This is a genomic window from Flavimaricola marinus (genome assembly GCF_900184895.1).
In the GTDB taxonomy this organism is placed as follows: Bacteria; Pseudomonadota; Alphaproteobacteria; order Rhodobacterales; family Rhodobacteraceae; genus Flavimaricola; species Flavimaricola marinus.
The window spans coordinates 1-56,100 of record NZ_FXZK01000004.1 but is presented as its reverse complement, the minus strand read 5'-3'; the positions used below and the strand labels follow the sequence as shown (position 1 = coordinate 56,100).

Annotated in this window: 54 protein-coding genes and 1 tRNA gene; 28 read left to right on the top strand and 27 right to left on the bottom strand. The window is 62.6% G+C overall.

The window, feature by feature from the left end; translation table 11 throughout:
• Nucleotides 1–11: 11 nt before the first annotated feature.
• The 3 genes from LOM8899_RS11320 to LOM8899_RS11310 all read left to right on the top strand — a co-directional run bounded on the left by LOM8899_RS11320 (nt 12) and on the right by LOM8899_RS11310 (nt 3,386).
• Nucleotides 12–1,007 (top strand): LacI family transcriptional regulator, encoded by a 996-nt coding sequence (locus tag LOM8899_RS11320; RefSeq protein ID WP_245820509.1) that lies wholly within the window; start codon nt 12–14, stop codon nt 1,005–1,007.
• A gap of 127 nt (nt 1,008–1,134) precedes the next feature.
• Nucleotides 1,135–2,190, top strand: coding sequence for a sugar phosphate isomerase/epimerase family protein (locus LOM8899_RS11315; protein ID WP_093992343.1), 1,056 nt, complete (start codon nt 1,135–1,137; stop codon nt 2,188–2,190).
• A gap of 62 nt (nt 2,191–2,252) precedes the next feature.
• Nucleotides 2,253–3,386 (top strand): Gfo/Idh/MocA family protein, encoded by a 1,134-nt coding sequence (locus LOM8899_RS11310; RefSeq protein WP_245820508.1) that lies wholly within the window; start codon nt 2,253–2,255, stop codon nt 3,384–3,386.
• Between the two features lie 120 nt (nt 3,387–3,506).
• Here the strand turns inward: LOM8899_RS11310 and LOM8899_RS11305 are convergent, their stop codons facing one another.
• From LOM8899_RS11305 to LOM8899_RS11290, 4 genes are all read right to left on the bottom strand, one after another.
• On the bottom strand, nt 3,507–4,025 hold the full coding sequence (locus LOM8899_RS11305) for an SRPBCC family protein (protein ID WP_093992341.1): 519 nt from the start codon (nt 4,023–4,025) through the stop codon (nt 3,507–3,509).
• Entirely contained in the window at nt 4,018–4,362 is a 345-nt protein-coding gene (locus LOM8899_RS11300) for an ArsR/SmtB family transcription factor (RefSeq protein WP_093992340.1), read from the bottom strand. Before LOM8899_RS11300 ends, LOM8899_RS11305 begins: the two co-directional genes overlap by 8 nt.
• A 152-nt stretch (nt 4,363–4,514) precedes the next feature.
• Complete coding sequence (locus tag LOM8899_RS11295; protein ID WP_093992339.1) at nt 4,515–5,363, bottom strand: LOG family protein; 849 nt, start codon at nt 5,361–5,363, stop codon at nt 4,515–4,517.
• A 57-nt stretch (nt 5,364–5,420) separates the two neighbouring features.
• Nucleotides 5,421–6,161, bottom strand: a complete 741-nt coding sequence (locus LOM8899_RS11290; RefSeq protein WP_093992338.1) for a glycosyltransferase family 25 protein — start codon at nt 6,159–6,161, stop codon at nt 5,421–5,423.
• 149 nt (nt 6,162–6,310) lie between these two features.
• Between LOM8899_RS11290 and LOM8899_RS11285 the strand changes: the two genes are divergently transcribed.
• From LOM8899_RS11285 to LOM8899_RS11270, 4 genes are all read left to right on the top strand, one after another.
• The gene (locus LOM8899_RS11285) at nt 6,311–7,240 is read left to right on the top strand and encodes a serine/threonine dehydratase (protein WP_093992337.1); all 930 of its coding nucleotides are present in this window, start codon (nt 6,311–6,313) and stop codon (nt 7,238–7,240) included.
• An 85-nt stretch (nt 7,241–7,325) separates the two neighbouring features.
• Complete coding sequence (gene dapD, locus LOM8899_RS11280) at nt 7,326–8,153, top strand: 2,3,4,5-tetrahydropyridine-2,6-dicarboxylate N-succinyltransferase (RefSeq protein ID WP_093992336.1); 828 nt, start codon at nt 7,326–7,328, stop codon at nt 8,151–8,153.
• 11 nt (nt 8,154–8,164) lie between these two features.
• Complete coding sequence (locus LOM8899_RS11275; protein ID WP_093992335.1) at nt 8,165–8,458, top strand: hypothetical protein; 294 nt, start codon at nt 8,165–8,167, stop codon at nt 8,456–8,458.
• The gene (locus tag LOM8899_RS11270; protein WP_093992334.1) at nt 8,455–8,811 is read left to right on the top strand and encodes a DUF8846 family protein; all 357 of its coding nucleotides are present in this window, start codon (nt 8,455–8,457) and stop codon (nt 8,809–8,811) included. Before LOM8899_RS11275 ends, LOM8899_RS11270 begins: the two co-directional genes overlap by 4 nt.
• Before the next feature lie 63 nt (nt 8,812–8,874).
• Here the strand turns inward: LOM8899_RS11270 and LOM8899_RS11265 are convergent, their stop codons facing one another.
• Nucleotides 8,875–9,993, bottom strand: a complete 1,119-nt coding sequence (locus LOM8899_RS11265; protein WP_093992333.1) for a Hint domain-containing protein — start codon at nt 9,991–9,993, stop codon at nt 8,875–8,877.
• Nucleotides 9,994–10,023: 30 nt separating this feature from the next.
• Nucleotides 10,024–11,607 carry a Hint domain-containing protein gene (locus LOM8899_RS11260; protein WP_093992332.1) on the bottom strand — a complete coding sequence of 528 codons (1,584 nt, stop codon included), beginning with the start codon at nt 11,605–11,607 and terminating at the stop codon, nt 10,024–10,026.
• Nucleotides 11,608–11,892: 285 nt separating this feature from the next.
• Between LOM8899_RS11260 and dapE the strand changes: the two genes are divergently transcribed.
• The 6 genes from dapE to LOM8899_RS11230 all read left to right on the top strand — a co-directional run bounded on the left by dapE (nt 11,893) and on the right by LOM8899_RS11230 (nt 19,911).
• Nucleotides 11,893–13,044 carry a succinyl-diaminopimelate desuccinylase gene (gene dapE / locus LOM8899_RS11255; protein WP_093992331.1) on the top strand — a complete coding sequence of 384 codons (1,152 nt, stop codon included), beginning with the start codon at nt 11,893–11,895 and terminating at the stop codon, nt 13,042–13,044.
• 117 nt (nt 13,045–13,161) lie between these two features.
• On the top strand, nt 13,162–15,432 hold the full coding sequence (gene rnr, locus LOM8899_RS11250; RefSeq protein WP_093992330.1) for a ribonuclease R: 2,271 nt from the start codon (nt 13,162–13,164) through the stop codon (nt 15,430–15,432).
• 110 nt (nt 15,433–15,542) lie between these two features.
• Nucleotides 15,543–16,691, top strand: a complete 1,149-nt coding sequence (locus LOM8899_RS11245; RefSeq protein WP_093992329.1) for a lytic murein transglycosylase — start codon at nt 15,543–15,545, stop codon at nt 16,689–16,691.
• Nucleotides 16,691–17,902: a lytic murein transglycosylase gene (locus LOM8899_RS11240; RefSeq protein ID WP_093992328.1), complete on the top strand. Its 1,212-nt coding sequence runs from the start codon at nt 16,691–16,693 to the stop codon at nt 17,900–17,902. Before LOM8899_RS11245 ends, LOM8899_RS11240 begins: the two co-directional genes overlap by 1 nt.
• Nucleotides 17,903–17,911: 9 nt before the next feature.
• On the top strand, nt 17,912–18,586 hold the full coding sequence (locus LOM8899_RS11235) for a winged helix-turn-helix domain-containing protein (RefSeq protein ID WP_093992327.1): 675 nt from the start codon (nt 17,912–17,914) through the stop codon (nt 18,584–18,586).
• Complete coding sequence (locus tag LOM8899_RS11230) at nt 18,583–19,911, top strand: HAMP domain-containing sensor histidine kinase (protein WP_093992326.1); 1,329 nt, start codon at nt 18,583–18,585, stop codon at nt 19,909–19,911. Before LOM8899_RS11235 ends, LOM8899_RS11230 begins: the two co-directional genes overlap by 4 nt.
• Before the next feature lie 166 nt (nt 19,912–20,077).
• Here the strand turns inward: LOM8899_RS11230 and LOM8899_RS11225 are convergent, their stop codons facing one another.
• The 8 genes from LOM8899_RS11225 to rsfS form a co-directional block, all read right to left on the bottom strand.
• A complete protein-coding gene (locus LOM8899_RS11225; protein ID WP_093992325.1) occupies nt 20,078–21,169 on the bottom strand; it encodes a Do family serine endopeptidase in 1,092 nt (363 codons plus the stop codon).
• A 113-nt stretch (nt 21,170–21,282) separates the two neighbouring features.
• On the bottom strand, nt 21,283–21,762 hold the full coding sequence (locus LOM8899_RS11220; protein ID WP_093992324.1) for a hypothetical protein: 480 nt from the start codon (nt 21,760–21,762) through the stop codon (nt 21,283–21,285).
• Nucleotides 21,759–22,253, bottom strand: a complete 495-nt coding sequence (locus LOM8899_RS11215; protein WP_281253225.1) for an RNA pyrophosphohydrolase — start codon at nt 22,251–22,253, stop codon at nt 21,759–21,761. The genes LOM8899_RS11220 and LOM8899_RS11215 overlap by 4 nt, the downstream gene beginning before the upstream one ends.
• Nucleotides 22,254–22,257: 4 nt before the next feature.
• The gene (locus LOM8899_RS11210; protein WP_093992323.1) at nt 22,258–23,619 is read right to left on the bottom strand and encodes a S41 family peptidase; all 1,362 of its coding nucleotides are present in this window, start codon (nt 23,617–23,619) and stop codon (nt 22,258–22,260) included.
• 19 nt (nt 23,620–23,638) lie between these two features.
• Nucleotides 23,639–24,766 (bottom strand): murein hydrolase activator EnvC family protein, encoded by a 1,128-nt coding sequence (locus tag LOM8899_RS11205; protein ID WP_093992322.1) that lies wholly within the window; start codon nt 24,764–24,766, stop codon nt 23,639–23,641.
• A complete protein-coding gene (gene gpmI, locus LOM8899_RS11200; RefSeq protein WP_093992321.1) occupies nt 24,763–26,283 on the bottom strand; it encodes a 2,3-bisphosphoglycerate-independent phosphoglycerate mutase in 1,521 nt (506 codons plus the stop codon). Before gpmI ends, LOM8899_RS11205 begins: the two co-directional genes overlap by 4 nt.
• Before the next feature lie 146 nt (nt 26,284–26,429).
• Nucleotides 26,430–26,900 carry a 23S rRNA (pseudouridine(1915)-N(3))-methyltransferase RlmH gene (rlmH, locus tag LOM8899_RS11195; RefSeq protein ID WP_093992320.1) on the bottom strand — a complete coding sequence of 157 codons (471 nt, stop codon included), beginning with the start codon at nt 26,898–26,900 and terminating at the stop codon, nt 26,430–26,432.
• 4 nt (nt 26,901–26,904) lie between these two features.
• Nucleotides 26,905–27,264: a ribosome silencing factor gene (gene rsfS, locus LOM8899_RS11190; RefSeq protein WP_370739348.1), complete on the bottom strand. Its 360-nt coding sequence runs from the start codon at nt 27,262–27,264 to the stop codon at nt 26,905–26,907.
• A 438-nt stretch (nt 27,265–27,702) separates the two neighbouring features.
• Here rsfS and LOM8899_RS11185 point away from each other — a divergent pair, with 438 nt between their 5' ends.
• Nucleotides 27,703–29,226 carry an ABC-F family ATP-binding cassette domain-containing protein gene (locus LOM8899_RS11185; protein WP_093992318.1) on the top strand — a complete coding sequence of 508 codons (1,524 nt, stop codon included), beginning with the start codon at nt 27,703–27,705 and terminating at the stop codon, nt 29,224–29,226.
• Nucleotides 29,227–29,317: 91 nt separating this feature from the next.
• Here LOM8899_RS11185 and LOM8899_RS11180 read toward each other — a convergent pair whose 3' ends face one another.
• Nucleotides 29,318–30,649 (bottom strand): mechanosensitive ion channel family protein, encoded by a 1,332-nt coding sequence (locus LOM8899_RS11180; protein ID WP_093992317.1) that lies wholly within the window; start codon nt 30,647–30,649, stop codon nt 29,318–29,320.
• Nucleotides 30,650–30,774: 125 nt separating this feature from the next.
• On the opposite strand from LOM8899_RS11180, the gene LOM8899_RS11175 reads away from it, so the two are divergent.
• Together LOM8899_RS11175 and LOM8899_RS23235 are read left to right on the top strand one after the other, a co-directional pair.
• Entirely contained in the window at nt 30,775–31,203 is a 429-nt protein-coding gene (locus tag LOM8899_RS11175) for a GNAT family N-acetyltransferase (RefSeq protein ID WP_168770531.1), read from the top strand.
• A 150-nt stretch (nt 31,204–31,353) separates the two neighbouring features.
• Nucleotides 31,354–31,737, top strand: a complete 384-nt coding sequence (locus LOM8899_RS23235) for a hypothetical protein (RefSeq protein ID WP_133065023.1) — start codon at nt 31,354–31,356, stop codon at nt 31,735–31,737.
• A 104-nt stretch (nt 31,738–31,841) separates the two neighbouring features.
• On the opposite strand, the gene LOM8899_RS11165 is transcribed toward LOM8899_RS23235, so the two are convergent.
• Nucleotides 31,842–33,206, bottom strand: coding sequence for a WD40 repeat domain-containing protein (locus LOM8899_RS11165; RefSeq protein ID WP_093992314.1), 1,365 nt, complete (start codon nt 33,204–33,206; stop codon nt 31,842–31,844).
• A 331-nt stretch (nt 33,207–33,537) separates the two neighbouring features.
• Between LOM8899_RS11165 and leuC the strand changes: the two genes are divergently transcribed.
• From leuC to LOM8899_RS11145, 4 genes are all read left to right on the top strand, one after another.
• A complete protein-coding gene (gene leuC, locus LOM8899_RS11160; protein ID WP_093992313.1) occupies nt 33,538–34,944 on the top strand; it encodes a 3-isopropylmalate dehydratase large subunit in 1,407 nt (468 codons plus the stop codon).
• A gap of 85 nt (nt 34,945–35,029) precedes the next feature.
• Nucleotides 35,030–35,635, top strand: coding sequence for a 3-isopropylmalate dehydratase small subunit (gene leuD / locus LOM8899_RS11155; RefSeq protein WP_093992312.1), 606 nt, complete (start codon nt 35,030–35,032; stop codon nt 35,633–35,635).
• Nucleotides 35,636–36,025: 390 nt separating this feature from the next.
• Nucleotides 36,026–36,865, top strand: a complete 840-nt coding sequence (locus LOM8899_RS11150) for a hypothetical protein (RefSeq protein WP_093992311.1) — start codon at nt 36,026–36,028, stop codon at nt 36,863–36,865.
• A gap of 32 nt (nt 36,866–36,897) precedes the next feature.
• Nucleotides 36,898–37,968, top strand: coding sequence for an endonuclease/exonuclease/phosphatase family protein (locus LOM8899_RS11145; RefSeq protein ID WP_245820507.1), 1,071 nt, complete (start codon nt 36,898–36,900; stop codon nt 37,966–37,968).
• On the opposite strand, the gene LOM8899_RS11140 is transcribed toward LOM8899_RS11145, so the two are convergent.
• A complete protein-coding gene (locus tag LOM8899_RS11140; protein ID WP_093992309.1) occupies nt 37,903–38,811 on the bottom strand; it encodes an NAD-dependent epimerase/dehydratase family protein in 909 nt (302 codons plus the stop codon). The genes LOM8899_RS11145 and LOM8899_RS11140 overlap by 66 nt on opposite strands.
• 125 nt (nt 38,812–38,936) lie before the next feature.
• On the opposite strand from LOM8899_RS11140, the gene LOM8899_RS11135 reads away from it, so the two are divergent.
• The 7 genes from LOM8899_RS11135 (at nt 38,937) to LOM8899_RS11105 (ending at nt 46,740) form a co-directional block, all read left to right on the top strand.
• Complete coding sequence (locus LOM8899_RS11135) at nt 38,937–39,812, top strand: LysR family transcriptional regulator (protein ID WP_306456514.1); 876 nt, start codon at nt 38,937–38,939, stop codon at nt 39,810–39,812.
• 179 nt (nt 39,813–39,991) lie between these two features.
• Nucleotides 39,992–41,098, top strand: coding sequence for a 3-isopropylmalate dehydrogenase (gene leuB, locus LOM8899_RS11130; RefSeq protein ID WP_093992307.1), 1,107 nt, complete (start codon nt 39,992–39,994; stop codon nt 41,096–41,098).
• Between the two features lie 235 nt (nt 41,099–41,333).
• On the top strand, nt 41,334–42,308 hold the full coding sequence (locus LOM8899_RS11125; RefSeq protein ID WP_093992653.1) for a DMT family transporter: 975 nt from the start codon (nt 41,334–41,336) through the stop codon (nt 42,306–42,308).
• Nucleotides 42,309–42,353: 45 nt separating this feature from the next.
• Nucleotides 42,354–42,430 (top strand) — tRNA-Pro (locus tag LOM8899_RS11120).
• A gap of 149 nt (nt 42,431–42,579) precedes the next feature.
• Complete coding sequence (locus LOM8899_RS11115; protein WP_093992306.1) at nt 42,580–43,038, top strand: CIA30 family protein; 459 nt, start codon at nt 42,580–42,582, stop codon at nt 43,036–43,038.
• 63 nt (nt 43,039–43,101) lie between these two features.
• Nucleotides 43,102–44,427 (top strand): ABC1 kinase family protein, encoded by a 1,326-nt coding sequence (locus LOM8899_RS11110; protein ID WP_093992305.1) that lies wholly within the window; start codon nt 43,102–43,104, stop codon nt 44,425–44,427.
• Between the two features lie 36 nt (nt 44,428–44,463).
• Nucleotides 44,464–46,740: a molybdopterin-dependent oxidoreductase gene (locus LOM8899_RS11105; protein ID WP_245820506.1), complete on the top strand. Its 2,277-nt coding sequence runs from the start codon at nt 44,464–44,466 to the stop codon at nt 46,738–46,740.
• A 73-nt stretch (nt 46,741–46,813) separates the two neighbouring features.
• On the opposite strand, the gene LOM8899_RS11100 is transcribed toward LOM8899_RS11105, so the two are convergent.
• The 9 genes from LOM8899_RS11100 to LOM8899_RS11060 all read right to left on the bottom strand — a co-directional run bounded on the left by LOM8899_RS11100 (nt 46,814) and on the right by LOM8899_RS11060 (nt 55,177).
• Nucleotides 46,814–47,614, bottom strand: coding sequence for a GNAT family N-acetyltransferase (locus tag LOM8899_RS11100; RefSeq protein WP_093992303.1), 801 nt, complete (start codon nt 47,612–47,614; stop codon nt 46,814–46,816).
• 135 nt (nt 47,615–47,749) lie between these two features.
• Nucleotides 47,750–48,544, bottom strand: coding sequence for a creatininase family protein (locus tag LOM8899_RS11095; RefSeq protein WP_093992302.1), 795 nt, complete (start codon nt 48,542–48,544; stop codon nt 47,750–47,752).
• Nucleotides 48,541–49,179: an NAD(P)H-dependent oxidoreductase gene (locus tag LOM8899_RS11090; RefSeq protein ID WP_093992301.1), complete on the bottom strand. Its 639-nt coding sequence runs from the start codon at nt 49,177–49,179 to the stop codon at nt 48,541–48,543. Before LOM8899_RS11090 ends, LOM8899_RS11095 begins: the two co-directional genes overlap by 4 nt.
• Nucleotides 49,179–49,760: an NAD(P)H-dependent oxidoreductase gene (locus LOM8899_RS11085; RefSeq protein WP_093992300.1), complete on the bottom strand. Its 582-nt coding sequence runs from the start codon at nt 49,758–49,760 to the stop codon at nt 49,179–49,181. Before LOM8899_RS11085 ends, LOM8899_RS11090 begins: the two co-directional genes overlap by 1 nt.
• Nucleotides 49,760–51,166 (bottom strand): FAD-binding oxidoreductase, encoded by a 1,407-nt coding sequence (locus LOM8899_RS11080; RefSeq protein ID WP_093992299.1) that lies wholly within the window; start codon nt 51,164–51,166, stop codon nt 49,760–49,762. The genes LOM8899_RS11085 and LOM8899_RS11080 overlap by 1 nt, the downstream gene beginning before the upstream one ends.
• Nucleotides 51,163–52,437: a cytosine deaminase gene (locus LOM8899_RS11075; protein WP_093992298.1), complete on the bottom strand. Its 1,275-nt coding sequence runs from the start codon at nt 52,435–52,437 to the stop codon at nt 51,163–51,165. Before LOM8899_RS11075 ends, LOM8899_RS11080 begins: the two co-directional genes overlap by 4 nt.
• A gap of 2 nt (nt 52,438–52,439) precedes the next feature.
• Nucleotides 52,440–53,318, bottom strand: a complete 879-nt coding sequence (locus LOM8899_RS11070; protein ID WP_093992297.1) for an ABC transporter permease — start codon at nt 53,316–53,318, stop codon at nt 52,440–52,442.
• Nucleotides 53,319–54,119, bottom strand: coding sequence for an ABC transporter ATP-binding protein (locus tag LOM8899_RS11065; RefSeq protein ID WP_093992296.1), 801 nt, complete (start codon nt 54,117–54,119; stop codon nt 53,319–53,321).
• A 62-nt stretch (nt 54,120–54,181) separates the two neighbouring features.
• On the bottom strand, nt 54,182–55,177 hold the full coding sequence (locus LOM8899_RS11060) for an ABC transporter substrate-binding protein (RefSeq protein WP_093992295.1): 996 nt from the start codon (nt 55,175–55,177) through the stop codon (nt 54,182–54,184).
• Between the two features lie 232 nt (nt 55,178–55,409).
• On the opposite strand from LOM8899_RS11060, the gene LOM8899_RS11055 reads away from it, so the two are divergent.
• A complete protein-coding gene (locus LOM8899_RS11055) occupies nt 55,410–55,805 on the top strand; it encodes a RidA family protein (RefSeq protein ID WP_093992294.1) in 396 nt (131 codons plus the stop codon).
• A gap of 23 nt (nt 55,806–55,828) precedes the next feature.
• Here the strand turns inward: LOM8899_RS11055 and LOM8899_RS23915 are convergent, their stop codons facing one another.
• Nucleotides 55,829–55,945, bottom strand: a complete 117-nt coding sequence (locus LOM8899_RS23915) for a lasso peptide biosynthesis protein (RefSeq protein WP_093992652.1) — start codon at nt 55,943–55,945, stop codon at nt 55,829–55,831.
• Between the last annotated feature and the right edge of the window lie 155 nt (nt 55,946–56,100).

Below are 56,100 nucleotides of genomic sequence, written 5' to 3'. Positions count from 1 at the left end.
GCGGAGAACGGGTGACTCCCAAACCGACTCTGAAAACCATCTCGCAGTTAAGTGGGCTGGCCGTTCCGACAGTGAGTCGCGCCCTGAACGACGCCCCCGATATCGGCAGCAAGACGAAGGCCCTGGTCCGCCAGATCGCGAACGAGATCGGCTATGTTCCGAATCGCGCCGGCGTCCGCCTGCGCACCGGCCGCACGAATGTGATCAGCCTCGTGCTGTCGACCGAGCACGAAATGATGAACCACACCGCCAAGCTGATTACCGCATTGGCCGGGGGCCTGAACGACACGCCGTTCCACATGATCATGACCCCCTATTTCCCGCACGAAGACCCGATGAAGCCGATTCGCTATATCGTGGAGACCGGTTCTGCGGACGCGGTCGTCTTTAACCAGATCCGCCCGGCGGATCCGCGTGTGAAATACCTGATGGACCGCGGATTTCCCTTTGCCACTCACGGCCGCTGCAAGTGGTCGGACAAACACGCGTGGTTTGACTATGACAACGAGAGCTACGCCCGATTCGCCGTGCAGGAATTGCACCGCCGTGGCCGCAAGCGGCTGATCCTGATCGCCCCGCCCCAAGACCAGAATTACAGCATCGAGATGATCCGTGGCGCGACCGAGGCGGCACGCGAATGCGGCATCCATCTGGAGGTGGCCAAGGACGTGACGAGCGACGGGCTGGTGACCGAGGTTCGCAGCAAGGTTGCCGCCATCGTCGCCGCCGACCCCACCATCGACGGTTTGATCACCGCCTCGGCCAACGCCACCATGGCGGCCGTGGCAGGGATGGAGTCCGAGGGCTTCGACGTCGGTTTGGATATCGACGTCGTGGCCAAGGAGGCCATTGCCTTTCTGACCTATTTCCGCAGCAAGATCATCGTGCTCAACGAGGATATCACTCTGGCCGGATCGTTTCTGGCCAAGGCCGCCATTCAAGCGATCCGCGCTCCCGACGATCCGCCGATGCAGATGCTGCAAGTTCCTGAGCCCTTTCCACGGTGACCGCCGGACAGATCGAAGCCATCAGATGGCACCCAACCTCAACCTGACATTCCAAGCCCGTTTGCGGATCGGCACGACCGCCAATCCCCGAACCTGACCCCACCATGACACGCAAGCGAGACACAGCATGACCACACAGATCAAAGGCCCCGGCATTTTCCTGGCTCAGTTCGCGGGCGATGAGGCCCCCTTCAACTCTCTGGAGGGGATTGTCGGCTGGGCCGCCTCGTTGGGCTACAAGGGCGTTCAGATCCCGACGTTCGATGCCCGCCTCTTCGATCTGGACAAGGCCGCCGAGAGTCAGACCTATTGCGACGAGGTGAAAGGCATTTGCGCGGATGCCGGCGTGACCATCACCGAGCTTTCCACCCATTTGCAGGGCCAGTTGGTGGCCGTGAACCCGGCCTATGACATCGCCTTTGACGCCTTTGCCCCCGATCACTGCAAGGGCAATCCGGCCAAGCGCCAAGCCTGGGCCGTGGATCAGATGCGCAAGGCTGCGGTCGCCTCGAAGCGCCTCGGCCTGACCACGAGCGTGAGTTTCACCGGGGCGCTGGCGTTTCCCTATCTCTATCCGTGGCCACAGCGCCCGGACGGGCTGATCGAGGAAGCTTTTGCCGAGTTGGGCCGTCGCTGGACACCTATTCTGGATCATTACACCGAGAACGGCGTCAGCATTGGCTATGAAATCCATCCCGGTGAGGATGTCTTTGATGGCGCCACGTTCGAGATGTTCGTCGATGCTTGCGGCGGCCATGAGGCGGCGATGATCAACTATGATCCGAGCCATTTCCTGCTGCAACAGCTCGATTATCTGGCGTTCATCGACCTCTATCACGACCGCATCAACGCGTTTCACGTCAAGGATGCCGAGTTCAATCCCGATGGTCGTCAGGGCGTCTACTCCGGCTATCAATCTTGGGTCAATCGCGCCGGGCGTTTCCGGTCGTTGGGCGATGGGCAGGTGGATTTCGCCGGGATATTCTCGAAGCTCACCCAGTATGGCTATGACAGCTGGGCCGTTCTGGAATGGGAATGCTGCATCAAGAGCGCCGAGCAGGGCGCGGCCGAGGGCGCACCTTTCATTGCCGGACATCTGATCGAGGCCCCAAAATCGGCGTTTGACGATTTTGCCGGTGGCGAACGGGATGATGCCGCGATCAAGGCGATGCTCGGCCTTTGAGGCGGCGGGGCAGCCAGAACAACGTGCTCCGGCACTCATGAAATGGACGAAAGGATAATCGCATGTCATCACATAGTCGCGTGAGATTGGGCATGGTCGGCGGCGGCCAAGGCGCCTTTATCGGGGCGGTTCACCGGATCGCCAGCCGCATCGACGACCGGTTCGAGCTGGTCGCGGGGGCGCTGTCGTCGGATGCCGCCCGCGCTGCGGCCAGTGCCGCCGAATTGGGGATCGCTGCGGATCGCTCTTATGCCGATTACGCCGAAATGGCCCGTGCAGAGGCGGCACGGCCAGACGGGATTCGGGCCGTCGCCATCGTGACACCGAACCACATGCACGCGGGCCCTGCGATTGCGTTTCTGGAGGCAGGCATCAGCGTGATCTGCGACAAGCCGCTGGCCGCGACCGCAGAGCAGGCCGAGAAGATCGCGGCGGCCGTCGCGGCATCGGACGCGCATTTCGTCCTGACCCACAACTACACCGGCTATCCCCTCATGCGGCAGGCCCGTGCGATGATTGCGCGGGGCGATCTGGGCACGATCCGCGTGGTGCAGGCCGAGTATGCTCAGGACTGGCTTGCCGGCAATGTCGAGACCACGGGCAACAAGCAGGCCGTCTGGCGCACCGACCCCAAGCAGGCCGGTGCCGGCGGGTCGATTGGCGATATCGGCACCCATGCCTTCAACCTGCTGTCCTTTGTGACCGGCTTAGAGACCGAAGCCCTGGCCGCCGATCTGCACATGTTTGGCGAGGGCCGTCAGGTGGACGACAACGCCCATATCATGCTCCGCTTTGCGGGTGGCGCGAAGGGCATGGTCTGGGCCAGCCAGGTCGCGTCCGGCTGTGAGAACGGATTGCGCCTGCGCATCTATGGCGACAAGGGCGGCATCGAATGGGGGCAGGAGAACCCCAACCAGATGACCTTTGCCAAGCTGGGCGAGCCCAAGCAGATCCTGACCCGCGGCGGTGCCGGTTTGGGCGGTGGCGCTGGCGACTGGACCCGCATTCCGCCCGGCCATCCCGAGGGTTATCTGGAGGGCTTTGCCAACATCTACAGCGATGCCGCCGACCTGATCGAGGGCAAGAGCGACGGGGCGCTACTGCCGGGGATCGAAGCCGGTCTGGACGGCATGTGGTTCATCGGGGCCTGTGTGGAATCGTCCAAGGCGGACGGGGCTTGGGTGAAGCGGGGATAGAGAGGGTCGTCTTGGTGGAATAGCGATCAGCTGGGTGCAGATGTCTGCAATGCGGACTTAGTTGCCGTTCGCTCGCAAAATGCCAACGGCAGCTTATGTGATGCTTCCTACGCGGAATGGTCAGCCGCCAGCGGCTACAACATTGGTCCTGTCGGCAACATGAGCAGCAAGTTTACCCAGCGTCTGTGCGCCAAACTCAACAGCGCCAAACCCAATGACCGCCGCGCGGCGTTCTGGTGTCGGGTGCATCTGACGCAAGGTGACAACGGTTTTTCCGTTATCCTGCTCATCGAAAGAGACTAGAAGCCGGAAGCAGTTAGGATCGTCATCGACGTCTTGGCCATGATCGACCTCGATCAGGTTTGGTGCCTCGACCCGCAGAAAATCCATACGGTTGGAGAACCGCGTGCCGTCAGGAGCAACCATGTCGAACCGCCACACGCCGCCTGCGCGGATGTCGGCTTCATGAGACTCGATTTGGAAGCCGTCCGGTCCAAACCACTGTACAATTTGCGCTGGATCAGTCCATGCCTCGAAGGCAGTCTCGCGATCAGCGTCAACGACACGTGCGATGACAATTTCCTTGTCTAATGGGCACGCAGCCCATTTAGAGACGATATTCGCGGTTTGATCAGTCATTGGATTTATCTTTCTTTGCGTTTTCAAGGTGAGCTTCAAAGCGATCCAAGCGGCTTTCCCATTGCCTCCGGTAAGAGGCCATCCAGTCTTCCGCATCCTTCAAGGCTGAAGGGTTCAGCGAACAGACGCGGCTCCGGCCTTCCCGTCGCGACACGATAAGGCCCGCATTTTCCAGAACACCGAGATGCTGCGTGAAGGATGGCAGCGCCATGTCGAATGGGTTGGCAAGTTGCGAGACGGTTGCTGACCCTTCGCTAAGCGTCTGAACCACAGCACGCCGCGTTGGATCGGAAAGTGCGATGAAGGTCTGTTCTATGGGGTTCTTTTGGTTAGGCATGGACCTAAGTATAGGGCCGCCCTAAGGTTAGGTCAACACCTAAACGTTAGAAGCCCGCAGCGCCATAGCTGACGTTCGTCCGCTCCGCAGCATCCGGTAAAACGGGCTCAAACCCGCCATTCGCGCCGTCGCGTAGCTGCGCCTGCGGCCGCTTACCGGCCGGGGATTGCCCCTCGCTTGGTGCCCGCCCCGTCCCAGTTGTCGATCGCCTCGACGGCCTCATCGGCGGTTTCGACGAACTTGAACAGCGCCAGATCCTGCTCGGATATGGTGCCGGCGTCGGCCAGCGCCTCCCAGTTGATGATCTTTTCCCAGAAGGCCCGGCCAAAGAGCAGGAACGGCACCTGCTCCATCCGCCCGGTCTGGATCAGGGTGAGCGCCTCGAAGGTTTCGTCCAAGGTGCCGAAGCCCCCCGGAAACACGCAGACCGCCCGCGCCCGCATGAGGAAATGCATCTTGCGGATCGCGAAGTAGTGGAAATTGAAGCAAAGCTCCGGCGTGACGTATTCGTTGGGCGCCTGTTCGTGGGGCAGAACGATGTTCAGCCCGACGCTGCGCCCGCCGGCCTCGAATGCGCCACGGTTGCCCGCCTCCATTACACCGGGCCCGCCACCCGTCACCACCACGTCCTGATGCCCGCCCTTGGCCATCGACCGTTCCGTCATGATCCGGGCAAAGCGTTCGGCCTCGGCGTAGTAGGCGCTGAGATCGGCGAGGGTTTGCGTCCGCGCGGTGGCCTTGTTGGCGGGCGAGGGAATACGTGCGCCGCCGAACATGACGATGGTGCTTTCGATCCCGGCCTCATCGAGCGCCATTTGCGGCTTTAGCAATTCCAGTTGCAGCCGCACGGGCCGCAGTTCTGGCCGGCACAGGAAATCGTCATCCGCAAAGGCCAGGGCGTAGGTGGGCGAGCGCGTCTGCGGGGTATCGGGGACTTCGTTGGCTGTTCTGCGGTCTTCGCCGCTGTCACGGAATGGGCTGTGTCGGTTGAGGTCTTGCATTCAGAAATGTCCTTGCGTCGGATCTATTGTTGCTGGGCGCCTTTCGGAGCCGGAATTCTATCGCGGTCGGAGCCGGTTGCGCAGGATGCGCATCCCCCGGACCAGTTGTCGCACCACGGGCACGCTGTCCTTCCACCCCAGATCATGGATATCGGTTCGAGACCAGCGCTGCAAAGCCAGCCGGGGCTGCCCGACCGCCGTTTGCCTGTCCGGATGCGCCCGTCGATACCACAGATAGGCCCCATCGAGGTGCATCGGCCCCCCCTCGGGCGACCCGAGCGGCCGCTTTGTGATCGCTTCGAGGTAGTCGCGCGCTTCGCCGATGATATCGCCACGCAATCCGATGAAATGGGTGAGCATCAGGTCGTCCTGCGGCGTCAGCATCTTGAGCGCGACCTGCGTGTCGCCCTCTCCCGCCGCCTCAAGCCCGGCGTGCAGGAAATCCCAGTCGGCGTCTTTCCATGCCGCGATGGTGTCCGCTGGTGTTTGCAGAAAGGTTTGCGACCAGTCCAGATCGTCTTCGAGGATCAGGATCGACCGGTGCCCTGCCTCTAGCGCCGCCCCGAGCACGGCGAGCTGGCTCATGAAGCACCCCAGCGTTCCGACGGTGGGCCAGACGCCGGCATCGTCGGGCCGGATCGCAGGGAACAGCGTCACCTGCGGATGCTCGAACGACAGCCCGACCAGCGCCAGTTGGGCCGCGATCTCGCTCCGCCGGTCGGTCCGGAACGGAAGGTTGATGATGTAGATATGGTCAAAGATGGTGGTCAGCGCCTGACCATGCGCAGTTTGAGCCATGTCCTCTCCGATCGGTGCCCGTCAAACGGGCCATGAGCCCCTGCACCGGACCGTCGCATAGGGGCCCATGCCGTTCAAGGCTTAGCCGCTTGTGGCCCCTGCGGCCTGCTGTCAAACTGCGCGTCAGGACACAAAAACCGGGATTTGTGATGACTGTTCCAACCGTTGACCAGATTCGCGCCGCTGCTGCCCGGATCAAGGACCATGTGCATCGCACGCCGGTGCTGACCTCCTCTGCCGTGGTCGAGGGCCAAACGATCGAGTTCAAGCTGGAGAACACCCAGTTGACCGGCACGTTCAAGGCCCGCGGTGCGTTCAATTCTCTGCTTGCCACCGATGTGCCGAAGGCCGGGATCGTGGCCGCGTCGGGCGGCAATCACGGCGCCGCTGCGGGCTATGCCGCCCATAGCCTCGGCTATCCTGCCCGCATCTTCGTGCCCGAGATGGCGGGCCCGTCCAAGATCGCGGTGATCGAAGCGACGGGGGCCGATCTCGAGGTCGTGCCCGGCCTCTATTCTGACGCCTTTGCCAAGGCCCAAGCCTATGAGGCAGAGACCGGGGCGATGCAGATCCATGCCTACGACGCGCCGATGACTCTGGCAGGTCAGGGCACGCTGATGATGGAATGGGAGGAGCAGGGCTTGCAGGCCGATACCGTTCTAATCGCCGTCGGCGGGGGCGGCTTGATCGGCGGCACTCTGGCGTGGCTGCAGGGCCGCCGCAAGGTTGTGGCGGTCGAACCTGTTCTCGCGCCGACGCTGCACACCGCCTTGCGCGACGGTCCTGATGCGACCGTGCAGGTGAGCGGCATTGCCGCCAATGCCCTTGGTGCCAGCAAGATCGGCCGCCTGTGCTATGATCTGGCCAAGGCGCAGGGCGTCGAGGTGGCGCTTGTCGCCGACGAGGCGATTGCCGCCGCCCAGCGCCTGATCTGGGATCGCATGCGCCAGTATGTCGAACCGGCCGGGGCTGCCGCCTTGGCGGCGCTGACCTCCGGTGCCTATGTTCCGGCCCCCGGCGAGCGCGTCGCAGTGCTGATCTGTGGCGCCAATCCGGCCCCTGGCCCGTTTGACGGCTGAGCGGCCGTGCAGCCTTTTGTTGCCTAAGCCGCCCTTGCCCGCTAGATAGCCGCGAACCGCCGATCTGATCCGAAGGAACGCCCGAATGTCGAACGCTGCACTTGAGACCGCCATCGAAGCCGCATGGGAAGGTCGCGATGCGATCACCCCCGCCACCACGGGCGAGACCCGCGAAGCCATCGAAGACACGCTGAACGCGCTCGACAGCGGCAAACTGCGCGTCGCAGAGAAGCTGGAGACCGGCGATTGGCATGTGAACCAGTGGGCCAAGAAGGCGGTTCTACTGTCCTTCCGTCTGAATGACATGGAGCCGATTTCCGGCGGCAATGGCGGCTCGACTTGGTGGGACAAGGTGCCCTCCAAGTTTGACGGCTGGGGCGAGAACCAGTGGCGCGACGCGGGCTTTCGCGCGGTGCCCGGCAGCATCGTCCGCCGCTCTGCCTATATCGCGCCCGGCGTGGTGCTGATGCCCTCTTTCGTGAACCTCGGCGCCTATGTCGACGAGGGCACGATGGTCGACGGCTGGGCCACTGTCGGCAGCTGCGCCCAGATCGGCAAGAACGTCCACCTGTCCGGCGGCGTCGGCATCGGCGGCGTTCTGGAGCCGATGCAGGCCGGCCCGACGATCATCGAGGACAACTGCTTTATCGGCGCCCGCTCCGAGGTGGTCGAGGGCTGCATCGTCCGCGAAGGCTCTGTCCTTGGCATGGGCGTGTTCATCGGCCAGTCGACCAAGATCGTCGACCGTGAGACCGGCGAAGTCATGTATGGCGAAGTGCCGCCCTACTCCGTGGTCGTCGCGGGCTCCATGCCGTCGAAGAACGACGTCAATCTGTATTGCGCCGTGATCGTGAAGCGCGTCGACGAGCGCACCCGTTCGAAGACCGGCATCAACGAGTTGCTGCGCGACTAGGGACCGGGGCCGTGGTCACAAGCTGGCTGATCGGGCGGGGTCGCGTTGCGTCGGGCGTGCGCCCCTCCTGGTTGGCAGCTTGGGGCCTCGTGGCGTTTGACTTTGCCGCGTTGCTGGCTGTGTTTGCACTGATCTTTCCGCCGCTGATGTCCTATGTCTATGCCGCCCAGCCCGGAGCACTGGCCACGGTGGCGATCATGTTCATGGTGTTCTTTGTGCCGATGCAACTTGTCCTGATCACGGCGTCGATCTGGGCATCGAAATCGCGGTGGCAGGACCGCCCCGAGAAGGAAGATGTGCGATGACCAAGAAACCGTCCCGCCAGCAGGTCTATACCTTGCTCATCGAAGTTGGCCGCAAGACCGGCGACGGCTTGCCCAAGGATGCCACCGGCGCCGCCCTGATGTGCTATGCCAGCGGCATCGACGAGGCCGAAGCCGTGCGTGAGACGGTCGCCATCCTCAAGCAGGCCGACATGGCCCCTCTCGACGTGTCGGGCTATGGCACGTTGGACGAACGCCTCGCCGAAGGCCATGACATCCCCGACGAGGAGCGTGCCCTGATGGCCCGCGCCTTGGAGGAGAACAGTGTGATCGTGGCGCAGATGACCCCGTTTTACGGCGACGAGGACGACGACGAGATATCCGGCGGCGCCTAGGTTGACTGTCTGCTCAGGCAGGAACACACAGCCCTCTTGGGCGCACTGTCGGCGCGCGGCTCTCTAGGCCGCCTGCATCTGCCGTAAGGTCTGTGCCTCGTAGTCGCGCAACCGCAGGCAGGCCGCGGCCTGACCGCGCGGCAGGAGTTCTGTCGGTGTCTCCGCCAGTATCGACCAACGGTGCAATGCAGGCGATTGCAGTATGTCGTAGGTCTCGAGCGTCTCGATGACCACGCCGGAGACCCTGAGCGGCACCGCCCGATCCAAGACCAGTTGGTAGTATTCGCGGACCGGCGGCTGGCTGCCTTCGTTCTGTGCCTGCCCCGGCTTGGGTGTCTGGGCGATAATCGACCGGCCATCGACCAGATGACGGACCGCCACAGCGACTTCCGGTTCGCCGAAAAGATATTCGACCTCGGTCCCCTCAAGTCGCAAGATCGCTCCGCCGCTAAGCATCAGGTCGGTAGACACGCCGAAATAGGGAGAGCGCATCCTGAGTGGCGCGCCGAGCCCTCGCGTCAGCAATTCGGACCGCCCGATCCAGCGCACCTGAGCGGGATACCCGTCGGCGGCGACTATCATATCGCCGTTGCGCAGATCTTGCAGGCGGCGCGTTCCGCCCGGCGTCGAGATCAGCCCGGCCCCATCGATGCCCGGTTGCGGACCGATCGGCACGATGTGATCGGCAATCGCGGCGCTTGTCATCCCGTCATGGGTCTGACAGCGCCCCCGGTCGGCCATGATCTGCGTGGCATCGCGCCAGCTGAGCGGAAGCGGGTTGGCCAGTTCGCAGACCTGATACAGTTCCCGCTCCGGCAAGCAGGCCGCGAAGACCCCCACGCCGCGCAGGTTGTCCCAGATATAGTGCACAATAACCGGTTCGAATTGCAGGAGGGTGGGCAAGTGCAGGCAGTAGAGGGCGTCCTTCTCGCCCTGCCGCATCAGCAACGACAGTGTCCCGTCGGGATCGCTGCGCAGGGTCACCACCGCCGCGGTGGGATCGCGCCGCGTGTAGCGCAGAATGTTGACCGGCCTGTCCGACAGATCGTGCCGAAACTCGATCACCAGAGAGCCCTGCGCCAACACCTCGTCGGGATCGGGCCGGTGGCCGGTGTTGATCCGCCCCAGCCCGGACGGCTGCATCACGGCGTCGGTGCCGTCTCGAAGGCCGACCCAACTCATATCGACTGCCCCCGGACCCGTCGCGCCATATCAGGCCACCTGCCCCAGCAACCGGCCCTCATAGGCCCTGAGCGTCCGCCGAGCGGCCGGGCTGTAGCCCTCGCCCGTCACCGGATCGAGCTCTGGAAAGATCGCGCAGATCTCGGCGACGATTTCGTCCTCGAAGAGGCTCGTGGTCTGCGGCCCCGGCAGGAAGCTCTCTGTCGCCAGCCCATCGGCGTAGATCACCTGATGTGCATCGAACATGATGTGCACGTAGTCGACCGTTCCGCCTTCGACCCGTCGCACCGAACGGTCGTTGACCAGATCCCGGGCGGTGACCAGCACTTCGGGTTCGGCGAACAGGAGTTCCGCGACGCCGCCCGTGACCAAAACCCGGTGCAGCGGCGAGACCATGACATCGCCATGCGTGCCAAATGTCCCGGAGCGGATCAGGACCGGAGCCATCCGGCCCTGCGCCGCGACCGATCGCCGCCCGGCCCAGCGCACCTGCTGCGCTCCTGCGTCCTTGGTCAGCACCAGATCGCCGGGCTGAAGGTCCTCGACCCGCCGGTCCCCGTCCGGCGTGCTGATCCGGGTGCCGGCCACGAAGCACGGCACCGTGGTGACCGTGACAAAGCCAACGTCGGTTTCCAGCACAGCGCCGGACCCATCCTCTGCCGCAGTTTCGTAGGTGAACGAAACGGTGTCGTTGTCAGAATCCGCCGTGATCGAGAGCGTCCCGTCGGCATTCAGCGTCACCGACTGACCGGTTGTCAGGTTGACCGTATCGCCCGCGGTCACAGCGATATCGTTGATATGCGTGATGACCAGAGTGCCGGAGGTGGCGTTCAGATCGTTGTCCAGCACATCGACGGTTTTGGTCACCCCTTCCTTTACCGTGACATCGTCCTGAATCGCCACCAGATCGGTCTGGAGCGAATCCCCTGCGATCAGGAGATTGGAATCGTAGTTGCTGTCCGAGGCGTCCGCGATGCCGATCCGGATCGAGTTCTCCTCCCCTGCCACCACCGGAATGGTCAGTGTCATGGTGACGGTAAAACCGTCCATCTCGGTGTTGTACTGATCGGCGGTGTTGTCGTTGTAGAGGTTGACGTTCTCGTTCTGGTTGATCTCCGTGACCGAGGTCGACGAGTTGGTGACGGACAGTGGGATGACTTCACCGTTCACCTCGACCAGCACGACATCGTTGTAGATCGAATCCGAGTATTCCGGATATTCGTCCGAAGCGAAGACGAACTGCATCGTCATTACATCCCCGTCCGGGATGAAGACGATGTCCATATAGGCCGCGTCATAGGTATAGGTGCCGGCCACGTCATCGAAGCTGTCGTTGTAATTCTCGCCACCGCTGTTGTAGCTGGTGTTCGAATAGTCGTTCGAGCCGCCACCGGAATTCGTGAAATATGTCGCCGCCCCGGTCGACAGGATCACCCCGGTATCGCCCGGCACCACGTTGGGCGAGATCGACTCCCCGTTGGTGTAGATCGCCGATGAATAGTACGAACCGGAGTAGCTCGCGGAGACCACCTCGACGCTATCGCCAAAGATCGCCTCGGCCATCTCCATGGCGTCGGCGCCTGTGTCATAGGTCAGTTCGACCCCTGTAACCATGTCCTGCCTCTTACTCACAAGAGGTCAGCGCATACGCCAAATCCGCCCCGGTTTCCGGGCGCATACTATATTTGGTAACAACTGCTCCGCGTTACCGACGATTTTGCGTCTGCCCTGCCTCGGGTCATCTTATTACGTCCAAATTACATCAAAATCGCGGTTTTCATCGGTTCTATTGGCCCGAGGACCGGCCCGACTGGCGGCCTGTGCCGGATGGGCAACAGTCCCGATTGCATCGCGGCCGTCCCGGCGCTATCCCCGACCCAACCCAGAACCGGAGCCGTCATGTCCAAATCACCCGTCGATCCTGTTGCCCTGACCGCCGATCTGGTCCGCTGCCCGTCGATCACACCTGTCGAGGGCGGCGCGTTGGTCCTGCTGGAGTCGGTGCTGTCGGCGGCCGGTTTTACCTGTACGAGGGTCGATCGCGGCGGCGTCAGCAACCTCTTTGCCAGATGGGGTCACAAGGGGGCCAACAGATCGTTTGGCTTCAACGGTCACGTGGACGTGGTTCCCTTGGGCAATCCGGAGGATTGGACGGTCGATCCCTTTGGCGCCGAGATCAAGGATGGGTTCCTGTGGGGGCGCGGCTCGACCGATATGAAATCCGGGGTTGCGGCCTTTGTCGCCGCCGCGATCGACTTCGTGCAGACGACGCCGCCGGACGGAGCGGTGATCCTGGCGATCACCGGCGACGAGGAAGGCGACGCGCTGGACGGCACGACGGCCCTGCTCAACTGGATGGCCGCCGAGGGCGAGGCGATGACCGATTGCCTCGTGGGCGAGCCCACCTGCCCCAACATCATGGGCGAGGCGATGAAGATCGGGCGGCGCGGCTCGATGAACGTGTTCTTCACGGTGACTGGCGTGCAGGGGCATTCGGCCTACCCGTCGCTCTACGTCAACCCGATGCCCGCGATGGCCCGACTGATGGACAGGCTGGCGTCGCACAAGCTCGACGACGGATCGGACCATTTCGATCCGTCCAGCCTTGCCATCGTGACCATCGACACCGGCAACCCGGCGACCAACGTGGTGCCCGCTCAGTGCCGCGCGACGGTGAACATCCGGTTCAACGATCACCACACCAGCGCCGAACTCATCCAATGGATGCAAACCGAGGTCGATGCCGCCGCCGAGACCTTCGACGTCACGATCGACATGAAGGTCAAGGTCTCGGGCGAGAGCTTCGTCACGCCACCCGGCCCGCTGTCCGACCTGATCGGTGCCGCGGTCGAGGCCGAAACGGGGCGTCGCCCCGAGCTTTCCACCTCTGGCGGCACCTCGGATGCGCGCTTTGTGAAATTGCACTGCCCGGTCGTCGAATTCGGCCTGGTGGGCAAGACCATGCATCAGGTGGATGAACGGGTCAGCGTGGCACAGATCCAGCAGCTCAAATCCATCTACAGCCGCATTCTGGCCGACTATTTCGCCTGACGGCTCCTTCATCTTGGCAAGAAAACTCACTGTTGGACCAACTGCCAAACGACCGACAGTCGGTCGGAGCGCGGATCTTGTCATGACGCGCCTCGCGCGGCGTGCTAGTCCAACATCATGAGCCAGTTTCCAACCAAAGACGCGATCCTGCAATGGATCGCAGACAATCCTACCCTGACGGCCAAGCGCGACATCGCCAAGGCCTTTGGGATCAAGGGTGCCGCCCGTATCGACCTCAAACGTCTCCTCAAGGAGATGGAGGCCGAGGGTCTGTTGTCCAAGCGTCGCAAGACCTATCGCGACCCGGAAAGCCTGCCGCCTGTGTCGGTGCTGACCGTCCTTGCCCCCGACAAGGACGGCGATGTCTTTGCACAGGCGATGGAATGGCACGGCGACGGCCCCGAGCCGCGCATTCTGATGGTGCTGAGCGAACAGGACGCGCTCGGCCCGAACGACCGGGTTCTGGCCCGCCTGACCGCCACCCCGGATGATCCCGATCATGCCTATACCGCCCGGGTCATTCGCAAGATCGGCACCAACCCTCAGCGCATTCTGGGCGTCTACCGCTCCGGCAGCGAGGGCGGCCGCGTATTGCCTGTCGACAAGGGCTCTGACCGCGAGTGGATCGTGGCACCCGGCAATGATCGTGGCGCCAAGGATGGCGAATTGGTCGAGGCCGAGCAGGCCGGGCCAAAGTCCCGGATGGGTCTGCCCAAGGCCCGCGTGGTTGCCGTTCTTGGCGACCCGACGGCCGCCAAGGCGGTCAGCCTGATCGCCATTCACCAGCACGCCATCCCGGATCATTTCCCCGATGCGGTGGTCGCCGAGGCCGATGCGGCCAAGCCAGCCGGCCTCAAGGGCCGCGAGGATCTGCGCGATCTCCCGTTGATCACCATCGACCCATCAGACGCCCGCGACCGCGACGACGCTGTCCTTGCTCAGCACGACAAAGATCCCAAGAACCCCGGCGGTTTCATCCTCTGGGTCGCCATCGCGGACGTCGCCCATTACGTGACCCCCGGATCAGAGCTGGATCGCGAGGCCCGCAAGCGCGGCAATTCCACCTATTTCCCCGACCGCGTCGTCCCGATGCTGCCCGACAGTCTGTCGGGCGATCTGTGCTCTTTGCACGAGAACGTTCCCCGCGCCTGTATCGCAGTGCGAATGCGTATCGACGCCGAGGGCCGGAAACTCGACCATCAGTTCAAGCGCGGTCTCATGCTGTCCAAGGCATCGCTCGCCTACGAAGACGTGCAGAGCGCAATGGATGGCCATACCACCGACAAGACCGCCCCCCTGTTGGAGCCGGTTCTGCGCCCGCTCTATGCCGCCTATGAGGCCCTGAAACGTGCCCGATTGGCGCGTCAGCCGTTGGAACTGGACCTGCCCGAACGCCGGATCGTCCTGAGCGATTCCGGCGAAGTGACCTCGATCGCTTACAAGGAGCGCCTCGACGCCCACAAGCTGATCGAGGAATACATGGTCCTCGCTAATGTCGCCGCCGCCGAGACCCTTGTGGCCAAGAAGACCCCGCTTCTGTTTCGCGTCCACGAAGAACCGAACCCGGACAAGCTGGATGCCCTTCGCGACGTGGCGCAGGCCTCCGGCATGGTTCTGGCCAAGGGGCAGGTTCTACACACCTCGCACCTCAATCGCTTGCTCGCCCAGGCCGAGGGCACGGAGCATGACGAGGTCATCAACCTGTCGACCCTGCGTGCCATGACACAGGCCTACTACAACCCCGAAAACTTCGGCCATTTCGGCCTTGCCTTGCGCAACTATGCCCATTTCACCTCGCCCATCCGCCGCTATTCCGACCTGATCGTGCATCGCGGCCTGATTTCGGCCCATCATTGGGGCGACGATGGCCTGAGCCCGTGGGATATCGAAAACCTCGACGAAACCGCCAAGATCATCAGCGACACCGAGCGCCGGTCGATGATGGCCGAGCGCGACACTACCGATCGCTATCTCGCTGCCTATCTGAGCAAGTCCATTGGCACCGAGATCGAGGGCCGTATCGCGGGTATCGCCCGGTTTGGCGTGTTTGTGAAACTTGAGGGCACAGGGGCCGATGCCCTGATCCCGATCCGCACGCTGGGCGCGGAGTTCTTCCACTTTGACGCCGAATCCCAGACGCTGATGGGCTCTGACACCGGCCTGACGATCGGCTTGGGCCAACGCGCGGTGGTCAAGCTGACCGAGGCGACCCCCGTCACCGGAGGGCTGGTTGCGGAGCTGGTTTCGCTCGACGGGCAAATGATGCCCAGAGTGTCCGCCCGCCCGCACCATCGCAGGGGCGGCGGCAAGCCGGTGCGTCGCAAGGCAGGCGTGGCCAAGGCCAAGGCCGCCAAGGTCAAGCGAAAGGTCAAACGCACCCGCAAATAAGTGAGCGATATGCTGCCGTGTGGGGGATTGATCCGTTTCGAGATCACCCCCATTTCGTTATAGAACAGGCGTTGGTTAATAAAGCCTGACAGATTGATGGGGCAGACAAAATGATCCAGACACGACGCGCAGTGACCCTTGGCCTATTGGCCAGCGCGCTTGCAGGCTGTGGCGGGTCGTCCGCTCCGGTCGCACAGACCACCACAGCCGAGCCACCGCCGATGCCGACCGTCCCGAATTCGGCGTGGGATGCTTGGGTTGCCGGCTATCGCAGCCGTGCCCTGAACGCTGGCGTGTCTGCCAGCACCTTCGACGCCGCCTTCGCCCGTGCGGGCTATACCCCCGGTGTCATCGAGAGGGACCGCAGCCAGACGGAATTCACCCGCACTCTGGAAGACTACTTGGCGATTGCTGCCTCTGACGCGCGTATCGCGACGGGCCGCGCCGAATTGGCACGCCGCAGCGCTCTGATGGCCGAGATCGAGGCCCGGTTTGGCGTTGAGCGTCAGGTCTTCACCGCCATCTGGGGGCTGGAGAGCCAGTACGGCACGCGCATGGGCAATATCCCGGTGGTGTCGTCGACGTCCACTCTGGCCTTTGACGGTCGCCGCGGCCGCTTCTTTGAACAGCAACTGACGGCTGCGCTTAAGATCCTTCAGAATGGCGATACCACCCCCGACCGAATGGTCGGCAGTTGGGCGGGCGCGATGGGCCATACCCAGTTCATTCCCACGTCTTATGAACTCTATGCCGTGGATTTCCGGGGCGACGGCCGCCGCGATATCTGGTCGGCGGATCCGACCGATGGGCTGGCCTCTGCGGCGGCTTATCTGGCGAATTCCGGCTGGCAGCGCGGCCTGCCTTGGGGTGCCGAGGCGGGCACTGCAGCCGCCCGTGGTTTGTCGGGCCGGACGATCCAGCCACAGGCCGGTGGCCCCTCATTCGTGGTGACCAGCAACTTCAACGTCATCAAACGCTATAACAACAGCGATCTCTATGCGATTGGCGTCGGCCATCTGAGCGACCGTCTGCGCGGCGGCGGCCCCATTCAGGCCAGTTTCCCCCCTGATGCCAATGGCCTGACCAAGGACATGCGGATAGAGTTGCAGCAGCGCCTGACCCGAGCCGGGTTCGACACCCAAGGCGCGGACGGCGTGATCGGCTCTAACACTCGTGAAGCGATCTCTGCGTACCAAGCCCGCAACGGCCTGCCCGTGACCGGGGAGCCGTCGGTCGATCTGCTGAACAGGTTGCGCTGATGTGGCGTTTGGCGGCGATATTGGCCATTCTGGCCGGGGCGGCATTGGCGCAGGCTGAGGCCGAGGAGACGGTTGTGGCGGAGGTGATCGTGGCGGAGACATTGGAGGAGTGGCTGGACGGGTTTCGGCCGCGCGCGCTGGACGCCGGGATTTCGGCTGTCACCCTGGACGCGGCCCTTCCGGGGCTGGAATATCTGCCTGTTGTCGTGGACCGCGACCGCAATCAGAACGAGTTCACCAAGACGATCTGGGATTACCTGAGCACCGCTGTGTCCGATGCCAGGATTCAGAACGGGCAAGCCAAGCTCGCCGCCAATACCGCGCTATTTGACGAGATCGAGGCCGCTTATGGCGTGGATCGCCATATCATTGCTGCGATTTGGGGGCTGGAGAGCGCATACGGTGCCGTACGGGGCGATACGAGCACTCTGTCTGCCCTTGCCACGCTGGCCTTTGACGGACGCCGCGGGGCGTTTTTCGAGGCCGAGTTGATCGCCGCTCTGACGATCCTCGACAATGGCGACACGACGCCCGACCGGATGCGCGGTAGCTGGGCGGGCGCGATGGGACATACCCAGTTCATGCCGTCATCGTTCCTTGCACTCGCCGTGGATTTCCGGGGCGATGGCAAGCGCAACATCTGGGAGGATGATCCGACCGATGCCTTGGCCAGCGCCGCGCGGTATCTGCAAAACGCCGGTTGGGTGACGGGCCAGCCATGGGGTGTAGAGGTCAATTTGCCGGAGCGCTTCGACTATACCCTTGCCGACCGCCGTGACATCCGGTTGCCGAGCGCATGGGCCGAGATCGGCATTCGCGACACTGACGGTAATGTCATCCCGGATCATGGCATGGCGTCGATCCTACTGCCCGCCGGGGCGCTTGGCTCGGCCTTCATGATCTTTGACAACTTTGCCGCGCTGGAGACCTATAACACCGCCGACGCCTATGTGATTGCCGTAGGCCATCTGGCCGACCGTCTGAGCGGAGGCGGTCCGATCGAGGGCGGCTGGCCGCTCGACGATCGTGCGCTGACCTTTGCCGAGCGTCAGGAATTGCAGCGCGGCCTGACGGAGGCTGGCCATTCCACCCAAGGCATTGACGGATTGATCGGCCCGAATACGGTCAATGCGATCCGCTCCTACCAGCTTGCCAATGATCTGATCCCTGACGGCTACGCGGCCCCTGCTCTTTTGGAGCGGTTCCGCTAGGATTGCCGCATGAAAATACTCGTCATTGAGGATGATCCGACAACCGGGGCCTACATCGCGGATGGCCTGCGCCAAGAGGGTCATGGCGTCGACCTGATCCCCGACGGCGCGGACGGATTGGTGCAGGCCAGTGTCGGTGGCTACGATGTGATCGTGGTGGACCGGATGCTGCCGGGTCTTGACGGAATGGCGGTGGTCAAGACCTTGCGCGGTGCCGGCAACAGGGTGCCGGTGCTGATGCTGACCGCTGTCGGCGGCGTGAACGACCGGATCGAAGGGCTGAATGCGGGCGCAGACGACTACCTCGTCAAGCCCTTTGCCTTTGGTGAATTGAGTGCCCGGCTGGCGGCGTTGGGGCGGCGCCCGCAGATGTCGGATGCGCCGACGGTGCTGAAGGCCCGTGATCTGGAGATGGACCTGCTGACGCGGCAAGTGACCCGCGCGGGACAGGTCATCGACCTGTTGCCGCGCGAATTCACCCTTTTGGAGCATCTGCTTCGCCGCAAGGGCCGGGTTCAGACCCGCACGATGCTGCTCGAAGCGGTCTGGGACATTCACTTTGACCCGCAAACCAACGTGGTCGAGACCCACATCAGCCGCCTTCGGGCCAAGGTGGACAAGCCGTTCGACCATGATCTGATCGTCACCGTTCGTGGAGCCGGGTATCGGATCGACGCGGAATGAGACTGTGGCGCTCCACTCCGGTTCGCTTGACGGCGACGTTGTTGATCGTCTTCGGGCTGTCCACGGGAGTCGGAACGACGGTGACCTACCTGATCGCCCGCGACGAGGCCGATACAGCCTTGCGCGAAAGGGTCAGCCAGGAATTCGAAAGCTATCGCCGCATCCGGGGGCAGCGCGACCTTGTCGAGCGTATCCTGGGCGAGATCGGGTCCGTCGCCGCGGCCGATCTGATCATTGATTACCGCTCGGACAGCGGCGACAGGTTCAGCAACGTGGCGGGCCTGCCCAGTCTGGGCGGGCTGAGCATCGTGGCCGAGCGGCAGTTGCCAGAGGGCCAGACGCCGCTGGCCGAGAGCTATCTGGTGGTCGAGGGTCGGGTGGGCCTTGGCAACCTGACCTTGGCCCGGAACCGAGAGCAGGTCTCGGAGCTATGGTCGACGTTCAGCGTGCTGCTCGTCGTGAGCCTGTTGCCGACCTTTGCCATTGCGAGCGCCATTGGTGTGTGGTCGGCCCGGCGCGCGTCGGTTCGGGTGGAATCGATCGGGCAGACTCTGCGCGATCTGACAGAGGGCGATCTTGAGGCCCGCGTGACAGATGTCACCGGTGGCCCTGACGATTTGGCCGAGATTGCCGCTGCGGTGAACCAGATGGCAGATGCGCAGGCGGCGACGATGGCGTCGCTCCGGCAAGTGTCGACGGACATTGCCCACGACCTCAAGACCCCGATCCAACGCGTCTCGGTGCTGCTCGAACAGTTGGAAGACGGCCAACTGACGGAGGCTCAACGCGGCATCGTGGACAAGGCCCGCGCCGAGACGGCCCAGATCGTCCGCACCTTTCAGGCCCTGTTGCAGATCGCGCAGATCGAGGGCGCCGGCCCGCAGGCCGCTTTTGCACCTGTCGATTTGGCGGATGTCGTCGCCGGCATCGTCGATGTCTACGAACCGGCCGCCGAAGAATCCGGTCATCGGTTGAGCTTTGCCGCGGCAGCCCCCGCAATGGTCCGGGCCGAACGCTCGATGGTGGGTCAGGTCGTCGCCAATCTGATTGAGAATGCCTTGCGCCACACCCCGCCCGGCACGGCCATTGCCGTGGGCGTCGACGGCGCGTCGTTGAGCGTGGCCGATGGTGGTCCCGGCATTCCAGAGCCGGAGAGGGCCAAGGTGCTTCGCCGCCACTACCGTCTTGAGCAGAGCCGCACCAGCGAAGGCAGTGGGCTGGGCCTCAGCCTCGTGGCGGCGATTGCCGCGCTGCACGACGCGACCCTCCAGCTTTCGGACAACGCGCCGGGTCTGCGCGTCACCCTCACCTTTCCCACCCCCTGAACGCACATCGGGCCGCTGCGGGGACATGCAGCGGCCCGATGGCATCGCGTGGAGTAGAGAGGCTCTTCTTCGGCCTGTTTCTGAGCGATGAGGTCGGTGGGTTTTTGCCCACCTGTCGCGGTCAGCGCGGAGCGAATTCGCGTGGTGCGCCTTCGCCCCGGCTGGATCAGGTATCGGATGTGGGCAGGGTGCCCAAGGTCACATCCAGCGTCAGTTCCCGCCCCTTTCGAAGCAGTGTCACCTGCACTTCGGTCTCAGGGTCGACGTCAGCCACGGCGCGTTGCAGGGCTTGAGTATCCTCGAGATCGGTGCCGTTCAGTTGCAGGATGATGTCGCCGGTCTGCAACCCGGCGCTTGCAGCCGGACTGTCTGGCGAAACCCGCTCGACGACAGCGCCGACCGGCTTGTCATAGCCGAGCACTTCAGCGACTTCGTCGGTCATCGGCCGGATCTGGACGCCCAGCCAACCGCGCGCGATCATCCCGTCGTCTGCCAGATCGGCGACGATTTCGGTGATCATGTCGGATGGCACGGCAAATCCGATCCCGACAGACCCCCCGCCAGGCGAGAAGATCGCTGTGTTCATGCCAATGACTTCGCCTTCATTGTTGAACAACGGGCCGCCGGAGTTGCCCCGGTTGATGGCCGCATCGGTCTGAATGAAATCGTCATAAGGCCCCGAGTTGATATCGCGGGCCACAGCGGACACGATCCCCGAAGTGACCGTGTTGCCGAGACCGAAGGGATTGCCGATGGCCAGCACTTCGTCGCCGGCCCGCATCGCGGCGCTATCGCCAAAGCTGAGCGGCGTCAGCCCTTCGGCGTCGATCTGGATCAGGGCAACGTCGGTGAGTGGATCCGCCCCGATGATTTCGGCGACATATTCGGTGCCATCGGTCAGCCGCACGGTGATCTCGGACGCGCCTTCGACGACGTGGTTGTTGGTCACGATCTGGCCGTCGTCAGAGATGACGAAGCCGGTACCCAGCCCCTGCGACGGACCGTTGTTTGGCATGTCGGGGAATGGACGGCCAAAGCGCCGCTCGAATTCGTCCTTGTCGAAGCCCGGGATCTCCATCTGAGCCGGTTGGACCTTGGATACTTCGATATAGACGACGCCGGGGGTCAGTTGTTCGACCAGATCGGCATAGCCCCCGGCGGGCACGGCCAGCGCCGTCGTCGGCGCGAGGGCAACGACCGAGGTTCCTGCCATAAGCCCGGCCAAGGCCAGCCGGGTGGATAGGGTGCGAATGCTCATGGTTCACTCCTGCTCATGAATGCTGAGCAAGAAGTAGACCCCCATCCTTTCGCCGAGGTGGCATGCAGATTACATCGCTGTAATCTGCCTCACCTGCGGTGCCGGGGGCGTGATCAGTTGGCCGGGGTGCAGGCGCCACCGGCCATGCATTGCGTGATCGTTTCGATCACCGCAGGAGTTGTGTCGAACACATTGCCACCGCAGGGACCGAGGTCGATCACATAGGCCCCTTCGCCGCCGTCCCGTGCGAAGGCGACCGCGTCGTCGGTCGGCGCGAGACCGCCGCACCACGGCCCGGCACAGGAGGGTTGCAGCAGCAATTCCGTCTCGTAGGGAATGGTGAATCCGTCCGGCCCCAGTGCAGTGCCTGAAAAGCGCGCGGCCACGGCGGCGGGATCCCCTGTCTCGGGTCCGCTGCCCATTTCCGGCATCAGCGCCTCGTCGAAGTCGAAGCTGCCGCGCAGCACGACATAGATCTCGGACGCATCGGAGGCCCGCTGGAACGTCTGCGCCGGATCCGGACGCAGGCAGCTGAGTGCGTTGGCCTGACCTGCGACCAACATGGCCGCTGTGAGGAGTGCGATCTGTTTCATATCAGTTGTCCCAATTCTTGAACGACACGGGCATAGACCGCCCGTTTGAATGAGACGATCCCCGGAACCAATTCCTTGGGAGGAACCCATTTCCATTTCGTAAATTCCGGATGTTCTGTCGCGATGTTGATCGCGCTGTCCGGCCCGGTGAACCGGATCAACGCCCAGTCCTGCATCTGACCCCGATACCGCCCCTTCCAGATATTCGGCACGATCTCGGGCGGTAGATCGTAGGGGATCGGCTCGGCCGTCCAGCCGGCGATATGGGCGTGATCGGCGGTGATCCCGGTCTCTTCCCAGAGTTCGCGCATGGCGGCGGTGTCGCGGTCTTCGCCCGGATCAATGCCGCCTTGCGGCATTTGCCATGCTTCCTGAAACCGGTCCGCCCGGGTTCCGACAAAGACATGCCCGTCGCGGTTGACCACCATCAGACCGACGCAGGGCCGATACGGCAATGCGGCGATCTGTTCGGCGGTCAACTGCTTCGACACTGGCTTAGTTACCGCTTTGCGCAAGCGCAGCGGCTGCTGCCGGACCGAGGGCGGAGAGCCCTTTGAGGATGTCGATGGCGTAAGCCAGCTGATAATCCTCTTCACGCAGTGCTGCTGCCGCTTCGGCGCGGGCCTGATCGTCGCGGATGATGTCCAACTCGTCCTGCGTGAGGCTGTTGTTGGAGAGCGCCCCGCGCAGATCGGCCTCGGACCGGAAAGCGGCATCCGAATCCTCTGACTCTTCGTCCAGCGGACGCCTTGGTGGCTGCTGCACGATGATGTCGGGCGAGATTCCGAGCGACTGGATCGACCGGCCGGAGGGCGTGTAATACCGCGCTGTCGTCAGCCGCATGGCACCGTCGCCACGCAGCGGCATGACGGTCTGAACCGAGCCTTTGCCGAAGGACTGCGTGCCCACGACAATCGCCCGGCGGTGATCCTGAAGCGCACCTGCGACGATCTCGGACGCCGAGGCCGAGCCACCATTGATCAGCACCACGATCGGCAGACCTTGGGCCAGATCGCCCGGTGTCGCGTTATACCGATCCCCGTCCTGCGGATCACGTCCACGGGTGGACACGATCTCGCCCGCCTCGAGGAAGGCGTCGGAGACATAGACCGCCTGATTGAGCAGGCCGCCAGGGTTGTTGCGCAGATCGATGACCACCCCGTTGATGTTTTCGATCCCGCCCGCTTCGGCGATCTGTTCTGCCAGACCGTCCGACAGGTTGGGGAAAGTCTGGTCGTTGAAGGTCGACACCCGGAGCACGACGGTCTCGCCTTCGGTCCGCGCCCGCACGGCTGTGAGCCGGATGGTGTCACGAATGATCGACACGTCGAACGGCTCCGGGCTGTCTTCGCGCACGACCGTGATGATGATCTCCGACCCGACAGGGCCGCGCATCAACTCGACCGCCTCGTCGAGCGTCAGCCCGAGCGTGCTTTGGCCGTCGACTGCGGTGATGAAGTCGCCCGACATCATGCCGGCCGCATCCGCCGGGGTGCCGTCCATCGGCGAGACGACTTTGACCCAGCCTTCTTCCTGCGTCACTTCGATCCCGAGGCCACCGAATTCGCCACGGGTCTGCAGCCGCATGTCCGCAGCGTCGTCCGGGCTGAGATAGCTCGAATGCGGATCGAGCGAGGTGAGCATGCCGTTGATCGCGGCCTCGATCAGGTCGGAGGCTTCGACGTCCTCGACATACTCGGCGCGGATTCGTTCGAAGATGTCGCCGAACAGATCCAGTTGTTCATAGACGCTGCCACTACTGGCGGCCTCTTGGGCGATCAACGGGCCTGCGACCTGCGTCGTCACCACCAGACCAAGCGCGGTGCCTCCCGCGACGGCCATCAAAAGCTTTCTCATTGCTGACATCCTCAATACATCATTCCAGCGCGAACCATGTCGCGGGATCTACTGCAGACTGCCCTTCCCTTACCTCGAGATAAAGGGTCTCCGAGCGTCCGCCGCCGACTCCGGCAGCACTTTCGGTCAAAATAGCGTCAACTCCGGGCTGTTCACCACCCATCAGGCCAATCGGCGCCCCTTGCGGCAAAACTTGGCCGGCTTCGCCGAATACCTCCGCCAGCCCCGCAACGACAAGCAGGACATCGGGCGCCGGCTCCAGGATGATGACGTTGCCATAGTCGAGCAGCGGCCCGCGAAACCGCACGGTGGCGGCCGCCGGAGAGGTGACCAGCGACCGCGGTCGTGCAGCGATCACCAGACCGGGCCGCACGATTCCGGCGGCATCCGCCTGATTGAACCGCCGAAGGACAGTGCCCTGCACGGGAAGTCCCAACCCACCCTTGAGCGCCGTCGCGTCCGGGGCGACCCCACCCAGATCCTGATCCACCACATCGGCCAGCCCGCTGGCAAAGGCGCTGAGCGTTTCAGTCGAGGCGATCAGCAAGGCAGTGCGCACAGGGTCTTCGGTAAATCGCTGCGGCAGGTCGGTCCGTTCGGATATCGCTTGTGACAGCTGAGCCCGCGCCTCTTGCGCGCCGTCGAGTCCGCGCCGCAGGGTGTCTGCCGCACTGTCTTGCAGCGCGCGCAGTTGCGAAACCTCTTCCAGATCGGCCTTGAGCTCATCGACCCGCACCTGCAACGCGGGCGTCACCTCGGACACCATCATCCCAGATCGCGCCGTTCCGAGCGGCCCGGACGGGTGCAGCAGCAAGAGCGGAGCCGGAGCGCGACCCATTGTCTGCAACACCCCGAGCAGTTCGGCGACCTCTTCCGAACGGGCGTCGAGTTCCGTTTCGATGGCCCGCTGCCGGATTGCGGCCCGCCGCAGGCCGTCGCGCAGAGCCACGAGGCCATCTTCATAGGCCTGCACGGTTTCGGTAAGCGCTGAGATACGGTCGCTGCCCCGGTCGGCCTCCTGCAACATGACGCTTGCCGCCTCGAGCCGTGCCGCCGCTGCCGCCGCCGCCTCGGCGGTTTCGCCCTGACCCTGGGCCAGTGCTTGCCCCGCCATCAGCACGGCTACGAGGACCGCCCGGCGGATCATCTGACGATCAGGCTCCGCCCCGTCATTTCCGGCGGCAGGTCGAGCCCCATCAGGTCGAGCAGCGTCGGCGCCAGATCCGCCAAGCGGCCGTGACGAAGGCTGACCCCATCCGGCCCACCCACAAGGGCGACAGGCACCAGATTGGTGGTATGCGCCGTATGCGGCCCACCGGTTTTGGGGTCGATCATGACCTCGCAATTCCCGTGGTCGGCCGTGACGATCATGGCCCCACCCGCTGCCTTGAGTGCCGCGACGACCCGTCCCAGCCCGGTATCGACCGCCTCGCAGGCCGCCATCGCGGCCTGAAGATCGCCGGTATGCCCGACCATGTCCGGATTGGCATAGTTGGTCACGATCAGGTCGTAGCCATGCTCGATGGCGGCGACAAAGGCGTCGGTGACTTCGACCGAGGACATCTCCGGCTGCATGTCATAGGTCGCGACCTTCGGAGACAGGGGCATCTTGCGATCCTCGCCGTCTTCCGGGGTTTCCTTGCCACCATTCAGAAAGAAGGTGACATGGGGGTATTTCTCGGTCTCTGCGAGGCGATATTGGCTCAGGTCATGCTTGGCCACCCATTCGCCGAGCGTGTTGACGATCTCGCGTTTAGGAAAGACGGTGTCATACCATGCGTTGTGAGCGTCGGAATATTGCACCATGCCGAGCCGGGCGGTGAGGTCGAGCCGCGGGCCACGATCCCAACCGTCGAAATCCGGGTCAGCGACGGCGGCGAGGATCTCGCGGGCGCGGTCGGCGCGGAAGTTGAGGCAGAACAGCCCATCTTCAGGTGCCATGCCAGAGTAATCGCCAATGACTGTGGCCGGAATGAATTCATCGGTCTTGCCATCCGACGTTGCATTCGTGACGGCCACATCTGCAGTGTCGGACGTCTCGCCCTCACCCAGAACCATGGCGTCATAGGCGGTCTTGACCCGTTCCCAACGGTTGTCCCGGTCCATTGCGTAATAGCGGCCAATAACGGTTGCGATCCGTACGCCATCGGGCATCCGGGTCTGCAGGTCGCTCAGGAAATGCGCCGCTGAAGTCGGCGCAACATCACGCCCGTCGGTGATCGCATGGATCGCCACAGGAACTTCCGCATCAGCAAATGCCTGACACGCCGCAATGAGGTGATCGATATGGCCATGCACACCGCCATCGGACACCACGGCCATCAGATGCGCCGTTCCACCGCTCTTGCGCAGCGCGGCAACAAAGCGCACCAGCGCCTCGGCCTTGGCAAAGGATCCATCCTCGATGGCGAGATCGATTTGCCCAAGGTCCATCGCCACCACGCGTCCGGCGCCGATATTCGTATGCCCTACTTCCGAATTGCCCATCTGGCCCGTCGGCAGGCCCACATCGGGCCCGTGTGTGATCAAGGTCGCATGGGGGCAAGTCGACATGATCTCGTCAAATACCGGGGTTTTTGCCAAGGCCGGGGCGTTTCCCTCGGTCTCTTCGCGCTGCCCCCATCCATCGAGGATACACAGGACGACAGGTTTCGGCACGGACATGGCTGGCTCTCCTCATACTCTGTCGTCGGTTCTAACCCATGGGCTCGGCAAGGTGAACGACAGGGTGCTTCTTTGGGTCAAAAATATCCACGTCGCAACGCGGCCGATGAGCGAATGTTCGGAGGGTATAAGTGGCCGCGCCCAACCTAGCTGCGATGATACGGCGCCCCCGACAGGATCGATGCCGCGCGATACAATTGCTCGGCCAACATGACCCGAACCAGCATATGCGGCCAGACCATTGCCCCGAATGACAGCGCGAAATCAGCGCGGCTTCGCAGGGCGAGATCGATCCCGTCGGCCCCACCGATAACGAATGCAACGTCAGAGCGCCCCTGATCGCGCCAACCCGCCAGTTTGGACGCGAAATCCGGCGATGACAGCACCGCACCGCGCTCGTCCATCACGCAAATCAAGGAACCGTCCGGAATGGCCCGATCCAGCAAGGTCGCTTCGGCAGCCATGCCGCCACCCTTGCGATCCTCCACCTCGCTCACGGCGCACGGCCCGAGAGCAAGCGCCCGGCCCGTTCGGTCAAATCGCTTCAGATAGTCGTCGACCAGATCTTTTTCCGGGCCCGCCCGAAGGCGACCCACAGCGCAGATCGATACCTTCATGTCCTTAGCGGAACGATGCAGCCGGATCGGTGCCAGCAGGCAGCCACATCTTCTCCAACTGGTAGAACTCGCGCACTTCCGGCCGGAACACATGGACGATGATGTCGCCGGTATCGATCAGAACCCAATCGCCGGTTTCCTTGCCCTCGACCTTCGAGATGACGCCGAATTCCGCCTTGAGGCGGTCCGTCAATTTCTCCGAGATTGCGTTGACCTGACGGGACGACCGCCCCGAACAGACGACCATCCAGTCGCCGATCTCGGACTTGCCGCGCAGATCAATCTGCACGACGTCTTCGGCCTTGTCTTCATCGAGGGAGGCAAGAACCGCGCTCAGGAGCGCGTCAGACGTTGCCTTGGTCATGCCGAGATCGCCCTTCTTGCGAGCGCGTTCGGCCGGTGCGGCAGCGGACGAAGCCGCCATGGTGTTGGGTGACAGATCATTGTCCTCCTGAAACGCGCCGCCATCAGCCTCGGCGCAAGGCATGGTGTCAACTTAGCCCTCCAAAAGTGACATTTCAATAAAGGACCTGACGACAGGCGAATTCAGGCCGACAATTGCGCCACTATTCAGCCACTTCACCAACCTCCAACCGATTGCATTCCGGTCAATCCCGTGCAAATCTGAATTGAACCGAAGGAGGGGACAATGGTCGCGACCGTGCGATTGCCTCGAAATATGAGCCCTGTTTTCGCCCTGTGCGTCTTCGTGCAGGGCTGATCCGGGACGACATTCCAATCCTGATCTGCTCTTTTCGGCCCTCGCCGGGCCACTTCCACTTTCAGATCAGAGACCCATCTCATGGCCATTCTAAACCTTCGCAGCCTCGGCGTCACGCTCGGCACGCCCCTTTTCACCGGACTGGACCTGACCCTCAACAAAGCGGACCGGGTCGGGCTCGTCGCCGCAAACGGCCGCGGCAAATCCACCCTGCTGAGCTGTATGACGGGCGCGTTCGAGCCGACCGAGGGAGAGATCACCCGCGCACGCGGATTGCGGATCGGCCATCTCGAGCAGCACATCCCGGACGAGCTGGGTGATCTGCCGCTCCATGCCCTCGTGCTTTCGGCCTTGTCGGCCGAGCAAGCGGAAGAGGAAAGCTGGCGCGTCGATATCGTCCTAGACGACCTGAATATCCCCCAGGATCATCGTCAGACACCGCTTCGCAATCTATCGGGTGGCTGGCAGAGGTTGGCGATGCTCGCCCGCGTCTGGGTGACGGAACCGGACCTGCTGCTGATGGACGAGCCCACAAACCACCTCGATCTCGTGCGGATCGGACTGCTGGAGCGATGGATCGGCACCCTGCCGCGCGATCTGCCGATGGTCATCGCCAGCCATGACCGGGCCTTTCTGGACGCGGTCACCAATCGAACCTTGTTCCTCCGGGCCGAACGAAGCCGACTGTTTCCGTTGCCGTTCAGCCACGCCCGCATTGCTCTGGACGAGGCCGACGCCGCCGATGGGCGACAGTTCGACAACGACATGAAGAAGGCCGCGCAACTGCGCAGGCAGGCGGCGAAACTCAAGAACATCGGGATCAATTCCGGCTCAGACCTACTGATCACCAAGACCAAGCAGCTCAAGGACCGTGCCGCCAAGCTCGAAGACGCCGCGCGGCCCGCCCACGCGGATCGAACGGCCGGTGCGATCCGTCTGACGAACAGCGGCACCCATGCCAAGGCATTGGTTAGTTTTGAGGACGCCCAGATCAGCACCCCTGACGACCGCGTGTTGTTCAAGACCGGCCAAGCCTGGATCAACCAGGGTGACAGAATTGTTCTGCTCGGCCGGAATGGAACCGGCAAGACCCGGCTGATGACGCGGGTCGCACAGGTGCTCCGGGGCGCAAACGATCCGGAGGTCCGCGCAACGCCTTCCATCGTTCCGGGCATCTCGGATCAGGGGTTGAGCCAGCTGGACGGATACGCAACGCCGCTGGAGGCGATCACGCACCAATTCGACCTCGGGGATCAGCGGGCACGCGCGGTGCTGGCCGGCGCAGGCATGTCCATCGACATGCAGAACGGGCCGCTAGTGGCGCTTTCGGGCGGCCAGAAGGCCCGCTTGGCCATGGTGATCCTGCGGCTGGGTCACCCCAACTTCTACCTGCTCGACGAGCCGACCAACCATCTCGATATCGAAGGGCAGGAGATGCTCGAAGCGGAACTGCTCGCGCACGAGGCGACCTGCCTTCTGGTCAGCCACGACCGAAGCTTCGTGCGGGCAATCGGCAATCGTTTCTGGCAGATCGAGCGCAACAGGCTGATCGAAGTCGAGAGCCCGGAGCAATTCTTCAGCTCTCAGTCGGAGCTGACTCTCTAGCCATTTCTTTGGGTCAAAAATATCCTGGGGGTGCGGGGGCAAGGCCCCCGCGAAACCGCGCAAAGCGCACATCGAATGCGCCGAAGGCGCGCTATTCGGTCAGGCCCCTCTCATTTCCCAACAGCCGGACTTCGCGCTGCGGGAACGGGATGTCGATCCCGTTCTCGGCGAATGCGTCCCAAAGCGCGAGGTAGACGTTGCCCCGGATGTTGGTCAGGCCACCGGTCGGGTCTCTGATCCAGAACCGCAGTATATAGTCTACGCTGCTGTCACCGAATCCCACGATATGGCAAACCGGAGGCTTGTCCGGCAGGACCCTCTGCACCGAGGCCGCCGCCGCGATGGCAATGCGGCGGACATCGTGGGGGTTGTTTCCATAGGCGGTCCCGAAAAAGATATCGAGCCGGACGAAATCGTTGGAATGCGACCAGTTCACCACCTGCCCGGTGATCAGATCCTCGTTGGGGATGAGGTATTCCTTGCCGTCACGCGTGGTGATGCTGACGTACCGGGCCCCCAGTGAATTGATCCAGCCGAACGTCTCGCCCAAACTGATCACGTCGCCGGGCTTGATCGACTTGTCGAGCAGGATGATCACCCCCGACACAAGGTTGGACACCACCTTTTGCAGACCAAAACCAAGACCGACGCCGATCGCGCCCGAAAGCACGGCCAGCCCCGTCAGATCGACCCCCACCGCCCGCATCGCAACAAAGAACGCGATGCCGTAGAGCGTGATCTGCATGACCTTGACCATGAGCACCCGCATCGACGGGCTGATCTCATCGTTGCCCTCGATCCGCGCGGTCGCCGTTCGGTTGACCAACCGCGCCACGAAAATCAACACCCCGAGAGACAGAAGCGCTTGCAGAACGAGCAGCATGGAAATCCGCATGTCGCCGATATGCAGGGCAATCGTATCAAGCAGGTTCTCGGATTCTTCGGTCAGCCCGAGGATCCGCAATGTGATCCAGACCCAAGCCCCGTAGCGCACGACACTTCGCAGGATCGGGTTGGCGATCAGCCGGGTTCCGAACGCCACGATCAGCCATGCCGTTGCCAAGTTGGCTACGATCCCAAGCAGGTAGCTTCGGGACGGCCAGGTCACTTCGCGCATGATCAGCACGACGGTCCAGATCAGGACGACAAAGAAGATCGCCCGCAGCCTCTTGTGCACGACAACCAGATACCGCATCCGCCAGCGCGGCCAGCCTTCCCGGGTTCGCATCCAGGCGTGCAATCGAGGTGCCAGCACGGCCCGAAGGATGTGCGCCAATGCCAACAGGCCGATCGCGATCAGGATTTGGTAGAAATTCCAGGGCCGCAGCAACGTCGCGAGGAAGACCTCGGCTTGCCCGATAAGCTCTTTTCCGATTTGCAATATGTTGCTCGCCTGCGCGGCGAAGGTGTCGTCTAGCTCCATTGACCCGCCTTTGTTGCCTTTCCATACTGACCGTTCGGTCCCGTTTCGGCAAGCAAACTAAAGGTGTTCCGGGGCGTCTTTCCGACCTGACAATCCGACGCGCGGGTTTGCCGGATGCGGACGCGGTGTGGGCTCTCGTCGTTCGCATTTTGCAGGTCTCCAGCCTGCCGGATTATGGCCCCGACAACATCGCCCGCCTTGTAAGCCACTTTACCCCCGAGACCGTCGCGGAAGCCATTGATCGCAATAACATGATACTGGCCGAATCCAACGGCCGCATGTTGGCCACCGCCAGCCTTGGCGGCACGGCGGCAGATCCCCAAGCATACGCGCTGCGCACCTTCTTTGTGGACCCGGACGCCCAAGGCATGGGGATCGGTTCGCGCCTTCTTCCACAGCTAGAGGCGCACGCCCGCGATCTGGGGGTGACCGCTTTACCAGTTCGCTCATCAATTAGCGGAATGCCCTTCTATGAGGCGCGCGGCTTTGAGGTTGTCGACGAGGTCTGGGACGGTGACGCGTTGACCTTTCAGATGTCAAAGACCCTGATTTGATTCGGTGGCGCTGCCATCAAGACGAGCGTTCAACGCGACGATCACTCACCGCCAAACTGTAAAGCTCGCCATCCCACACAGTTCTTCACACAAGCCCGCCGAATCGTTTTACCGTTTCGGGATGAACGCCCACCGAGGAAGGAGAAGATCATGACCCGTTCATTCATGGGAGGAGTGGCAGCCATTGCACTGTCGGCCCTCTTAATACCGCCGGCGCAGGCGCAGTCGTGCCAGCAGGTCAGTTTTCCCGCCGGTTTCACCTCTGGCGCGATTGAAGGCCAAGTTTCGCCCGATGGTGTGGTCTGTTACGCATTGAATATGGCCCCGCATAACAACAATCTGGGCCTGAGCATTTCAGGCCGCAATGTGATGTTCGGCTTCAATGATGGTTTCAATGCGATGGACGCTCAAACCCAAACGCAGTTGGTGCCGGAGGGCCCGACCGTGCGCGTGACCGTGAGCCAGTTGATGCGTTCTGCAACCACCGAGCCCTTTCGCCTGACCGTGACTTTTCTGCCTCCCGGCAATGGCTAGGAGCGACGTTGCGTATCCGGCCGCCCACGCGAAGGCGTGACGTCGGCCACCGCGATCGCTGCGTCCGCGGGTGAACTAAAGCATCGGCACCTCGACGCCTTTGGCTAGTCGGGCTGAATACGGTCGGCGATCACCTCGGCGCGCTCTGTTTCGGACAGCAACGCCATCGCATCGCCCCAAAGAGCCGGGCCGTCAGGAATATCGTCGCCGCGATAGGTATAAGGCCGAAGCGACCCGAAGTTGTCGGGCTTTTCGTCATTGATCGTAACGTATTGATCGAACGTCACCCAATCGCGCGCGGTTGGCGTCAGTTCCGCACCGTCCAGCGATTTTACCTGCAGCGACAATGTTCCGGCCAAGAAACTCATGAGCCCCTGTGTCAGCACGCCAACGGCCTCGCCATCCCGGATGAACCTGTGAAACGATGCGCCGGTTCGGCCCAGATCAACGACCTCTCCGGTTTCCCAGTTTGCCAGATAGACCCGTGTTTCGGCATCGAGCAGGACGTGCGGCCCGAATTTGGAAACCTGCATGTACTGGGTTGGAAGTTCGCCCTGCCCTGTCAGCGACCCGACCTGTTCCCACGCCCCCTCGCGGTAGATCGACAGTGCAACCTCGGCATCCGCGTCGTAGCCGAAGACCTGCAGGGCGAGCAAATGGCCGTCGTGGGTCCAATCGAGCGAGATCGTCTGGTCGGGGGCGGAAAAGGTGTCGATCAGGTTTCCGGTCGTGGCATCCCACGTGGCGACGAGACCATCGGCCGCAGCGGCGAGTAGCGTGCCATCCGGCGAGAACCCGATCACGACGCCCGGCTCTCGCCCGGCAAGTTCGGTGAGCGGAGGCAAGGGACTGCCTTCCGAGGACCGGAATCGCAGGACCACGCCATCGACCATATGCCATGCCGCCACGAGGCTGCCATCGGGCGAGAACGCGGGCGGCAGCGCCGGGCCGTAGACGTTGCTTATCGTCGCGCTGAACGGCATCAGGTCGGCTATGACCTGGCCGTTACGAGGGTCGACGAGGATATGCGGTGGCTCCTCCTCGATCGGGAGGTAGACCGGCCCGCCGCGCGATACCATGGTTTGCGATTCAGTGTCGAATTCGATCGTTGGTGAGCCGGTGCCCGGACTTGTCATCGTGGCGTTGATCCCCATGACGACAGCCCGAGTCCCGTCGGAGTTGACGGCATAGCCTTGCCATGTTTCCCGATCCACGTTGACGACACGGGCGGCCATCGCCCGCAACAACGCCTCGTATGCCTCCGGGTAATACTCCAGCGTCGCGGCCTCGGGTTCGTCCGGTAGTCCCTTCAACGCCGCCGCCACAGCCGCGCGTCGATCACCGAGCGCAATCTCGGTCAACGCCTGTTCGGCGAAATCCCTGCTCTGGTTCAGAATCTCGTCTGGCGGCTGCGCCGAAAGCGGCACGGCGAGGCATGAGATCAGGACGAGGATCGCGATCAGTTTCATCTGGCACTCCCATCGAGCGTTCTGCGGTCAGATGGCGGGATGGTTCGGAAATCGGATCGGCCTGTCAAGCGAGGGTGCTGCTTGTCGCGCACCCTGCCGTGACCGGCAAGGCATCCGCCGCCCGCGACAGGACTTGCGAGACTCACCTCACCTGTATATCTGACCGCTTATGAAAACTCTTGTTGTCATGGATGATCGGTCCCGCTTGCCTTGGCGGTTCTATGGTGCCCGTCGCACCATTCTGGCCCACCTATGACCCATGCTCCGCGCGTCTCCCGCGCGGACATCCACCGAGCTGACCTTTTACCCACATAATACTGGAGAGGACCCCATGTCCCCCAAGACCCTGTATGACAAAATCTGGGATGCCCATCTGGCTCACGAGGCCGAGGATGGCACCTGCCTGCTGTATATCGACCGCCATCTGGTTCACGAAGTGACCAGCCCGCAGGCGTTTGAAGGCCTGCGCATGACCGGCCGCACGGTTCGCGCACCGGACAAGACCATCGCCGTGCCTGATCACAACGTTCCGACCACGCTGGACCGTGCCAATGCGGCCACGATGACCGAGGACAGCCGCGTTCAGGTCGAGGCGCTCGACAAGAACGCCAAGGATTTCGGCATCCACTACTATCCGGTCTCTGACGTTCGCCAGGGCATCGTGCATATCGTCGGCCCCGAGCAGGGCTGGACTTTGCCCGGCATGACCGTGGTGTGCGGTGACAGCCATACGGCAACGCATGGTGCCTTTGGAGCCTTGGCGCATGGCATCGGCACGTCCGAGGTCGAGCACGTTCTGGCCACACAGACGCTGATCCAGAAGAAGTCCAAAAACATGAAGGTCGAGATCACCGGCAAGCTCCGCCCCGGCGTGACCGCCAAGGATATCACATTGATGGTGATCGGTGAGACCGGCACCGCCGGCGGCACCGGCTATGTTATTGAGTATTGCGGCGAAGCGATCCGCGATCTGTCGATGGAAGGCCGCATGACCGTCTGCAACATGGCCATTGAGGGCGGCGCCCGCGCAGGCCTGATCGCCCCGGACGAAAAGACCTATGAATACGTCAAAGGCCGCCCCCATGCGCCCAAGGGTGCTCAATGGGATGCAGCGCTGGCATGGTGGAAGACCCTCTATTCCGACGACGACGCGCATTGGGACAAGGTCGTGACGATCAAGGGCGAGGATATCGCTCCGGTCGTCACATGGGGCACGTCGCCCGAAGACGTGCTGCCGATCACCGCGAAAGTCCCTGCCGCCGATGATTTCACCGGGGGCAAGGTCGGTGCGGCGCAACGTTCGCTCGACTATATGGGTCTGACCCCCGGAACCCCGTTGTCCGAGATCGAGATCGACACTGTCTTTATCGGCTCTTGCACAAATGGACGGATCGAAGACCTCCGCGCTGCTGCGGCGATCCTCAAGGGCAAGAAGAAGAAGGACGGCATCCGCGCGATGGTCGTTCCCGGCTCTGGCCTCGTCCGGGCGCAGGCCGAGGAAGAAGGGCTGGCGCAGATCTTTATCGACGCGGGCTTTGAGTGGCGATTGGCTGGCTGTTCGATGTGTCTGGCGATGAACCCCGATCAGCTCAGCCCGGGCGAGCGCTGTGCTGCGACGTCGAACCGCAACTTCGAGGGCCGTCAGGGCCGTGGCGGTCGCACCCATCTGATGAGCCCCGCGATGGCGGCGGCGGCGGCCGTAACCGGCCGCCTGACAGACGTGCGCGAGATGATGTGATCGGGCGGGTGCGCCATCCGCGCACCCGACGCCTTTGATATTCAGGGTCTGTGCCTGCACACACCCCTTTCCGAAAGGATACGGAATGGACAAATTCGACAAACTCAGCGGAATTGCCGCCCCCATGCCCCTCGTCAATATCGACACGGACATGATCATCCCCAAGCAGTTCCTCAAGACGATCAAGCGCACAGGTCTTGGCGTGAATCTCTTTGACGAGATGCGCTATGATGCGGACGGCAACGAGATCCCCGATTTCGTGCTGAACAAGCCGCAGTATCGCGACGCCTCGATCCTCGTTGCCGGCGACAACTTCGGCTGCGGCTCCAGCCGCGAGCACGCCCCTTGGGCGCTGGCCGATTTCGGCATCAAATGCATCGTGTCGACCAGCTACGCCGACATCTTTTACAACAACTGCTTCAAGAACGGCATTCTGCCGGTCGTCTTGCCTCAAGAGCAGGTCGACCTGCTGATGAAGGACGCCGAGAAGGGATCGAACGCCCGGATCGAAGTGGATCTGACGGCGCAAACCATCACCACGTCCGACGGTGATGTCATTGCATTCGACATCGACCCATTCCGCAAGCATTGCCTGATCAACGGCTTGGACGATATCGGTCTGACCATGGAGAAGGCCGCATCCATCGATGCCTTCGAAGCTCAGGCCGCCCAATCCCGCCCTTGGGTCTGATCCCGGCGTAAATGACAAGCACGGGCCGAAATTTCGGCCCCTGCTTCCCAATTTCGCGAAATCGGACACACTCAGCTGTGTCGATTAGAGTCGAAAACCCCAAATGTGGCAGTCTTGCCCTCATTTGCCAAAGCGGCTAACGGCGACCACCGCATCTGGTAGGCTGCCTACCTTTGCCGCATCTCGGCTGCTAAATGGTTGCAATCGCGCACCATATTTGCCCCAAATCTGCCTCCATCCTTACCGATACATTAACCATCGTTGTCCAGGGGAATGGAACGAGGCAAATTTATGGCAATAATGAGGCAGATCGCCGCGCGTCGGCGGAATCAAGCTGGAACAAGGGAGCGGCAAAGTATCGCCCCCACCCGGATTGAGGGCAGGACAAAGATGTTATCTAGACTGACAGGAGCAATCCTGCGGGCGGTGTTGGTGGTATTGCTTATTGCGACACCCTCCATACTTTTGCCCGGAACCAATGCCGATACCGGGCAGACGATCGCGCTTGTGGCGCTGATTGCCGCCGTATTTACTGTTCTGGAGTACCAATCCAGCTACCCCAGCCTCGTCGAATTCCGCGACGCGCCGCCGTTCAACCGCGTTCGCTTCGGCGCGTTGTTTATCACGGTTTTTGCCCTGACTCTGATCCTGCGCGGCGAATCGCAACCGTCCACGATGACCCAGCTGGCGCAGGCCGCCGGTCGTTCCATTGGCGAAGTGATCGATTTCCCCTATTCCCCCGTCCGCCTGATCGTCCTGATGCTGCCGGAGAACGCTTCTGCATTCTTGATCGACCGTGTCCGGACGGCGGCTGGCCTGAGCTATCTGGTCTCGATCATGTCCTTGGGCATCTTTGTGATCTTGCTCCGACTGCGTGGATGGCCCACCCGTCACAAGAACTTTAACGTCTGGGTGAACCTGCCCACATTCGACCCGACAGCCGGTGGCGACGTGGTCGCACGTCTGGAGCGGGACAGCCAAATTAACCTTATATTAGGGTTTCTGCTGCCATTCGTTATTCCGGCCTTCATCAAGCTGGCGTCGGATTTCGTTGATCCGATCAGTTTGAGCAACGACCACACCTTGATCTGGACGATAACTGCATGGGCGTTCCTTCCAGCCAGTTTGTTGATGCGCGGCATTGCCCTGTCCCGCGTGGCATCCATGATCAGCGAGCAGCGCGAACGCGCCAACGTGGCCGGACAGGACGGAACTGTCCTCGCGCACTGATCCTCTTTACAATCAGCATGTTGGCGGCCCTCTTGGCCGCCTTCTTGCCGTCTGAGAGCCGTGCTCAGACGCTGCGCGTCGCCACCTGGGCCGCCCCTCTGAGCCGCGATGGCCCCGGCCTTTTGCTCCGCGACATCCGCAAGGGCGAGGACGCTCAGATCGCAGCCTTTGTCGCCGTTCTCGACGAGGTTCGGCCCGACGTTCTGCTGTTGACGGATATTGACTGGGATCTCGAGGCGATGGCACTGACCGCGTTGATCGCGACGCTGCGTGCACAGGGGTTGGACTATCCTTACCACTACACCGCCCGGCCCAATGCCGGCATCCCGACCGGTCTGGACATGGACGGCAACGGCCGCCTCGGTGAGGCGCGAGACGGTCTGGGCTATGGCCGGTTTTCGGGCAACGGCGGGCTTGCGATTATCAGTCGGTATCCGGTCGGTATCGCGGAGGCGCGAGCGTTCACCGATTTGCGCTGGCGTGACCTGCCAGATGCTGTGCTGCCGCTATCCGCAGATGGCACCCCGTTTCCGTCTGAAGAGGTGCAGGCCATGCAACCGCTGTCGTCGACGGCCCACTGGGTTGTTCCCATCACCGTGCCCGAAGCATTGCCGATTGATCTGATGGTCTGGTCCGCGACACCGCCGGTGTTCGACGGGCCGGAAGACCAGAACGGCCTGCGCGGCCGGGACGAATTGCGGCTCTGGACCAAGCTGTTGGATGGTGACTTTGGCGACCCTCCCGCCAGGTTCGTCATCGCCGGAAATGCCAATCTCGATCCGGTGGACGGCAACGGTTTTACCGATGCGATGGCCGCGTTCCTCAATGATCCCAGAGTGATCGATCCCCGCCCGCGGAGCGCGGGCGCCGAGGCAGCGGCGGACCCCGATCACCGGGGCGATCCGGCGCTGGACACCGCCGATTGGGACGATGGGGCGCCGGGCAACTTGCGGGTCAGCTATGTGCTGCCGTCAGCATCGCTACGGGTTGTCGGATCAGGCGTGTTCTGGCCTGCTCCGGACGACCCGAAAGCCGCGCTATTGGGCGACGACGGGCTGGCGATCGGCCCGCACCGCTTGGTCTGGGTCGATATCGACCCCTAGGGGTGCCCGCATGACCTGCTGCTTTGGTGTAGGCACGAAATCCGGCAGGAGCCTTTGGAACTTTGCCCCGGAGATGCTGTGCGGCATGTCCCAGAGATAGCGCATTTCCATGAGCTCCCGCGCCAGTTCCCAGAACGGCGAGGCCATTCGCATCGCCCACCACGGAAACCGCGTGATCCGCACAGGGCGCGACATCGCCTCTGACAGCTCTGATTGTAATTCAAGCAGCGTGAAGGCGTGGCCGGGAAACGGCACGTCCTCAAATGTGGCGAGGCTGACTTGCCGGTCCGCGAGCATCTGCATCGCACGCGCCATATCCGGCACGTAGCAATAGGGCTGCATCACTCCCGGATCGCCTCCGGCAGTGAGTTTGCCCGATCCGATGCTGCGGGCCAGAAACATGCTCATGATGTCGCCATTGCCGAGCGGATCGATGAAGTTGCCGCCGCGCAGAATGATGGTCTGTACGCCGGAGTCCTTATACATCTGTTCGATCTGAACCCTGATCTTGCCCTTCCGGCTATGCGCATGCTGGGGCGTATGCTCGTCCAACACGCCCGGCTGGTTGCCGAAGTTGTAGACATTGCCCGGAAGGATCACGGTGGCGCCGCTTGTCTTGGCGGCGTCGATGACCTGCCGCGTCAGCGCGGGCAGGATGGTGGCCCAGTCGTGATAGTTGGGCGGGTTCAACCCATTGACGATCACGTCGGCTCCCTTGGCCGCGACCGTCATATCGCTGCCGCGGTCAAAGCGCCGGACGCTCCAACCCGCATTCCAGAATGCCTCTGCTGCGTGGCTACCGATTTTTCCTGAAGGTCCGAGAATGAGAACGGTTTTTGTCATGTTGCCTCTCCGAATTGGGATCGACTGGACTCTCCATCAACCAAGAACAAATAGACATTGCCCAAATTCCTATGTCGTGTATTCAATTTTGAATGAACTTTGCGCTCCCTTCCGTAGATTGGTCTTTGATCCAGGCGTTCCTCGCCGTGGCAGAAACCGGCAGTCTGTCGGCCGCCGCCCGTCAGTTGGGCGCAAGTCAGCCGACGCTTGGCCGCCAGATCAAGGCGATTGAGGCGCAGTTGGACGCGGAACTGTTTCACCGCCACGCCAAGGGGTTCGAGCTGACCGAGACCGGGCTGGCTCTTGTTCCGGCCGCTCGCCAGATGCGCGAGGCGGTGAACCAGATCGCGCTGACCGCAGCCGGTCAGGCCGGTCGTCTGGAGGGCACCGTGCGCATCACCTCCAGCGATGCGATAAGCGTGTTTCACCTGCCTGAAATCCTCGCCCATATCCGCGAAGTCGAGCCGCAGATCGCGCTGGAGCTGGTCCCTAGCGATACCTCCACCAACCTGCTCTACCGCGAGGCCGATATCGCGGTGCGGATGTATCGCCCGACCCAACTGGACCTTGTGACCCAGCATATCGGCGATCTGAAATTGGCGATGTTCGCGGCCAAGAGCTATGTCGCCCGCCGCGGCATCCCCGCCGATGCCACGGAGTTCCTGACCCATGACCTCGTCGGCTATGACGCCAATCCGGCGATGCTGGAGGCGATGACCCACTTTGGCCTGCCTGTCACCCGCGACAGCTTCAAGACTCGCTGCGACGCCAATCTGGCGAACTGGGCCTTGGTTCGGGCAGGTTGTGGCATCGGCTTTGGTCAGGCGCAGGTGGGCCGGGCGGACCCGTCGTTGCAGGAAATCAGTCTGGATTATCCCCTGCCCTTGCTGCCTGTTTGGCTGACCGCCCACGAAGCCATGCGTCAGAGCCCGCGCATTCGGCGGGTTTGGGATTTGCTGGCCGACGGGCTGCGCAAGGTGATTGCGGCTGACGCCCGGTAGCCCCCGGTTTATGGAACGCGGCCCACCGCCGGGGGCGCCGGTGTGTATTGCCGCCTCGGACGGCGAGCGCCGGCGCTGCAAATCCTCGCATCAGGGCCTGCTTCGGCGCGGCGCGACCTTGACCCTTTGCCGGCACTTGGCTACGCCCGCTGAAACCACTTATTTCGAGGATCAGCGCAATGGCCAACCCTTCCCTTCTTATCCTTGCCGGTGACGGCATCGGTCCCGAAGTCATGGACGAAGTCAAAAAGGTGATCGGCTGGTTCGGTGCCAAGCGCGATATGGCTTTTGACGTCTCGGAGGATCTGGTCGGCGGCTGCGCCTACGATGCCCACGGAACCCCTCTAACCGATGCCACGATGGAAAAGGCCCAATCGGTCGACGCCGTTCTGCTGGGTGCTGTCGGCGGCCCGAAATACGACGATCTGGATTTCAGCGTGAAGCCCGAGCGAGGCCTGTTGCGCCTTCGCAAGGAGATGGATCTGTTTGCCAACCTGCGCCCGGCACAGTGCTTTGACGCGCTGGCCGACTTCTCGTCGCTCAAGAAAGATATTGTCGCCGGTCTCGACATCATGATCATCCGCGAGCTGACCTCGGGCGTCTACTTCGGCGAACCGCGCGGGATCTTTACCGAAGGCAACGAGCGTGTCGGCATCAACACCCAGCGCTATACCGAGAGCGAGATCGCCCGCGTCGCCCGCTCGGCGTTTGAACTGGCTCGCAAGCGCGGCAACAAGGTCTGCTCGATGGAGAAGGCCAATGTGATGGAATCCGGCGTGCTCTGGCGCGAGGTGGTCACCAAAATCCATGCCGAGGAATATGCCGATGTGGAGCTGAGCCACATGTATGCCGACAATGGCGCGATGCAGCTTGTCCGCAATCCCAAGCAATTCGACGTGATCGTCACCGACAACCTGTTCGGCGATCTGCTGTCCGATGCCGCTGCGATGTTGACCGGCTCGCTGGGGATGCTCCCCTCGGCCTCGCTTGGCCTGCCGATGGCCAATGGCCGCCCGAAGGCGCTCTATGAGCCTGTGCATGGCTCCGCCCCGGACATCGCCGGCACAGGCAAGGCGAACCCGATCGCCTGCATCCTGAGCTTTGCCATGGCGCTGCGTTATTCCTTTGACAAGGGCGACGAGGCGACCCGTCTGGAAGAGGCGGTCAACAAGGTGCTGGCCGATGGTCTGCGCACCGCCGACCTGATGGGCCCCGAAGGTGGCACACCGATCTCGACCACGGAAATGGGCGATGCCATCGTGGCTGCCCTTGACGCCAGCCTCTGATCGAGAGGCCCGAGCACCGAACTGAAAGCCGCCTTGCCGGGCGGCTTTCGCCGTTCTGGGGCCACCGTTTTCGACAGCGCCGCCACCGGGCGGCTGCGGCGTTCGCACTCTGCCTCAATAACAGCAGATCGTCAGCTTTTCTCGGTTTTTGCCGGCTTAGACCTTGCAGCCCCCGTCTGCCTGTTTGAAAGCTGTACTGTATCGCAAAGCCAAGCTTATCGTGAAGGATCCGACCATGACCCCCAATGCAAAAGGCGCACTGCTCGCTTTGCTGGCGTTTGCCGTCTATGCCACTCACGATGTGGTCGTGAAACTGATGGGCGGGATCTATTCGCCGATACAGCTGATCTTTTACTCGGTGCTGTTCAGCTTTCCTCTGGCCCTTCTGATGCTGATGCGTGACCGGACACCCGGCACCCTTTTGCCGGTGCATCCGTGGTGGATTGCGCTGCGGACGGCGGCGGCGGTGCTGACCGGTCTGAGCGCGTTCTATGCGTTCTCGGTTCTGCCCTTGGCCGAGGTCTATGCGATCATCTTTGCCACCCCGCTGATCATCACGCTTCTGGCGATTCCGGTTCTTGGCGAGAAAGTGGGCATACGTCGGGGCTTGGCCATCTGTGTCGGTCTGGCCGGCGTGATCGTGGTGCTGCAGCCCGGCGAGACCTCGCTGACGCTTGGCCATCTGGGCGCTTTGGGTGCGGCGGTCGGCGGCTCTGTCGCATCGATCATCGTGCGCAAGATCGGATCGGAGGAACGCTCTGTCGTTCTACTGTTGTATCCGATGACCGCGAACTTCGTTCTGATGGCCTGCGCCTTGCCGTTTGTCTACGAACCGCCGCCGATCGAGCATCTGGGCGCATTTGGCGCGATGGCGCTGATGGGGTCTGCGGGCGGCCTGATCATCATTTTTGCCTACAAGGCCGGAGAGGCCGTCGTCGTCGCCCCGATGCAGTATTCGCAAATCTTGTGGGCCGCCCTCTATGGTGCGCTGTTCTTTGACGAATACCCCAGCGCCGCCACGATTGTCGGTGCCTCGATCATCATTGCCAGTGGCTTGTATATCGTCCTGCGCGAGGGCCAATCGAACGTGTCGGTCAACCGCCCCGTCCTGCGCAGCCGCGCCCGGCCAGAGACCGGCACGACCCCCCGTCGTCCGGTCCTGCAAGGCTTTGGCGCGAGCGTCGCCGTCTCGCATTCGGAGCCTGAATAATCCTTGCAAATGCCCGCTTGTCGCGCTAGGTCGCGCGGCATCGGTCGGAGTGTAGCGCAGCCTGGTAGCGCACCTGCTTCGGGAGCAGGGGGTCGGAGGTTCGAATCCTCTCACTCCGACCAGTTTTCCCGCATCGTGTCGACTCGCCTCTCGGGCCCGCGCTTGCCGTTGGGTTGGCGCAGAGCCGCGCGCAAAAGCCTCTCTTCCGAACTCGGGGGTTGGGCCGTCCCCAAACCGCGCTACATCCCATATCGATCAAGGGAGGTGCCTGATGGAGTTATCGCCAGAGTGGGAATACGTGGCGGATACGGTGATGGGTGGCGTTTCGACCGGCACTCTGTCGCACGAGACGATCGCGGGCCGCGATGCCGTCCGGCTGAAGGGCGACGTGTCGCTGGAGAACAATGGCGGGTTCGTGCAGGCCGCCTTTGATCTCGCCCTTGATGCCAGCGCGTGGGACGGGTTCGAGATCGATGTCTTCGGCAACGATCACACCTATGAAATGCGGCTGCGCACCGATCAGCTGACGCGTCCCTGGCAATCGTTTCGGGCCGAATTCGATGCGTCTTCCGAGTGGAAGACGATCCGCCTGCCATTTGCAAGTTTCGAGCCGCACCGGACCGATGCCGCCCTTGATGTCGCTCGTTTGCGCCGTGTCGGCGTTCTTGCGATCGGAGAGGCCTTTCACGCCGATGTCGCGATTGCCTCGGTGCGGCTGTTTGCCCGCTAGGCTTGCCGACGTGGCCGCCCCAGCTAGCTCACGCCTTGGCCGATATCGCCGCTCCGGAGGAAGATGACAGACAGCTCCCCAAATGCCCGCCCGGTTGCCGTCCCAAGTGGTCGGCTTTCCCGCCTCGGCCGGCTTGGGTCGCTGACGGCCGGTATCGCGGGCAACATGGCCTTGAACGGCGCGGCCCGGATGAGTCGCGGCGAGCGCCCGTCGATGCGCGACCTGATGCTGACACCGCGCAATGTGACCCGCATTGCGGATGAGCTTTCAAAGATGCGTGGCGCAGCGATGAAGATCGGTCAGTTGATCTCGATGGACAGCGGCGAGGTGCTGCCGCCGGAACTATCGCAGATCATGGCGCGGCTCCGTTCGGACGCCCATTTCATGCCGCCCGCCCAACTGAAATCCGTGCTCAATGCGCAATGGCCGGAGGGCTGGCTTGCTCGATTTGCGCAATTTGAAGTGCGCCCCATCGCTGCGGCGTCGATTGGACAGGTCCACCGCGCCCGATTGAAGGACCGCCGCGAGATGGCGATCAAGGTTCAATACCCCGGCGTTGCCCAGAGCATCGACAGCGATGTTTCGAACGTGGGTGCCCTGATCCGCATGTCGGGGCTGGTGCCTGCCGGGCTCGACATCGCACCCTATCTCAGCGCCGCCCGTGAGCAGTTGCATGAAGAGACGGACTATCTTCGCGAAGGCCGCTATCTGCACCGCTTTGCCGATCTGCTACGCGCCGACCCCGGTTTTGTGGTGCCCGAGCGGTATGAGGATTGGACCACACCGCAGATCCTGTCGATGTCGTTCGCGCAGGGTCGCCCTGTCGAAGAGGCCACGGAGGCGAGCCAGGAGTTGCGCGACGGGATTGCGGGCAGGCTCATCGCCCTGATGCTGGCAGAGCTTTTCGACTTTGGCCTCATGCAGACCGATCCGAACTTTGCCAACTATCGCTATGAGCCTGAGACCGGCCGGATCGTGCTCTTGGATTTCGGGGCGACCCGCGAGATCTCCCGCACCGTTGCCGAGCAGTATCGCCGATTGATGATCGCTGGTCTGGAGGCCGACACAGAGCGGGTCGAGGCCGCTTGTCTGGAGATCGGGTTCTTTGCCACGGATACCGCTCCGGCCCACCGCGCGCGTATCCTGTCGATGATCGCGATGGTGTTCGACGCGATCCGTGCGCCTTCGTTCGACTTTGGCGGGACGGACCTGGCGCAACGGCTTCAGGCCGAGGGCATGGCCTTGGCCGACGACGGCTTTGTGCCGCCTCCGCTGCCGATCGACGTGCTGTATTTGCAGCGCAAGTTTGGAGGCATGTTCCTCCTCGCGGCCCGGCTGGGTGCCCGAGTGGATATCGAGGGCCTTTTGCGTCGCAGTCTTTGGGGCTAACACTTCCCAGATCAGGCACTCCGAAGGATGGCGACCATGGGACAGAAATACACAGCTGCGCATTGGGGAAGCTATCGTTTGGCCGGCGAGGGCGAGGACCTGTCTCTGACCCCGGTGGATACGGACCTCAACCCGTCGCGCATTGGCCGCGGCTGGGTGAGTGCGATGCGCAATTCCGACGCCCGGATTGCTCGCCCTTCGATCCGCGAGGGCTGGTTGAAACATCGTGATCACGACCGTTCGGGAGATGCTGTGTTCCGAGAAGTCCCTTGGGACGAGGCGCTCGACATGCTTGCCGAAGAGCTTCGCCGGGTCATCGACACTCACGGGAACGAGGCGATATATGCCGGCTCTTACGGCTGGGCGAGTGCTGGCCGATTTCACCATGCGCAGTCTCAGCTCCGGCGGTTCCTGAACGGGATCGGCGGTTATGTGTCGTCGCGCGATACCTATTCTCATGCGGCGGCCGAAGTCTTGTTCCCGTTCGTAGTGGGAATGAGCCTGAATGCGGTGCAGGATCAGACGACCAGCTGGTCGTCCGTTGCGGAGCATTGCGAGTTGTTCGTGGCATTCGGCGGTGTCTCGGCCCGCACAGCGCAGGTTTCCTCCGCTGGCACCACGACCCACGAGGTCGAAACGTGGATGGGCCGGGCGCGGGCCAACGGAATGGCTTGCGTCAATGTCTCGCCGCTTGCCACGGATTTGCCGGGGGCCGAGTGGCTGGCGATCCGCCCCGGCACCGATACCGCGCTGATCCTCGCTCTGGCCCATGAGATATTTGCAGCGGGGTTGGCCGACCGTGACTTTCTGGCGCGATACACACACGGCGCTGACAGGTTTGAGACCTATGTGATGGGCACTGATGACGGCCTGCCCAAGACCGCCGAGTGGGCCGCCCAGATCTGTGATGTGTCTGCCGAAGCGATCCGCGCTTTGGCCGCCCGGATGGCAAAGAGCCGGACGATGATCGCCGTCACTTGGTCGTTGCAGCGGGCCGATCATGGTGAGCAGGCGATGTGGGCCGCTTTGGCGCTGGCTGCGATGCTCGGTCAGATCGGACAACCGGGGACGGGCTATGGGTTTGGCTATGGCTGCACCACGCCTGTGGGTCGCCCAGCCCGGCTGGTCCCGTGGCCGTCTGTGCCGCAGGGGCAGAATCGTGTGACTGATTTCATCCCGGTGGCCCGCGTTGCCGACATGCTCGAGGCGCCGGGTGCGCCCTACACCTATGCCGGAACAGACCGCACCTATCCTGATGCCCGTCTGGTCTGGTGGGCGGGCGGCAACCCGTTTCACCACCATCAGGATTTGCAGCGCCTCGATGCCGCGTGGCGTCGGCCCGAGACCGTCGTGGTGATGGACCACAGTTGGACTGCCACCGCACGCCGGGCCGATTTCGTGCTGCCGACGACCAGTCCGCTCGAGCGCGACGACCTGATGCTCAACCGCCGCGATGCTGGATTGATCTACATGTCGGCTGCGATGCCGCAATTTGCCGAGGCCCGCGACGATTATGCCATTCTGGCCGGTCTTGCCGAGCGAATGGGCACGGCCGACGCCTTTACCAAGGGCCGCTCGGTTGACGAATGGCTGCGCCATCTGTGGGAGCGCTGCGCGCCCGTGGCCAAGGTCGCCGGGCTGGACCTTCCGGCATTCGACGACTTTCGCCGCGAGGGGATGATCCGGGTGCCGGACGAAGAACAGGCGAAGGTGCTGTTCGCCGATTTCGTCGCCGATCCAGAGGCGCATCCGTTACCGACCGAGAGCGGCAAGATCGACATTTTCAGCCCGAAGATCGCTGACGCTGACTTGCCCGACTGCCCGGCGCATCCGACGTGGCTGGAGCCGGTCGAATGGCTGGGGGCTGCGGCCGAGGATGAACTGCATCTGTTGTCGATCCAGCCCGATACCCGCCTGCATGCGCAATTGGATCAAGGCTCGGAAGCTTTGGCCTCCAAGATCGAGGGTCGCGAGGTTTGCACGATGCACCCGGACGCCGCGGCTGCACGCGGGCTGACGGCAGGCGACATCGTATTGTTGGAGAACGCCCGCGGCGCCTGCTTGGCCGGGCTAGCCCTGTCGGACCAGATGCGCCCAGATTGCGTGATCCTGCCCACGGGGGCGTGGCTCGATCTGCAAGAGATCGACGGCCGGATGATCTGCGTCAGCGGCAACGTCAATGTGCTGACCATCGACAAGGGAACGTCGGGGCTGGGCCAGGGCAACATCGCGCACACCGCGCTGGTGCGGGTGCGTAAGTGGGACAAGCCGCTGCCGGAGTTGCGGGTGACGAAGCCGCCGAGGTTCGCTTAAGTCAAGGATGCGGTGGTGGCTTGCCCGAGACGTTGATCGGCGGGAACGCCGCCGACCCCAATCCGATCAGCACCTACCGGGTGATCCGGTCCGTCGACGTTGACAGGATGACGACGGACTTGCCGGTCACATGCCGCAACCCGCAGCTTTCCAGCATGGCCCGCGAGGGGATGTTGTCTCGCGCCACGAATTCCATCGTGGCGGTTGCCCCGAGTTCTTCTACCGCCGCGAGGTTGGACAAGGCATCAACCTGCTTGCCGAGCCCCAAGCCGCGCAGCTCCGGGTCGACGGCGATCAGCCCGACCCAAGCGACACCGGCAAATGGGCTGTACCGGTTGTGGGTCATCGCGGCAAATCCTGCGGCGGCGATCCGACCGTCGGAATGCTGCAGGACCAGCAGTTTGGCCGGGAACAGACGACCAAGCAGCGCGTCTTTGGAGAAGGGCGACACCCCGTGCGCGGAGAGGAATTTTTGCACCTCATGCGTCAACTCCGTCGTGATCTCGGCGTCTGGGGTTCGGATCACCCCGTCAGGCAGCGGCAACGCGGCAATTGGCCTGCACACCGTGCGAAGCGTCTCCGCGTCGGCCATGAACAAATCCCATCGGTGCACCACCGGGTTGAAGGATGAGAGTTCGTCACAGGCCCGCTCGACAAGGCGTTCGTCCACGCCCCTAAGAGACACCATGCCGTCGTCGACCATGACCTTGCGGATCCGTGACCAACCCAGGGATTCCGGATCGTCCGAGGTGAAGGCACGCGCATGAATGACCGCGCCCGGCTGATCCAATAACTCCGCGACTTGCAGGTCTCGTGCCCTTTGCAGCGCCTGAAACTTCGGGTCTCCGAAATAGGGTGAATCCGGCCGTTCCATCGCGTTCCCCCGGTCGCTGGACTAGGCCAATTATTCCCGATTTCCGGCACTCCGGCAACCGTTCGAGTCGTGCGTCGGCCCAACGACAAGCCGCGGGCAGCCTGCCGGCTCGAAGATGAGCCTAGTCGTTAGGGTCTAGTAAGGCACGTCCACCGGCGCGAAGCTCTCAAGCGGTTGGGCTTCGACTTTGCGCAGGAGGTCCGTGACGCCCGCGACCATTTTGGCCGCTGTCGCCGCGCCCTTTTCTGCCGTGGCCAGATGCGCCTCGCCCACGACACCGTGCGGATTGACGTCAGAAGCGATCCAGCCGTAAGCCACCGGCCCCACCGGCGAAATCAGGCTGGTTTCGGCGGTGGACCGGAAGTCTTGCGCTTTGCTCATATCCACCGTGTCGGGCCGGAAGTGCAGCACGAGCGAGGTTTCCACATCGCCGCCGTGAATGCCGTATGTGCTTTCCTGCGCCGAATACATCCCCTCGGGGTGCCCGCCGATCCCCCAACCCGAGCGCACGACGAACATCCCAGCCCGCACCCGCAATTCGCGGGCGACGATGGAGATGAGATCCGTGTTGCCGCCGTGGCTGTTGAGGATCACCATTTTGCGCACCCCGGCACGCGCCACTGACAATCCGATCTCGACCCAGAGTTTCAGCGCGGTTTCGGCAGACATGGTCAGCGTGCCGGCCGCCCAGAGATGCTCGTTGGACTTGCCGACCTGTTGGGTCGGCAGCACACGGATATCCAGATCGTCGGGACAGCTTGCCTTGAGCTCGGCCAAGAGCCCATCATTGATGATCGTATCGGTTCCGACCGGCAGGTGCGGCCCGTGCTGTTCGATCGCTGCCGTGGGCAGGATGGCGATGGTGCGCATCGGGTCGATCTCTTTGAATTCGGGGGCGCGGTAATCTTTCCAGTCGCGGCGGATCGTCATGAGAGGACCTCTTTGGTTTGGGGGGCGGGAGCCGATTTGGCCCGCAGCAGCTTGTCCATCTGGGTGCTGACCCGTCTGAGATGTTTGGCCCGGCTGGCGGGCGTGGAGCTGTCCATCAGGTAGTGCGCGGCAAAGACCTTGCGCGATTTCGGGTGCAGCAGCAGGCCGACCCCGCGCATGAGGGTCCGCCGCCCCGGAGCCCCGATGAACCGGGTCAGCCACCAGCTTGCTCCACAGGTGGTAAAGACACCCATCCGGGTGATGTGTTGCAGCCCCGGTCGGATCGTCTTGTTCACGCCGTCTGGCATCAGGAAGGCAACGTCGGGCAGCATGACCCTGTCGAGCCACCCCTTTAACATTGCCGGAAGGCCATACCACCAGGTCGGGTAGACAAAGATCAGCGTGTCGCACCATTCGAGAGCCGCGCAGTGGGTTTCGACGGGTTGCCTGTTGGCCGGCGCATCCAGATAGCCTGTCCATTCCTCGGCCACGAGAACCGGCTGGAAGCCTTCGCCGTAGAGATCGACGAGCCGGGTTTCGGCTCCGGCCTCGCGCAGCTTTTCCATCACTAAATCGCGGATACCCGCGTTGAAGCTGTCGCCGGTGGGGTGGCAATACACGACGAGGGCCCGCATCAGAACGCCGCCATCTCGGCTTTGACCTTTTCGAGATAGGTGCTGCGTTGTGCGTGCGTTGCGTTGTTCATGTCGTAGAGCGCCAGATAGCGGACCTTGTCCGGCTTGGTCACACCCCAGACCGCCCGCTTGATCAGCTTGCGCGGTGGATCACCGGCCAAGAAGGCCCGCATCGGCGTGGCGCCATAGGTGGTGACCGCCGCGAGTTTGCGGATGTTGGTCAGGCTGCCTTGGACCTTGCCGTCCTGTAGCTTGAACGACACCCCGGGCAGGAACACCCGGTCGAAGAAACCCTTGAGGATCGCGGGGTAGCCGAAGTTCCAGACCGGGAAGACGAGCACCATCGCATCGGCGGCTTGGACGCGGTCGACATAGCCCTGAACCGGACGAGTGTTGATGTCGACGTCGTGGTAGTTTCGCCGCTCTTCGGCGCTGAGCACCGGGTTGAAGCCTTCGGCGTTGAGGTCGCAATCGTCGACGTCCCATCCCACTTTTGTCAGCATCTCGACCGTGGCCGTATGGAGCGACGCGGAGAAACTCTCTTCGCAAGGATGTGCGAAGATCACCATCACCCTGGGCATTACTCAGCCGCCTTTCGCAGGCCCGGATAGGCATACATCTGATCGTAGCCCCAATCCGGATCGTCCCAAGCGATCATCTTGCCGGGGTTGAGCAGCCCCTTGGGATCGGCCTCGCGTTTGAATTCCAACTGCCGTTCGTCTGTGGATTGACGCCCGCCTTCCTCTAACGTGTAGCGGTGCGGATTGAAGATCATCGCGCCCTCGGCCTCGTGCAGAGCGACGATTTCGTCCAAGCGGGCTTCGTCGCTGAATTTCACCAAGGACAGCCCGCCCATGCCGACTCGCCCGCCTTGCCGCGTGACCTCGACGTGTTGCAGCACCTCGGGCGAGAACATCTCGCGCATCTTGTTGACCAGACTGATGGGATCGTCGGTGCCGTAGCCGACCTGCAGGTAGGTGATCGACGGATCGACCTTGAGCGCCCGCAACGTGGTGTGGTTCCAAGCGTATTCAAAGACGTGACCGGGGTGGCGTGCCCAATCGTGATCGTCGGAGCGATAGATCACATCGGCCCCGTCATACCGGGCGCTGAAGGTCTGAAAGCCGGACATGGCGTGCGGCGCGACCATCAGGGCCACGACGACATCGTCCGCCTCTACATAGGGGGCGACCCTTTGGAAGTAGTCCTTCGCGATGGGTGCCTCGAAGACCGTCGCCAGCTTGATCAGCATGCCGTCGCAGCCGACCAGGTCGTAGCAATAGGTCAGCGCCTCGGTGAAATCCTTGAAGCTCAAAAAGAGTTCCACCCAGTCATAAGCGGGCGCCAGCGGGATCTCGATCTCTGTGATGATCCCGTTGGTGCCGTAGGCGTGGCTGACCCGGTGCAGTTCCTCGCCGGTGATCTCGAGCACGCGCGGCTCCGCCTCCATCGTCACCACGCGCAGGCGGATGATGTTGCCCACATCGCGCAGCCCGCCCCAACGGACGCCACCAACACCACCGGAGCCGCCCGCGATAAAGCCGCCGATTGTCGCGGTCGCCCAAGTAGAGGAAAACAGCCGGATCTCTTGGCCGGAATGCTCCTTGGTGGCGGCGTCGATGTCCTTGAGCAGACAGCCCGGCTCGACGATGGTGCGGCCGGGGTGAATTTCCTTGACCGCGTTCATCAGATTGAGGTGCAACACGCATCCTCCCGCCAAGGGGATCGCCTGACCGTAGTTGCCCGTTCCCGCCCCGCGTGTCGTGACCGGCACGTCGTGTTCGTAGCAGATTTTCAGCACCTCGATCACCTCCGCCTCATTGCGCGGCGAGACGACGAAATCGGCGACCAGCCCGTCGAGCCGGTCCTTGAGCACAGGAGAATACCAAAAGAAATCCCGGCTCTTGGTTTTGACGGAGGCCGGTTTGGTATCGACCTCCAGATGCGACATGGCCTCAATGGCGGCGGCGATGTTCGGGGCTGTCATGCTGTCCTCATCAGGTGATCAAGCTCGGAGTAATCCGGCAGGGTTCGGTCGATCTGTTTGCCGGCGCGTAGCACGATCCGGTCGGCCTGCGGCCGGGCGAACAGTTCCGTCCATTCGCGGGCGCGGCAGATCACCAGATCGGCGGGCGCGCCGGGTTCGAGGCTGGGGGCCGCGAAACCACAGGCTGCGGCTGGGTTGGTCAGGAAGGCGTTGGTCCAGTCCGGATCCGAGTGGTCCAGATGCCCGATGCGGGTCGTCTCGCGCATCACTTCCAACATGTCCATATCGCCGTAGGCGTAGAACGGATCGCGCGTGTTGTCGGAGGCGAAGCTGACGCTGATCCCGCGTGATTTCATCTCGTGAACCAGAGTGATGCCCCGGTTGCGCGGGGTGCGCGCCCAATGACGGTCTTGCAGATACAGGTTGCACATTGGCAGGCTGACGACGTTGAGCCCCGCCTTGGCGACAAGGTCAAGCGTGGCCATCGCATCGTCTTCGGTCATCGTGGAGAGCGAGCACAGGTGCCCCACGACGACCGGCATATCAAAGCCGTGGTCCAGCACGCATTGGGCGATGTCTTTGAGAGTATTGACCGAGGGGTCCAACGTCTCGTCAACGTGGAAATCGACCGCCATTCCCCGATCCTGAGCGGCGGCAAAGAAGGTTTCGAGCTGACTTGGCAGCCGATCCGACGGCGTTGTCAGCCCGCCGAGAACGCCGTCATGGCGCGCCACGAGGTCTGCGACCTTGGTAAAATTCTCCGGGTCTTCGACCATGTCGATGTTCGACAGGCAGGCCGCTTGTAGATCGATGCGCCCGGCCCATTCATCGCGGAGCGCGGAGAAGATCGTCCAACTGACGTCTTCCTCGGGGCTGAACTGATCGAGATGCGTGCGGATTGCGCGGGTGCCGTGGGCATAGGCGCATTTGAGCGAAAAGGTCATCCGAGGCGGCAGATCGACGTCGTCCCATCGCCCCGGCTTGTCTGTGCCGACCGCATTGATCGCCCCTTCGAACGAGCCGGTGGGATTTGGGGTGCGCGGCCAGATGTGCCCCTTGTCGAGATGGGTGTGCATATCGACAAAGGCCGGAAAGACCATTGCCCCCTTCATGTCGACCACGGTTGCGTCGGCGCAGGGCGCGCTGATTTTTCCCTCGTTGTAGGTCAGGTTGGTAGAAACCAGCGCCTGATCCTGACCAAGCAGGCATCCGGGCACGGTTATATTGTCCAACTGCACGGAGGCGTCGGTCGGGAGCGTCATGTAGTCCATAGTTATTCTCTTTTGACGGCACTCTCGTGCCATTTGCGCAGAGCCAGGTGGCTGATCAGCGACGTGGTGGCAAAGATAACCACGCCGGTGAGCGCGATCAGAAGGAGGGCCGCGAACATCCGGGGGATGTTGAGCCGGTAGCCGGCTTCGAGGATGCGGAACGCTAGGCCCGAGCCGATCCCGCCGGTGCCAGCGACATATTCCGCAACCACCGCCCCGATAAGGGCGAGCCCGCCAGCGATACGTAGACCGCCGAGAAAGTAGGGCAATGCCGAGGGCAGTTGCAGGAACCGCAGCCGCTGCCAGCGGGTCGCTTTGTAGATGTTCATCAGGTCGCGCAGATTGTGGTCCGCCGATTTCAGCCCCAGCGTGGTGTTCGCGAGGATCGGAAAGAACGCCACGATCCACGCGCACAGCAGTAACCCGACCAGCCTGCTTTCGACGTAGATAAAGATCAGCGGTGCGATCGAGACGATGGGCGTCACTTGCAGGATCACCGCAAAGGGCGAAAACGACATCTCGGCGAATTTGCTTTGGGTGAAGAGCACAGCCAAACCGACCCCGCCGAGGATCGCGACGGTGAGCGCCATGAAAGTGATCTGAAGCGTGACAAGCAACGATTGAAACAGCGTCACCCGATCCTCGAACAGGGTGCTGAGCACCAGCCCCGGACCGGGCAGCACGTAGTGCGGGATCTCGTTCCAGACTACGACCCTGTCCCAAAGCCAGATCGTCAGCGACAGGACCACCATCGGCACGACCCAACGGGCGACTGCCTCGATTTTTTGGGCGCGGGCGTAGCGCTCTTCTTCGGCGTCAAACAGCGGACCTGCGCCGGTCTCGTTCGCGACGACGACGTCGGTGTTTTCTGTAATGCTCATTTAATGCGCCTCGCCGGGCTCTAGGGTGCTGTGCAGGGTATCGGAAGTTTCGCGGGCGATGCGGGCGTATTCTGCCGAGGTGCGCCACTCGATGCCGCGTGGATAGGGTGCGTCGACTTGGATCTCCTTGATGATCCGGCCCGGACGCGCGGCCATCACGAGGATGCGGTCTGACAGGAACACACTTTCAAACACCGAATGGGTCACAAAGATCACCGTGGCCCCGGTGCGGGCCTTGAGCGAGAGCAGATCGTCGTTCAGCTTTTGCCGGGTGATTTCGTCAAGCGCGGCGAAGGGCTCGTCCATCAGGATCAACCGAGGGTTTGTCACCAAGGCCCGCGCGATGGAGACCCGCATTTTCATGCCGCCGGACAATTCGCGCGGATAGCTGCCTGCGAATTTCTCGAGCCCGACGAGGGCCAGTGCCTCCATAATCTTGTCTTTCACGGAGTTGAAAGACTTGCCACGCAGGCGGAACGGCAGCCAGACGTTCTGCGCCACGGTTGCCCACGGCATCAGCGTGGGTTCCTGAAACACGACGCCGAGGTCGTCACTCCCCTGACCGCCTTCCCAAAGGATTCGCCCCAATGTGGGCCGCATCAGCCCTGCGATCAGGCGAAGAGCCGTGGATTTTCCACAGCCCGACGGCCCCAGCAGGGAAATGAAATCGCCTTGGTTTACCGTCAGCGATAGCCTCCGCAGGGCGACCACTCCGCCGTTGAAGGTTTTGTCGACCTCTTGGATGCGCAGAACGGGGTCGCGCTGTCCGAGCGATGGAATTGTGCGGTCGTGGGCTGTCATGGGGCCTCCGAAGGGCGGAAGGGTGAGCGGGCCGACGGCCCGCCCGTGGTGACGGGTGCGGATCAGGGCTTGAGATCGAGACCCACGCCGCCGTTCACGAATTCGGTGGTGTACGACACGCTGATGTCGAGCCCTTCGGGGACCACGCCTGCAGCGACCATCTTGTCGTAGAAATCCGAGACCCGTTCATCGGTCATCGCACCGATGCCGAGTTCGAGGGTATCCCCGCTATCGACGATGCCCTCTTCGAGCATGGCCTGAATGGCGAAATCGATCTTGTCCTGCGACATGTCGGGATTGTCGGCGAGGATCAATTCGTTGGCGGCGGAGTTGTCGCCGTAGAGATAGTTGTACCAACCCTTGATCGAGCCATCGACGAAGCATTGCACGACCTCGGGCCGCTCGGCGATGGTGGTCGGTGTGGCCTGGACCGTTGTCGAGTAGCCGGTATAACCCGCATCGGCGATCAGCCAGACGTCTGGCACCATCCCGGTTTCGGAGGTGATGGCGTAGGGTTCGGACGACAGATATCCCTGCATCGCCGAATCTTCGTTCACGAGGAACGGCGCGGCGTTGAAGGTATATGGCTGCCGCTGGGCGTCGTTGAACCCGAACTCCGCCTTCATCCATTCGTAGTAAGTTGCGCCGTCTTGCACGATCATCGTCAAATCGGCCAGCTCTTCGAAGCTGCTGACCTTGCCGGGGTGCGAGATCAGGACCTGTGGGTCTTTCTGAAATGCTGCCATGACGTTGACGATGGGCAGGCCCTGTTCGATCGCGAAGAAGGTGTCCAGCGTGCCGCCCATGTAGAAATCGAGCCTGCCTGCGACCATCAGCGCCTGATTGTTCACCTGCGGGCCGCCGGGCACGATCGTCACGTCCAGCCCGCATTCGGCATAGGTGCCATCCGCGACGGATTGGTAGAAGCCACCGTGTTCGGCCTGAGCGACCCAGTTTGTGCCATAGGTGACGGCGACGTTTTCGGCCTGTGCTCCACCGGCGATTGCCGTGGACAGGGCGGCGAGAGTGAATGCCTTGCGGCTGAGTGCGACTGACATGAAGGGATTCCCCAAAGGTTAAGACTCCCTCACCGGAGGCCACCGACCGGCCAATGAAAAGCCTCCGCGCGAGGATCATTTGTCGGGGTCACGGCGACTGCTCAAATCATTTGCAGGTGGGAGGGTCGATGCCGATATTGGTGGCACTGTCTCTCTTTGAAGCGGTGCCATGGGTGGTTCCAAGTTGTGTTTTTGTCCCTGAACGCAGAGGGGGTGGATGAAAGGACGACCAATGACCCCTTTGATTCCAAAAGATCTTCCCGCGCCATTCGGCCGTTATTCCCACGGCGTTTCCGTGCCCGCCGGCTGCCAGTTCGTGATGACGTCTGGTCAACTCGGTGTCGATGTGAACGGCCAGTGTGCGGAGGATGCCTTGTCTCAGGCGCGGCAGTGCTTTGCCAATTGCGCCGCGATCCTGCGCTCGGCCGGCATGACTGCGCTCGATGTCGTCCGGATCAATGCCTTTGTGACCGACCGGGCGCACATGGCCGACTATATGAAGGCAAGAGACGAGTTCTGCGCAGCGGTCACGGATCTACCCACTTCGACACTCGTCATCGTGTCGGGCTTTACCCGGCCCGAATTCAAGGTTGAGGTCGAAATCACGGCCGCACGCGGGACGGGCTGACGAATAGATCGGTTTACGCGGGTCTAGCCGAATTCCTGGTAAGTGTCTTCTGTCCCGCCAATGAGAACTTTGCCGTCGTGCAGGAGCCATGCGTGGGCGGCGAGGCGTCCTTCGGGATCTTTTCTCGCGCCGAGCCGGATCTACGGTCAGGACTCATTGAATTTCGCGTGGCAGTGTGTTTGAGCGTTTGAAAAACGAGCGGTGACATCTCTGATCTCTTCTGGCTGAACGATGCGCGGATGGTCCGTTTGGAGCCCTAATTACAAAATTCCACGGCGAGCCTCGCGCAGATGGT

Coding starts and splice junctions, on each gene's coding strand:
- LOM8899_RS11100 (WP_093992303.1), bottom strand. CDS start 47,614: ATGGAACGGCCGGATTCACCCTATTTCGGAGACCCGAAGTTTCAGGCG.
- LOM8899_RS11060 (WP_093992295.1), bottom strand. CDS start 55,177: ATGTCAGTCGCACTCAGCCGCAAGGCATTCACTCTCGCCGCCCTGTCC.
- LOM8899_RS11265 (WP_093992333.1), bottom strand. CDS start 9,993: ATGAGTTGGGTCGGCCTTCGAGACGGCACCGACGCCGTGATGCAGCCG.
- LOM8899_RS11185 (WP_093992318.1), top strand. CDS start 27,703: ATGGCCATTCTAAACCTTCGCAGCCTCGGCGTCACGCTCGGCACGCCC.
- LOM8899_RS11240 (WP_093992328.1), top strand. CDS start 16,691: ATGTGGCGTTTGGCGGCGATATTGGCCATTCTGGCCGGGGCGGCATTG.
- LOM8899_RS11225 (WP_093992325.1), bottom strand. CDS start 21,169: ATGAGCATTCGCACCCTATCCACCCGGCTGGCCTTGGCCGGGCTTATG.
- leuD (WP_093992312.1), top strand. CDS start 35,030: ATGGACAAATTCGACAAACTCAGCGGAATTGCCGCCCCCATGCCCCTC.
- LOM8899_RS11165 (WP_093992314.1), bottom strand. CDS start 33,206: ATGAAACTGATCGCGATCCTCGTCCTGATCTCATGCCTCGCCGTGCCG.
- LOM8899_RS11070 (WP_093992297.1), bottom strand. CDS start 53,318: ATGAGCATTACAGAAAACACCGACGTCGTCGTCGCGAACGAGACCGGC.
- LOM8899_RS11220 (WP_093992324.1), bottom strand. CDS start 21,762: ATGAAACAGATCGCACTCCTCACAGCGGCCATGTTGGTCGCAGGTCAG.
- LOM8899_RS11230 (WP_093992326.1), top strand. CDS start 18,583: ATGAGACTGTGGCGCTCCACTCCGGTTCGCTTGACGGCGACGTTGTTG.
- LOM8899_RS11285 (WP_093992337.1), top strand. CDS start 6,311: ATGACTGTTCCAACCGTTGACCAGATTCGCGCCGCTGCTGCCCGGATC.
- rnr (WP_093992330.1), top strand. CDS start 13,162: ATGAGCCAGTTTCCAACCAAAGACGCGATCCTGCAATGGATCGCAGAC.
- dapE (WP_093992331.1), top strand. CDS start 11,893: ATGTCCAAATCACCCGTCGATCCTGTTGCCCTGACCGCCGATCTGGTC.
- LOM8899_RS11085 (WP_093992300.1), bottom strand. CDS start 49,760: ATGCCCAGGGTGATGGTGATCTTCGCACATCCTTGCGAAGAGAGTTTC.
- LOM8899_RS11270 (WP_093992334.1), top strand. CDS start 8,455: ATGACCAAGAAACCGTCCCGCCAGCAGGTCTATACCTTGCTCATCGAA.
- LOM8899_RS11180 (WP_093992317.1), bottom strand. CDS start 30,649: ATGGAGCTAGACGACACCTTCGCCGCGCAGGCGAGCAACATATTGCAA.
- LOM8899_RS11055 (WP_093992294.1), top strand. CDS start 55,410: ATGACCCCTTTGATTCCAAAAGATCTTCCCGCGCCATTCGGCCGTTAT.
- LOM8899_RS11260 (WP_093992332.1), bottom strand. CDS start 11,607: ATGGTTACAGGGGTCGAACTGACCTATGACACAGGCGCCGACGCCATG.
- LOM8899_RS11205 (WP_093992322.1), bottom strand. CDS start 24,766: ATGATCCGCCGGGCGGTCCTCGTAGCCGTGCTGATGGCGGGGCAAGCA.
- gpmI (WP_093992321.1), bottom strand. CDS start 26,283: ATGTCCGTGCCGAAACCTGTCGTCCTGTGTATCCTCGATGGATGGGGG.
- leuC (WP_093992313.1), top strand. CDS start 33,538: ATGTCCCCCAAGACCCTGTATGACAAAATCTGGGATGCCCATCTGGCT.
- leuB (WP_093992307.1), top strand. CDS start 39,992: ATGGCCAACCCTTCCCTTCTTATCCTTGCCGGTGACGGCATCGGTCCC.
- LOM8899_RS11310 (WP_245820508.1), top strand. CDS start 2,253: ATGTCATCACATAGTCGCGTGAGATTGGGCATGGTCGGCGGCGGCCAA.
- LOM8899_RS11235 (WP_093992327.1), top strand. CDS start 17,912: ATGAAAATACTCGTCATTGAGGATGATCCGACAACCGGGGCCTACATC.
- LOM8899_RS11245 (WP_093992329.1), top strand. CDS start 15,543: ATGATCCAGACACGACGCGCAGTGACCCTTGGCCTATTGGCCAGCGCG.
- LOM8899_RS11140 (WP_093992309.1), bottom strand. CDS start 38,811: ATGACAAAAACCGTTCTCATTCTCGGACCTTCAGGAAAAATCGGTAGC.
- LOM8899_RS11305 (WP_093992341.1), bottom strand. CDS start 4,025: ATGACTGATCAAACCGCGAATATCGTCTCTAAATGGGCTGCGTGCCCA.
- LOM8899_RS11290 (WP_093992338.1), bottom strand. CDS start 6,161: ATGGCTCAAACTGCGCATGGTCAGGCGCTGACCACCATCTTTGACCAT.
- LOM8899_RS11115 (WP_093992306.1), top strand. CDS start 42,580: ATGGAGTTATCGCCAGAGTGGGAATACGTGGCGGATACGGTGATGGGT.
- LOM8899_RS11150 (WP_093992311.1), top strand. CDS start 36,026: ATGTTATCTAGACTGACAGGAGCAATCCTGCGGGCGGTGTTGGTGGTA.
- LOM8899_RS11105 (WP_245820506.1), top strand. CDS start 44,464: ATGGGACAGAAATACACAGCTGCGCATTGGGGAAGCTATCGTTTGGCC.
- LOM8899_RS11095 (WP_093992302.1), bottom strand. CDS start 48,544: ATGACGATCCGCCGCGACTGGAAAGATTACCGCGCCCCCGAATTCAAA.
- dapD (WP_093992336.1), top strand. CDS start 7,326: ATGTCGAACGCTGCACTTGAGACCGCCATCGAAGCCGCATGGGAAGGT.
- LOM8899_RS11210 (WP_093992323.1), bottom strand. CDS start 23,619: ATGAGAAAGCTTTTGATGGCCGTCGCGGGAGGCACCGCGCTTGGTCTG.
- LOM8899_RS11110 (WP_093992305.1), top strand. CDS start 43,102: ATGACAGACAGCTCCCCAAATGCCCGCCCGGTTGCCGTCCCAAGTGGT.
- LOM8899_RS11125 (WP_093992653.1), top strand. CDS start 41,334: ATGACCCCCAATGCAAAAGGCGCACTGCTCGCTTTGCTGGCGTTTGCC.
- rsfS (WP_370739348.1), bottom strand. CDS start 27,264: ATGACCAAGGCAACGTCTGACGCGCTCCTGAGCGCGGTTCTTGCCTCC.
- LOM8899_RS11295 (WP_093992339.1), bottom strand. CDS start 5,363: ATGCAAGACCTCAACCGACACAGCCCATTCCGTGACAGCGGCGAAGAC.
- LOM8899_RS23235 (WP_133065023.1), top strand. CDS start 31,354: ATGACCCGTTCATTCATGGGAGGAGTGGCAGCCATTGCACTGTCGGCC.
- LOM8899_RS11065 (WP_093992296.1), bottom strand. CDS start 54,119: ATGACAGCCCACGACCGCACAATTCCATCGCTCGGACAGCGCGACCCC.
- LOM8899_RS11080 (WP_093992299.1), bottom strand. CDS start 51,166: ATGACAGCCCCGAACATCGCCGCCGCCATTGAGGCCATGTCGCATCTG.
- rlmH (WP_093992320.1), bottom strand. CDS start 26,900: ATGAAGGTATCGATCTGCGCTGTGGGTCGCCTTCGGGCGGGCCCGGAA.
- LOM8899_RS11300 (WP_093992340.1), bottom strand. CDS start 4,362: ATGCCTAACCAAAAGAACCCCATAGAACAGACCTTCATCGCACTTTCC.
- LOM8899_RS11090 (WP_093992301.1), bottom strand. CDS start 49,179: ATGCGGGCCCTCGTCGTGTATTGCCACCCCACCGGCGACAGCTTCAAC.
- LOM8899_RS11075 (WP_093992298.1), bottom strand. CDS start 52,437: ATGGACTACATGACGCTCCCGACCGACGCCTCCGTGCAGTTGGACAAT.
- LOM8899_RS11315 (WP_093992343.1), top strand. CDS start 1,135: ATGACCACACAGATCAAAGGCCCCGGCATTTTCCTGGCTCAGTTCGCG.